Source organism: Pseudomonas sp. (assembly GCF_051660785.1).
Taxonomy (GTDB): Bacteria; Pseudomonadota; Gammaproteobacteria; order Pseudomonadales; family Pseudomonadaceae; genus Aquipseudomonas.
Map to the genome: position 1 here is coordinate 1 of NZ_JBOFQE010000115.1, position 51,174 is coordinate 51,174.

The window sequence follows — 51,174 nt, forward strand, 5'->3', positions numbered from 1 at the left end:
CCTGCTCGCGATGAGGGCTTAACATTCAACGAAGATGTTGAATGTTAGTCAGTCATCGCGAGCAGGCTCGCTCCCACATTTGTTTGGTGGTGATCACAAGAGCTGTGCCACCACCCGGGTTTTGCAGTACTGCTTAAACGAACAACGACAACAGCAGGATAAAGCCCAGCGCAACGATGGAAAGGATGGTTTCCATCGCGGTCCAGGTCTTGAAGGTTTCAGCCACGGTCATGTTGAAGTATTGCTTCACCAGCCAGAAACCCGCGTCGTTGACGTGAGACAGGATCAACGAACCGGCACCGGTGGCCAGCACCAGCAGCTCACGGTTCACACCCGGAATCATCCCCACCACCGGCACCACAATGCCTGCGCCGGTAATGGTCGCCACGGTTGCAGAACCGGTCGCGATACGGATCACCGCCGCTACCAGCCACGCCAGAAGGATCGGCGAGATTTGCGCGGCCACCGCCATGTTGCCGATGACATTACCCACACCGCTGGTCACCAGCATCTGCTTGAAGCCACCACCGGCACCAATGATCAGGATGATCGCGGCAGTCGGCGCGAGGCTCGAATCCAGCCATTTGAGCATCTGGTTGGAGCCGATGCCCTGCTTGTAACCGAAGGTGTACAGCGACAGCAGCAACGCCAGCAGCAGTGCCGAGATCGGGTGACCGATCAAGTCCATGAAGGTGCGGAAGAAGTTGCCGTCCGGCAGCGCCACATCGGCAAAGGTCTTGAGCAGCATCAGGAACACCGGCGACAGCACGGTGATCAAGGTGATGGAGAAACTCGGGAGATCGGCAGATTCGTTGTCACGTGCCAGTTGATCCACCAGTTCCTGATTAGGATGACCGGGAATATATTTGGCAATGAACGTGCCGTAGATCGGGCCGGCAATAATGGCCGTCGGCAACGCAACGATCAGGCCGTAGAGAATGGTTTTACCGATGTCGGCACCGAACACGCCAATGGCCAGCAGCGGACCCGGGTGCGGCGGAACCAGACCGTGTACGGCGGACAGACCGGCCAGCAGCGGGATGCCGATCTTGATGATCGACACACCGGTACGCCGGGCGACGATGAACACCAGCGGGATCAACAGCACGAAGCCGATTTCGAAGAACAGCGGTATGCCGACCAGGAACGCGGCGAACATCATCGCCCACTGCACCTTGTCCTTGCCGAACGCACGAATCAGGGTCTGGGCAATCTGATCCGCCCCGCCCGACTCGGCCATCATTTTGCCGAGCATGGTGCCCAGCGCGAGGATGATCCCGACGAAACCGAGCACGCCACCGAAGCCGTCCTGGAAAGCCTTGATGATGGTGCCGATCGGCATGCCGGAGGTCAGCCCGAGGAAGGCTGCGGCGATGATCAGGGCAATGAAGGGGTGGAACTTGAACTTGGTGATCAGGACGATAAGCCCGATCACCGTGACCACTGCATCGAGCAGCAGGAACGTCTCGTGGGACATGCCAAACATTAGGGGTGTCTCCTGGTTGTTGTTGTTATTAAAGCGGGTAATTCGCAAGCCATAAGGACAGCGCTATCTTTTGCGGCAAAACTCATACGGCCTGTTTCAGGCCATGAGCCTGCCACCAGTCATGAGCTTGCTTCGCCAGTTGCTCGACGCTGTGGTTTGAAGCGTCCAGAGCCAGGGTCAGGGGCTCGCCAACGGGCGATTCAAGGGTGGCGAACTGGCTGTCGATCAGGGTCGACGGCATGAAGTGGCCCGGCCGATGGGAGACACGATCAGCGGCGACTTCAGGGGTCAGTTCCAGGAACACGAAGCCCAGGCCAGGCAAGGCACTGCGCAGGCGTTCGCGGTAAATGTGTTTGAGGGCTGAGCAGGTCAGCACCGGGCGCTGGCCCTGAGCGTCAACGCGGCGCAATTCATCGCACAGGCTGTCGAGCCAGCCGGCACGGTCGTCGTCGTTCAGGGGAATGCCTGCGCTCATCTTTTCGATATTGGCGGCAGGGTGGAAAGTGTCGCCTTCAATGGCGGTCGCGCCGCTGAGTTGGCACAAGGCCTCGCTGACGCAAGTCTTGCCGCAACCGGCAACGCCCATGATGACCAGGGCGGTGATGGGATGATTCATGTAACACCTCAGCGCGCAGACAGCGCTACCTTTGAAAGCTATGACACTCGTTCAAAAGCAGAAGTTGCCGACGCCTTCTTGTCATTTTTGTGGGTTGCAGCGTGTTCGTTCCCAACGCCGAAAAGCGAGGTTCAGGCAAAACTCGCTAACGCATTTGCAGCTGCTTCGGGACAGCGCTACCTTAGTGCCTTGAATTTTGTTTGGCAAGCCGCCCGATGACCTCTCCTAAAAACGATAAAAATACTCGCACTACTGGCCGCCCTACCCTCAATGAAGTGGCCCGACTGGCCGGCGTCAGCCCGATTACCGCCTCCCGCGCCTTGCGGGGCGTCAGCACAGTGGCCACCGAACTGGTGGAAAAAGTCCAAAAAGCAGCCCTTGAACTGAACTATGTGGTCAACCCTGCCGCCCGCGCCTTAGCCTCGGCCCAGAGCCATTCGGTGGTGGTCTTGGTGCCTTCGCTGTCCAACCTGCTGTTCATCGACACGCTGGAAGCCATTCATCAGGTTTTACGTCCCAAGGGCTTCGAAGTGCTCATCGGCAACTTCCATTACTCGCGCGACGAAGAAGAAAACCTGTTGCGCAATTACATGGCCTATCAGCCCCGCGGCTTGCTGCTCACCGGTTTCGACCGCACTGAAAGTTCGCGTCGGATGATCGAGGCGAGCAATATTCCGTGCGTGTACATGATGGAACTGGACAGCGCGGCCGGTCTCAATTGCGTGGGTTTTTCGCAACTCGCCGCGGGTGAAACGGCCGCGGAACATTTGCTGTCCCGTGGCCGTAAACGCCTGGCCTACATCGGCGCGCAACTGGATCAACGCACTTTATTGCGTGGCGAAGGTTTCCGCAAAGCCCTGAATAAGGCCGGTCTGTATGACCCTGACCTGGAAGTGCTGACACCTCGGGCATCGTCCGTCGGTCTCGGCGGCGAGCTGTTTCTGCAATTGATGGCCAGTCATCCTGACGTGGATGCAATCTTCTTCGGCAACGACGACCTGGCCCAGGGCGCACTGCTCGAAGCCATGCGCTGTGGAATAAAAATCCCCGAACGTGTAGCGATCCTCGGCTTCAACGACCTGCCCGCCTCGGCGCACATGGTGCCGCGCCTGAGCAGCATCAACACCCCGCGCGAGGCGATCGGCCGGCGTTCGGCGGAGTTGATGCTCACGCTGCTGGCCGGAAATTCGGTGGCCAAACCGGTGCAGGACATGGGGTTTGAGTTGAAGGTGCGCGAGAGCACATAACCCCTGTGGGTTAGCGCGTACTTGTGCACACGCACACCGTTAACCGGCGCATCGCCCATGCCTCGGGATTTCAACTAACCTTGATAGTGTTTCTCATCCCGTTGATCGACTGCCGGCCTCGGCGCTGCCGGATCCGGTTTGAAAACCGCGCATTCTCTGTCAGATTCCTGAAGCGCCTATCGCTAACGGAGTAGCTCAATGGAACATGCACTGAAGATTCTGGGTAAAGCATCGTCCATCAATGTCAGAAAGGTCTTGTGGACCTGTGAGGAACTGGCTGTTGCCTATGAGCGCGAGGACTGGGGCAGCGGTTATGCGTCCACACACACGCCGGAGTTTCTGCGACTCAATCCCAATGCACAGGTGCCGGTGATCATCGATGACGCGGGCGTGCTGTGGGAGTCCAACACGATCTGCCGCTACCTGGCCGGCAAGCACCACAACACCGAGCTGTTACCGCACGATCCGGCGGCACGCGCTCGGGTCGAGCAGTGGATGGATTGGCAAGCCACCGAGCTCAATACCTCATGGAGCTACGCATTCACGGCCTTGGTCCGCAAGGACCCGGAGTTCCAGGACGCGCATCACATTGCTGCTGGCGTACGTGGCTGGAATCAGAAGATGGGCATCCTTGAGCACCAGCTCGCGGTGACCAAAGCTTATGTCGCCGGGCCACACTTCACCCTGGCCGACATTGTCATCGGGCTGTCCGTCAACCGCTGGCTGATGACCCCGATGGAGCGGCCCGACTATCCAGCCATCGACGAGTATTTCCAACGACTGGCACAACGTTCGGGCTTCCTCAAACACGGCTGCAACGGTTTGCCTTGATGACATGCCTTGCTTGCCGCCAGGCGGCAAAGGTTAACCGCAAAACCTGCTTTTCCCGCTCGGCAAAAACTCAACAACCTACTGATATATAAAGTATTTATTATATAGGCATACTATTTGCTGAAAGCACTGCACCACAAACACCTACAAGGTCTACTCATCATGTTGGTCAGTGCAAAACAACACATGCAAAACCTTCCCTTGCCCAAGCAGTGGGGCAAGGATCCGCTCGCCGAAGCCGCGGCCGGCAGCGACCTGCAGGGCTCGATGATGCAAGCTCTGCAAACCAATGTGCAGGCGCAGATCCAGACATCTGCGACCCAGCAGGCTACCCAACAAGTCAGTGAGGCGAGCAAAATCAGCGACAACGTTGATGAAGCCTTCGCGAAAACCCGCGTGGCGTTGCAAACTGCCGAGTCATCCAGACCGCCCGTCGATGGCCAATTCAGGTCCAGTGACAGCCCGGCCTCGGACGCCTTCAAGCAATACATGAGCAAAACGCCGGAAGAGCGCATCCAGGATTCCATTCTGGAAGAGATGGGTTTGACGAAAGAAGAAGTCGAGCAAATGCCGCCGGAAAAACAACAGACGATCGCTAAAGAGATCGCTGAGCGCATGGAAGACAAGATCAAACTGGCGCAGGCCGAGAAAGAAAACGGCAGCAGCGAGAAAGGCAGCAGCCAGATCGTCGACAAGTTCCTCGCTTCGCTTTAAACCATCGCACATTCAGAAAAGGACCCGCCTGGGTCCTTTTTTTTCTTTGCGAAGATGCCAGCGCAGGCATGTCTGTTATCCATTTTTATCCCGTACCGCTCATCCAATACTTTCTTGACCTGTCAGATATGACAGTAGCCACCTCTATGTTTGGCTTGTTTACTGAGCGCAGTGTACCAATCGATGGTCACTATCTTTTTATCAATCCGAACAGGAGTTCTGCATGGACATCACAGCAATTGAAGGAAACATCAACGTAAAATTTTTATATAAGGGTCTACCGGATAGAGAGGATTTCAATTCAACAAACATCAAGATGACACTGGGTTATTTCGACGGTCATGCAGAGACAGGCCAGCCCTTCATGCTGTTTTCTGTCAATTATGGCGTACCTCTCGAAGTCGGGGAGCATACCTTGGAGGTGGGTAGTTCGCCCGACGTCGCCGTCAGAGTGAGCGCAGGCGACGGCGACGTTGGAAAAAACACCGCAGGGACCATCAAAGTGACGATCAGCGAAAACCAGACCAAACAAGTCGGATCGTTTGATGTGATGTACGTTGACCATTTTGGACGTGACCTCCAACTGATAGGCAACTACGAAGGCAAATTCTCCTGGAAGTAATATCCGTTCCGCGTTTACAGAAAAAGGGTCGATGGTCGACCCTTTTTATATTTCAATTAAGTTGCAACGTCTCGCTGAACTGACTGATCGCATCCACCACATGCCGCGATCCTTGCTGAATTTCCAGAATCACCTCCCCCGCTTCATTCGCCAGCTCCACCCCGAGTCCGGTTCTACTCAAACTCGACTGCATGCTCGACACCGCGCTCAACGACAGATCGTGGTTCTTGCGCACCACGTCGACGATCTCCAGCGTCGCCTGGCTGGTGCGTGCCGCGAGGCTGCGCACTTCATCGGCCACGACGGCAAACCCTCGCCCATGCTCCCCCGCTCGTGCGGCCTCGATGGCGGCATTGAGCGCCAGCAAGTTGGTCTGGTCGGCAATGCCGCGGATGGTCTGGACGATGGTGCCGATGATGTCGGACTGTTTGCTCACCGCATCGATACTGAGCGCTGCTTCGTTCAAGTCCCGGGAAATGTCCTGAATGATCTGCACCGTTTGCTGCACCACCTGAGAACCTTTCTGCGCGCAGGCATCGTTTTGCACTGAAGTGCTGTGCGCCGACTCTGCAGCGGTCTGCAAAGTGGTCACTTGCTGGGTGATGTCGCTGGCAAACTTCACCACTTTGTACAGCCGGCCCTTGGCGTCGAACAACGGGTTGTAGGAGGCTTCGAGAAATACGGTATGGCCGTGTTTGTCTTTGCGTTCAAAACGATGCGAGTGATATTCGCCGCGATTGAGTGAGGCCCAGAACGCTTTGTAAGCCTGCGACTCGGCTTCGGCGCGATGGCAAAACAAGCTGTGGTGCTGACCCACCACTTCGTTGAGCGAGTAATGCAGGGTCTTCAGGAAGTTTTCGTTGGCGGTGATGACTTTGCCATCGGGGGTGAATTCGATCACCGCCATGGAACGGCCAATTGCCGCGAGCATGCTTTCCTCCTCGCGCTCCTTGTAAACCCTGTCGGAGATGTCAGTGGCAACTTTGATCACACTTTTAACCTGACGATCGGGACCGAACACCGGCATGTAACTGGCTTCGAGCCAGATCTCTCTGCCTCTCTTGTTCAGCCGTAAAAAAGTGCCGCTGACGGGTTCACCGCGAGCCAGGTCTCGCCACAACTTCGCGTACTCCTCACTGCGGGAGAACGCTTCTTCGCAAAAAATCCGGTGGTGCTTGCCGCGCACTTCGTCGGCGCTGTAACCCATGGCACTGCAAAAGTTGTCGTTGGCATCGAGCACGATGCCTTCCGGGGTGAACTCGATCATCGCCATCGAACGACTGACCGCCGCCAACTTGGCATTGGCCTCGGTCAGCGCGCAGCTGAATCGTTGGATTTCCAGCAGGTCAGCCTTGTGGTGTAGGTTAAACATGGTCGTATCACCTTCAGCGCGTTCTTTGATTGATGAAAGTTCTTGGGTCTTTCAACGGATCCAGCACGTCGTTCCATGGAACAGGCACACGCGTTCCTCCACAGGAGGAAATTGTCAGGTGATCAATGATGTTCAATCGGAGAGTCCATGCAGCAACACTCTTATCAAGACATCCTTCTCTTGATAGCCCGGGACCGGGCCAGCCCTAACGCTTGTCATAAGTAACTCCCTTTATCGGCCAGCTCCTTTGTAGCTCCGTGTCGGTGCCTTGGGTTGGGCACTCTTGCGCTGCAATGTTCATATTGCGAGCGACATGGTTAGCTACACGTCAGCGTAGACAGCCACTTCAGGGACGCAAGGCCACTAGTCGGCCAGTATTGAGGACAAAATCGGTTCAGCGGGGATGTTTGGCGTTGGTTGTTGAATCGGTGCAGGTCTCAAGGCCATCGCGAGCAGGCTCACTCCTACAGGGGGATCTTCAGTGGACACAGTATTTGTGCACCTGAGATCCCCTGTAGGAGTGACGGTGCGACGATTCGACCTGCTCGCGATGGCGGTAGCTCATGCACCGCAAGAACTTCAGAAAAAATTACAGACTCGCACTCACCCTGGAGGCCACCTCTCCCGGCACCCAGGCTTTCCAGATCTGCGGCTGATCACGCAAAAACGCCTCGGCCACTTGACGCGGTTGCTGGCGCTTTTCGCTCATCTGCCCCAGCGTCCGGTTCAGCAGATCGATCGGAAAATCGACCTTTTCAAAGAACGCCACCAGGTCCGGGTACTGCGCCTTGAACGGTGCGGACACGCCAATCGCCAGACTTGCCGGCATCGAGCGCGTACCTTTGGGGTTCGGGTTATTGGCATCGGCCAGGGTCTTCCAGGCTTCGGCATCGAACGGCGGCTCGTCGAGTTTCACCAGTTTGAATCGGCCCAGCAGCGGCGTAGGCGACCAGTAGTAAAACAGCACCGGCTTGCCGCGGCGGATCGATGATGCGACCTCGGCATCCAGCGCCGCGCCGGAGCCGGTGCGGAAGTTGACGTAGCTGGCGGTCAAGTCATAAGCCTTGAGTTTCTGGCTGTTGACGATCTCCGAGGTCCAGCCGGTCGGGCTGTTGAGGAAACGCCCGCGGGTCGGGTCTTCCGGATCACGGAACACGTCCTTGTAACGGGCCAGGTCGGCAACGGACTTCAGCTCCGGAGCCAACGGCTTGATGCCGCGTTCCGGGTCGCCCTTGATCACGTACTCGGGCACCCACCAACCTTCGGTGGCGCCTTTGACCGTGTCGCCCAAACCAAACACCTTGCCCTCGGCGGATGCCTTGACCCACGCCGGACTGCGCCCGGCCCATTCTTCGCCGATCACCTGAATATCGTTTTTGGCCAACGCCGCTTCGAGGCTGACGGTGCTGCCCGGCAAGGTGTCGGTCGGGTAGCCGTAACCCTTCTCGACGATCAGCCGCAGGATTTCGGTGATCAGGCTCCCGCTCTCCCATGTGATGTCACCGAAGTGAATCGGCGCGGTTTTTTCGGCTGCCGGAACCTGGGAAGCCACAAGGCTCAGGGCCAGCAGCGAACTGCCAAGCAGGGTTTTGATCGATCTCATGCGAACCTCTGGGTCAAGGGTTGGTTGGCACTGTGCTTGGCGCACAACGCGTGGGTGCGGGTCATGTAAACGCTGACCGAGCGCTGGGAAATGCCCAGCTCGGCGGCGATTTGCGGGTACGTCAGGCCGTCGATACGCGACATCAGAAAGGTCGCCCGGACCTTGACCGGCAAGCGCCCAAGGGTTTGGTCGAGGCCCTGCAATGCCTGGTTCAGTTGCACCAGTTCCTCAGGCGATTTCACGGTCTGCGAATCGATGTGTTGCAGCTGGTCGAGGTGTCGGTGCTCAAGATCCCTGCGGCGCCAGAGCTGATAAATCAACCGTTGGGCGATAGTGGTGAGCAAGGCGCGAGGCTCGCGGATCGGCGTCAGGCCCGGGGATTCGAGCAATTGCACGAAGGTTTCGGCGGCGATGTCTTCGACGCTGAAACCGCCCCCCGAATGTCGGCGCAAACGTGCGCATAGCCAGGGGTAATGGGCGCGGAACATTCCGCCCACGTTGTTGTGATGGGAGACGTCGGTGCCGGACATAGAGGCTCCAAGGTTAGGGGTCGCTGAATGTCCGGTGATCCGGTGGCGCGATCCTAGCAAGGAGCCTTATTCTTTAAAAACACTTAAAAAGTATTTTTATATTCCATAAAGAAATTTATATGGGTGGCGTCTGATCAATCGCCATCGCGGGCAAGCCACGCTCCCACAGGTCCACCTAAATCCTGTGGGAGCGTGGCTTGCCCGTGAAAAATCAATCAGTCAACGCAACCGCCCATACCCCAGTGCTTCGGCCTCCTGCTGATAATCGAGAATGATTTGATAGTCGCTTTCGCTGGCCGGCAGCACTTCGTGCAGGCCGAGGATTTCGGCGACATCGGGCAACTCATGCAATGTAGTGTTCATTGCCTGCCGAAGCGTTGCGACCTCCTCATCGGTCAGTGACGCGGCCGTGATGAACGGCAAGGTCGGGCTGAACGCACTGCGGGCTACGACGCGCAGACCTTCGACTTCTTTTTCGGCATGCCGCGCCAGATACGCGAAGGTCACGCTGTCGATGGCCGCCAGGTCTGCACGCTCTTCACGCAGCCAGCGCAGGCTCTCGCGGTGGCTGCCGCTGATGGCGACACTGGAAAAAAACTGCCCGTCGCGATGCAGCGGCGCCAGGCGGTGCCGCAACAGACTCATGCCGCTGTTGGAGTCTTCGCCGTTGATCACCCCGCGACTGTCACGAAAGGCTGCCAAGGGCCGCCGTGGATCATCGGCGCGGCAAACCACCAAACTGCAATGGTTGCCGCCGCTGCTGTCGGGCAGTTCATAGCGAGGCCGGCCGACGACCCGGACTTTGCCGCGTAATGCGGTCATCAGTGGGTAGCCGCAGGTTTGGGTCAGCAGCAGATCCGGCGAGAGCCAGAGTTCGGGCAAAGAAAGGCCTTCAGCACTCAAACGGGCATGGCCCAAGTGTTCGAGGATGTGCGAAAGCCAGCGCTCGTTCGCCGCGAGGATCGGCTCGGGGGCGACGTACATCAAGAGTTCGGCGATGTGTTCAGTCATCAAAAATCTCCCCGACAACAAGTTACCCTGTGGGAGCGGGCTTGCCCTCGATAGCGTCGGATCAGTCACCAGATGTGTTGAATGTTAAATAGTAATCGCGGGCAAGCCCGCGCCCACAAGGTTCAGTGGTGTTCATGGATCAGTGAAACGGATGCCGCGGGCTATCGATGGCTTTCACCCCATTCTCCCGCCACAACTGCCCATAACCCTGTACCAGAAACCCGCCACTGCGCGCCAGCCATTGCTCGCGGCGTGCGTGGTAGGCGCGTGGCAAGTCGTACCAGGGCAAGCCCGGCAAGTCGTGATGCACCAGGTGAAAATTGAGATTCAGGAACAGCCAGCGCCATGGCCAGGCCGCTTCGTTGAGCACGGTGCGTTGTTCGGGTCTGGCGTGCGGGCGGTGTTCATAGTAGGAGCGAATCATCGCAATCGACAGCGCCGGCACGCTGATCAGCAACAGATAATGCCAGACCGGCAGCACGCTGTAGCGCGCGATGAACATCAGCATCAGCAGGGTCGACGCACCGTGGGTCAGCCACATCAACCACGCCTGCCGCTCACCGTTGATCAGCCTCTGCAGTTCTTCCTTTGCCAGTGCCAGCAGCGCCAGCGGCGCGCCGAGAACGAATCGCCCCAGCACGGTTTTGTTCAGCCAGTGCAGGTCTTGTTCGAAGAGCGAACTGCCCTGCCACCGCTCGGCCGTCAGGTAACGGCTTTCCGGATCGATTCCGGGGAGGGTCAGGTCTTCGTCGCGGTGATGCAGCAAATGGCTGTCGCGATACAGGGTGTAGGGATACCAGACGGCGAAAGGTGCGTAACCGAGGATTTTGTTCAGCGATGGCCAACGGGTCGGATGCCCGTGAAGCAATTCGTGCTGCACCGATAACCAGAGCACCACCAGCGGAATCAGCAATACCGTGCTCCACCAGAGCCCCAGCCGATCACTCGCCAGCACAATACTGAACCAGCCGACGTACACGCCGATCAGCAACAGCCAGGTCGGCCACTCGGTGCGAGCGGTCAGCCGTTGACGCAGGGTTTCGATTTCTTTTCGGTGGGCAGCATCGAAGTAATGGGGCATGGCGTTGCTCAGATCGGGGACCAGTCCCCTTCTGTGCAATGGCGCAGGGAAATCTTGCAGATTATTTGGTTACTTCTTCTAAACGCGTGTGGCGAGGGAGCTTGCTCCCGCTGGACTGCGCAGCAGTCCCTTTTTGAGGGGCCGCTTCGCGCCCCAACGGGAGCAAGCTCCCTCGCCACAGGTTCACTGTCAGGCTCGATTGCTGCGGGGATCAATGACCGAACACATCAACCTTCTTGGCCTTCTTGTCTGCACGTTTTTCATCGGCGGTTTTCGCCGGTTTCTTCTTTGCCGCTTTTTTTGAATCCATGCCTTTGGCCATGATACTTACTCCACTCATACGGGATGTGAGATCAGGTATACACCTATCCCCGGCGGCGCGTTCTTTTATAATCACCGGCTTTGCGCATCCACAGACCCGACCCATGCCCGACACCCAGTACACCCTGCTCGCCGAGCCATTATGGCCGTTAATGAACAAGTTTTATCGCGCCCACCAATCGTCGATGAAAGCGGTCCGTGACGCTCAGCTGTGGGTCGCAAGGCGCGAAGATATCATTGGCGCGCTGTGTTTGCGGCCGGTCTCGGGTGGGCATTGGTTGACGGGTTTGTTCGTCGATCCGGCGTGTCGGAAACAAGGGATCGCGGCGGCGTTGATCGCTGAAGCGGTGAAGGGGCTGGAGTACCCGGTCTGGCTGTTTTGCCATCCCGACTTGCGTGGCTTTTATGAACGCCAAGGGTTTTCCTTCGACCCTCCAATGCCCTACGCCATGACCGAGCGCTTGAGCCGATACGCGCGAAGCAAACCGATGATCGCCATGGGTCTGGCCGATCGACACACTTCAAACTGAAGTAAATCCCCTGTGGGAGCGAGCCTGCTCGCGATAGCGGAGTATCAGGCAACATCACTGTTGCTTGACACACCGCTTTCGCGAGCAGGCTCACTCCTACATTGAGTTTGCGGTGTCTTCCGATCAATCGTCGGCGTTCGGGTCGAGATCCGGAAACATCACTTCGGTAAACCCGAATTTGCTGAAGTCGGTAATCCGCGACGGGTACAACCGGCCGATCAGGTGATCGCATTCATGCTGCACCACTCGCGCATGGAATCCCTCGGCAATCCGCACGATCGGCTGGCCCTTGGGATCAAACCCTTCGTAGCGAATCTGCTGATAACGATCCACCGCGCCACGCAGGCCTGGCACCGACAGGCAACCTTCAAACCCCTCCTCCATCACCGGGCTCAACGGCGTGATCAGCGGATTGATCAGGATCGTCTGCGGCACCGCTTCAGCGTCCGGGTAGCGTTCGCTGTGCTCGAAACCGAAGATCACCAGTTGCAGGTCGACACCGATCTGCGGTGCGGCCAGGCCGACACCGCCGACGCTTTCCATGGTCTGGAACATGTCGTCGATCAGTTGCCACAGCTCAGGGCTGTCGAACATGTTGGCCGGGACCGGCGGGGCGATGCGCAGAAGGCGTTCGTCGCCCATTTTCAGAATTTCACGGATCATTTAATGACTTCGTCAGTGGTCGGCTTGATCGAGTGGTCCCGACCGAGTCCGGAAACATGGTGTTTGTGCGTGTGGTCGTTCTCGCCCGGGACTTTTTCGCCAGGGTCCTTGCCTTCATTCGACATGTGCTCGATCACCGCATTCATTTCTGCGCCCAGCAACAGCACCGCCGCGGAAATATAGAAGTAGAGCAGCAGCACGATGATCGCGCCGATACTCCCATACATGGCGTTGTAGTTGGCGAACTCCTTGACGTACAGACCAAAGCCCACGGAGGCGAGGATCCACACCACCACCGCCAGCACCGAACCTGGGGTGATAAAACGAAACTCCTGTTTGACGTCGGGCATCACGTAATAAATCAGCGCCACGGCCACCATCAGCAGAATAACGACCACCGGCCAGCGCACGATGGTCCACAGGGTCACGATGAAATCTTCGAGGCCAACCTGCGAGGCAATCCAGCCCATCAACTGTGGCCCGAGCACCATCAGCGCGGCGGCGATCAGCAGCATGCCGGCGATGCCGACGGTGTAGATAATCGACAGCGGAAACCGCTTCCACGCGGGCCGGCCTTCAACCACGTCGTAGGCGGCATTCATCGCGCTCATCATCAGTCGCACACCGGCGGACGCGGTCCACAGGGCAATCACGATACCGATCGACAGCAAGCCACCCTTGGACTGCTGGAGTTGGTCGATCACCGGATTCACCTGCTCCAGTGCCTGGGGCGGCAGGACCAGTTCCGATTGCAGTCGCAGCCAGGAGAAGAAGTCCGGCAGGTGCAGGAAACCGATCAAGGCGATCAGGAACAGGATGAAAGGAAACAGCGAGAACAACATCTGATAGGCCAGCGCCGAGGCATAGGTCGACATTTCGTCGTCGACGAACTCGGTGACTGTGCGCACCATCACGCGATGGATGGGCAGACCTTTCATGTCCGGGAAAATCATTAGCGTCTCCTTTCGCCGCAAAATGGGTAGAAGTCGAGGCGACTCAGGGGCCGTTTGCTACATCAAAGTAGCCTACTTGGCGACTTTGAAACAATTTCTATGTGCAAGTTCAGGCTGACACAAAAACGGCCATCCATGGATGGCCGTTCCTGTTGTTCATCAAAGGCCGAATCAGGCCTTGTCGACGCCTTTCTTGATGGCGTCCTTGGCTTTGCCGACCGCTTGTTGGGCCTCGCCTTTCTTTTCCTGCACTTTGCCTTCGGCTTGCAGCTTGCTGTTGTCAGTCGCCTTGCCGACGCCTTGCTTGACGTTGCCAGCGGCTTCGTTGGCCATGCCTTTTACTTTATCGCCAGTGCTGCTCATGGTGTTTCTCCTGAGAACAATTAAACGGAAAAAGTCGTTACACAAGGATTGACCGAGAGCGTTTGTACGGAGTTTCATTTATTTTCAGCCTCGCATTTCATCGTTCAGTGCAGATCAGGCTTTATGTTTGCCGACCAACCCCCGAGAATGCGCAACGTATTCAGGCCATGGCGCTGAAGATCCAATCCCGTAGGAATGTTATGAAACTCGATAAAAAGCAGGCCATTGCCCGCAGAAACCAGGAACTTGGCGGTGCTGTGCTTGGCGTCAACAACTGCCATTTCACCGAACTGAACCGCAACCGCAACATCTGGTGGTTCGATATCCCGGTGGCGCGCCTTGCCATTGGTCAGTACGAGTGGGTTCACCTGCTGATGCACACGCCGGATACCGACGAGCTGCTGCATCTGAAAGTGCCAACGGTGTTCCTGCGCGAGAAGCTCGAAGGCCTGGTGGTGCGCAACGAAGGCAAGCGCAAAGCCGCGTTGAGCCTGGAACTGAGCGCGGACAAGGATTCGTACCTGCAAGACATGCGACCGGCGGGTACCAACGTCAATTTCGCGCCGTTCCGCCTGTAACACGCCCTCAAGCCAAATAGAGAACCCTGTGGCGAGGGGATTTATCCCCGTTGGGTCGCGCAGCGGCCCCAAAAACCTGCAACCGCAATTCATCAGGTACACCGCATTCGCCGGGTTTACGACTGCTGCGCAGCCGAACGGGGATAAATCCCCTCGCCACAGATAAATCCCCGAACACATAAAGCACTTCTGACATGGCCATAAACAAAAAGCCCCGCATCTGCGGAGCTTTTTTTTGTGGGTTACGCGCCAACTTTCCTGGCGTTGAGCTTCTTCAACTCTTCGTCGCGCAGTTCACGACGCAGGATCTTGCCCACGTTGGTGGTCGGCAGCGCATCGCGGAACTCCACGGAGCGCGGGACCTTGTAGCCGGTGACGTTGGCGCGCATGTGCTCCATCACCTGTTCCTTGGTCAGCGTCACGCCCGGTTTGGCCACGATGAAGATCTTGATCGCCTCGCCCGACTTCTCGTCCGGCACGCCGATGGCCGCGCATTGCAGCACACCCGGCAGGGTCGCCAGCACGTCTTCCAGTTCGTTCGGGTAAACGTTGAAACCGGAGACCAGGATCATGTCTTTCTTGCGATCGACAATGCGCATGTAGCCGTCAGGCTGGATGACCGCGATGTCACCGGTCTTCAGCCAGCCTTCGCTGTCGAGCATTTCATCGGTGGCGTCCTGGCGCTGCCAGTAGCCCTTCATCACTTGCGGACCTTTCACACACAGTTCGCCGATTTCGCCCAACGGCTGCTCAACACCGGCATCGTCGATGACTTTGCACACGGTGGACGGCACCGGAATACCGATGGTGCCGATCTGGATGTGCTGAATCGGGTTCACCGTGGCCACCGGGCTGGTTTCGGTCATGCCGTAACCTTCGCAGATGGCGCAACCGGTGACCGCTTTCCAGCGCTCGGCCGCGGCCAGTTGCAGGGCCATACCGCCGGACAGGGTGACTTTCAGTGCAGAGAAGTCCAGCTTGCGGAAGCCCTCGTTGTTGCACAGCGCCACGAACAAGGTGTTGAGGCCGACAAAGCCGCTGAACTTCCACTTCGACAGTTCCTTGACCATCGCCGGCAAATCACGCGGGTTGCTGATCAGGATGTTGTGGTTGCCGATCAGCATCATCGCCATGCAATGAAAGGTGAAGGCGTAGATGTGGTACAGCGGCAGCGGTGTGATCAGGATCTCGCAGCCTTCGTTGAGGTTGGAGCCCATCAGCGCCTTGCACTGCAGCATGTTCGCGACGAGGTTGCGATGGGTCAGCATCGCACCCTTGGCCACGCCGGTGGTGCCGCCGGTGTATTGCAGCACGGCAACGTCGCTGCTCGCCGGATTGGCTTCAGCCACTGGCTGGCCGTGGCCCTTGCTCAGCACGTCGTTGAACTTGATGGCCTTGGGCAGGTGATACGCCGGGACCATCTTCTTCACGTACTTGATGACGCTGTTGACCAGCAGGCGCTTGAGCGGTGGCAGCAGGTCGGCCACTTCGGTGACGATCACGTGCTTGACGCCGGTCTTCGGCACGACCGCCTCGGCCAGGTGTGCCATGTTGGCCAGGCAGACCAACGCTTTGGCACCGGAGTCGTTGAATTGGTGTTCCATTTCCCGCGCGGTGTATAGCGGGTTGGTATTGACCACGATCAGCCCGGCGCGGATGGCACCGAACACGGCGACGGGGTACTGCAATACGTTAGGCAATTGCACGGCGATTCGATCGCCCGGCTGCAAGTCGGTATGCTGTTGCAGGTAAGCGGCAAAGGCACCGGACAGTTCGTACAGTTCACCGTAAGTGATGGTCTTGCCCAGGTTGCTGAATGCCGGTTTGTCGGCGAAGCGCTGGCAGGAACGTTTCAACACTGCCTGAATATTCGGAAACTCGTCTGGATTGATCTCGGCAGCAATCCCGGCAGGGTACTTATCCTTCCAAAAGTCTTCGTTCATGGAAGCCCACTCCTCAGCAACGCGAATTCAGCACCGCATTTGATGCGATTATTATTGGTGTGTGTTTGTCGGTGAATCTAGCGCTTTTATAAGCCCGAGAAGTCACAAAGCGCGCCGAGAGTAGCAGCTTTGCCAAGGGTCGACTAGAGCCAAAAGCGGCCTCTATGGTCACAATTGTGACTCAAGAATTGCTAGCGGTCATTTTAGAGCAAAAATTCTATAGACCCCCTGAAAGCCTGTGAAACCGGGGACTTGATCAAAAAAAATCGCTAGCAGGCTCGCTCCCACAGGATCACCGAAATCCTTGTGGGAGCGAGCCTGCTCGCGATTGCGCGAAGCGCAGCTTTTAAAGGTCAGGCGATATCCCGCAACTCCCGTCGCAGAATTTTGCCCACCGGCGTCATCGGCAACGACTCACGCAACACAATATGCTTGGGCACTTTGTACGCCGTGAAGTTTTCCTTACAGTACGCCTTCAGCTCTTCAAGGCTGACACCCGACTCTCGGGCCACCACAAACAACTTCACCGCCTCCCCCGAACGCTCGTCCGGTACGCCGATCACCGCGCAGTTGGCGACTTTCGGATGAGCCATCACGATGTCTTCGATCTCGTTCGGGTACACGTTGAAACCCGAGACGATGATCATGTCCTTCTTGCGATCGACGATGCGTACAAAACCGTCCGGGTCGATCACCGCGATATCGCCGGACTTGAACCAGCCCTCGGCATCCAGCACTTCGGCAGTGGCTTCCGGTTTCTGCCAGTAGCCCTTCATGATCTGCGGGCCCTTGATGCACAGTTCGCCGCGCTCGCCCAAGGGCTGCTCGACGCCTTCATCGTTGATCACTTTCAACGTGGTGCCCGGCACTGGCAGGCCGACCGTGCCGATCCGCGACTTGTCGCCGTACGGGTTGGTGCAGGCCACCGGAGAAGTTTCCGTCAGGCCGTAACCTTCGGTGATGCGGCAACCGGTGAGCTGCTCCCAACGCTCGGCGGTGGCCTTGACCAGCGCGGTGCCACCGGAGTTGGTGAGTTTGAGGCTGGAGAAATCCAGGGTCTTGAAGTCCGGATGATCCATCAGCGCGACGAACAGCGTGTTCAGCCCCAGCAGCGCCGAGAACCGCCAGTTCTTCAGCTCCTTGATGAAGCCGCCGATGTCCCGAGGATTGGTGATCAGTACGTTGTGGTTGCCGGTCACCATCATGCACATGCAGTTCGCCGTGAATGCATAGATGTGGTACAGCGGCAGCGGCGCAATCATCACTTCCTGGCCTTCGCGCAGCAGTGGCTGACCGTCGCTGCCAAATTGCCCGAGGCACGCACGCGCCTGTTGCATGTTCGCCACTAGGTTGCCGTGCGTCAGCATCGCCCCTTTGGCCAGGCCGGTGGTGCCGCCGGTGTATTGCAACACCGCGATGTCGTCGAGGCCGACTTTCAGCGGCTTGATGCCCAGGCCCCGGCCCAGACGCAGTGCGCTCTTGAAGGAAATCGCCTGCGGCAAGGAATACGCCGGGACCATCTTCTTGACCTTGCTGACCATGGTATTGACCAGCCAGCCTTTGGCGGTCGGCATCAGATCGCCCATCTTCGCTTCGATCAGGTACTGGATGTCGGTGTCGGGCAGCACTTCCTGGACCTTCTGCCCGAACACGTTCAGGTACACCAACGCCCGGGCGCCAGAGTCCTTGAACTGATGCCGCATCTCCCGCGCGGTGTACAGCGGGTTGGTGTTGACCACGATAAGCCCGGCGCGCAAGGCACCGAACACGGCAATCGGGTAATGCAAAACATTAGGCATCTGCACCGCAATACGATCCCCCGGCACCAGGTCGGTGTGGGCTTGCAGGTAACCGGCGAACGCCAGGCTGTAGCGTTCCAGTTCGGCGTAGGTCAGGGTCACGCCCATGTTGCTGAACGCGGGACGATCAGCGAATTTCTTGCAGGAACGCTCGAACACCTCAAGCACCGACTTATAGGCCCCAAGGTCAATATCCAGGGGCACGCCGGCCGGGCGTTTGTCATTCCAGAAATCAGGTTGCATTGTTCTTGTCCTCTTTACCTGAGCCTATCCGGGCCGCTTTCTGTCCGTCTTCAAAACAAGGAGCGAAAAAGCGGGGCTCCACGGACACTAGCAGCTATGGCGAATCAGGCAAATATGCCAACGGGCGTCATTGACCGTGTGAATCTTGCTGCAGCGGCGTGGCCTGATCAGACGGCAAGCGCAGGATGCGCTATAAAATGCATCGAGGCTGTTTTCCACCCGGCAGCCCCATGCAAAGGAATCGCCATGATCCACGACACTTTCTGGCTGACCGCGAGTGACCGCAGCCGCCTCTACGTCAACCAGTGGCTGCCCGCTGCGCCTTTGAAGGCCGTGATCCTGCTGGCCCACGGCATGGCGGAACACAGTGGACGCTATGCCCGCCTGGCGGAAAAACTCTGCGAGCAAGGGTACGGCGTCTACGCACCGGACCTGCGTGGACATGGCAAAACTGCCGAAAACGGGACACTCGGCCATTTCGCCGACGACGATGGCTGGTGCAAAGTGGTCGGCGACCTGGCCAGCCTCAACCAGCACATCGGCCAGCAACATCCCGGCGTGCCGATCGTGCTGCTCGGTCACAGCATGGGCAGTTACGTTGCCCAGGCTTATCTGCTGCATCACAGCGCCAGCCTGCATGGCGCGGTGCTCAGCGGTTCGAACTTCCAGCCGATCGCGCTATATCGCGCAGCACGACAAATTGCCCGGCTCGAACGTATGCGCCAAGGCCCCACAGGTCGAAGTGCGCTGATCGAATGGCTGTCGTTTGGCTCGTTCAACAAGAAATTCAAACCGGTGCGCACGCGGTTCGACTGGCTCAGTCGGGATCCGGTGGAAGTTGATCTGTACGCCAGCGACCCGCTTTGCGGCTTTCGATGCACCAATCAGTTGTGGATCGATTTGCTCGGCGGCTTGCAGCAAATCAGCAAAGCGTCCAATCTCGCTCAGATTGATCCGGGCCTGCCGTTGCTGGTGATTGGCGGTGAATGTGATCCGGTGAGCGAAGGCAAGCGTCTGAAAGATCTGGCCCATGCGCTACGCGCGGCCGGCAGCCAGAACCTGCAACTGACTATTTACCCGCAGGCACGGCATGAACTGTTCAACGAGAGCAACCGCGAGGAAGTGATCAACGACGTGCTGAACTGGATTGCCCAGGCGCTGAGCCACCGCCGGCCACCCAGATCGGAATAGTTTTTTTGTGGATTTTTTATTCGTCACAGGAATTGAAACAGATGACCCAGGTTACCAACACCCCTTACGAAGCCCTCGAAGTCGGCCAGACCGCCAGCTACAGCAAGACGGTCGAAGCGCGCGACATTCAGTTGTTCGCCGCGATGTCCGGTGATCACAACCCGGTGCACCTGGACGCCGAATTTGCCGCTGCCACCATGTTCAAGGAGCGCATCGCCCACGGCATGTTCAGCGGTGCGCTGATCAGCGCGGCCGTGGCTTGCGAGTTGCCTGGGCCGGGCACTATCTATATCGGTCAGCAGATGAGCTTTCAGAAGCCGGTGAAAATCGGCGACACCCTGACCGTGCGTTTGGAGATCCTCGAGAAACTGCCGAAGTTTCGTGTGCGGATTGCCACTCGCGTGTTCAACCAGCGCGATGAATTGGTGGTGGATGGCGAGGCCGAAATTCTCGCGCCGCGCAAGCAGCAGACAGTGACATTGCCGACATTGCCGGCGATCAGCATTGGCTGAACCGGTGAGGGGTGTCAGCTGAATCACCCCTCACCCTAACCCTCTCCCAAGGGGAGAGGGGACCTACCGAGGTGTTCTTTCGGGTTACAGCGACCTGAGAGTTCGAGTCGAACTCAGGCTCTGAAAACAACCGAGATCAGCTCCCTTTCCCCTTTCCCCCGTGGGGAGAGGGAATCTACCGAGTTGTTCTTTCGGGTTACATCGACCTGAGAGTTCGAGTCGAACTCAGGCTCTGAAAACAACCGAGATCAGCTCCCTTTCCCCCTCTCCCCCGTGGGGAGAGGGCTGGGGTGAGGGGTGGCTCTAAAGTCAGATAAAGATCTGAAACTCACCGCTCCCCCTCCCCAACCTGCACACTCGCCGTCATCCCCGAACTCAAATTCATCCCCTCCGGCAACTTATCAATCTTGATCCGCACCGGAATCCGCTGCGCCAGCCTCACCCAGTTAAACGTCGGCTCTACCTCCGCCAGCAGTTGCCCGTCCGGCGTGGTATTGCGGTCGGTAATCCCGCGGCTGATGCTTTCCACATGCCCGTCCAGCGCTTCCCCAGCGCTCATCAACCAGACTTTCACCGGATCGCCCACCCGAATTCGCGGCAACTTGGTTTCCTCAAAATACGCTTGCACGTAAAAGGTCGAATCATCGATCAACGCCATCACCGATTGCCCGGCATTCACGTAGTTGCCTTGGGCCAGACGCAGGTTGGTGATGTGGCCATTTCGCGGCGCATGGACCTGACTGCGTGCAAGATTGAGTTCGGCAACCTTGGCTTCCGCCTGTGCTTCACGCAGTTCGCCACGGGCGATGCCGGCGTTGATTTGTGCATTCTCGCGCAGCTCGGCACTGATCGCTTGCGGCCCGAGGCTGGCGCGGCGACTGGCTTCGCGTTCACGCAGATTGAGTTGTTGCTGGCGGGTCTGCACCACCGCCTGGGCCTTCTCCAGTGCCGCTTCGAAACGGTCACGATCGATGCTCAGCAACAGATCGCCGGCCTTGACCGGCTGGTTATCGAACGCCTTGAGCTCACGCACCCACCCCGAGACATCCGGGGCGATCACCACCACATCGGCGCGGATCCGCGCGTCCCGGGTCCAGGGCGTGAGCATGTAGTATTGCCACAAATGGAAGCCGGCGAAAATCGCCACCGCCACCAGGCACAGGGTTACCGCGACACGTACGGGGGTACGCATTTTCAACTCCTTATAAAGGTCCGAGGACGACGGTGATCAGGGTCAATACACAGACGTACAAGGCGCAATCAAACAATGCTTCGTGCCAGATCCAGCGGCCGACCGGTGTCAGGCGCAACAGCATGCGCAATGCGCCGGTAACGAGCAGGGCCAGCAGCACATAAATCAGAAACGGACTGAGCAACACGCCGCCCACCGACCACTCACGCAAGCCCATGGCTGTGCTCCTGTTGACGGCACCAGGCGCGCCAACTGCTTTGCAATTGCAGTACGGCGCCCTGGGCCAGTTTCACGGCATCACTCGGCGGCAACGCGTACAAGGACTTCAAGAACTCTTCGCTGGGTTGTTCCAGTGCATCGGCGCAGTTGCCTGCGGGACCTTGCTCGAGGATTTTCTCCAACTGTTCGAGATACCGTCGCTGAGGCGCACTGACCGGGGCCTGTGCCACTGCCAGGCTCAGCCGCAGGTGCAGCAATTCATCGCCGATATCGAGGCCGAGCAAGCCGTCATCCCAGCGACTGCGCGCCGGCTCCGGCAACTCGGGATAGTGCCGCGCCAGTTGCAGCAAGCGATCGGCCATGCGCCCGCCAAACCAGCTTTCGGCACCGCGCAGGTTACGTCGGGTCAGCCGCACCAGATCATCGAGCGTTGCCGCCAGCAAGCGGCGACCATGCCACGCCGGGTTACGCAGGATCAGCAAATGAAACGCCAATACCGCTGCGCCGACACCGACGACCATTGCCTGAGCGCTGTTGAAGAACGTGGCGACGTCGAATTTCATCGCGTTCAGCGGCGACACCAGCACGATGAAGTGCAGGCAGAACGAAGTGGCTGTGGCGCCGATCTGCGGCTTGGCCATGCCCAGCGCACCGAAGAACAACGGCACGCCCATGCCCATGCACAGCAAGGCAAAACCGCTCCATTGCGGCAGCAGAATCTGCCCGACGAAAAACGCCGTCGGAATCGCCAGAAAGATCCCGCGCATGAAACTCATGCCGATCTGCGCGCCGTTCTCGCGACTGGCAAACAGGCTGCACACCACGCACGTCAGCACCAGGGCGCCCGATGCGGCGGGCCACGCCGTCGCCAGCCAGAAGCACGACACCACCAGAAACGCCAAGGCACTGCGCGCGCCGAACACCAGCGCCAATGACAGGTCGCGGTGCGGTGTCAGGGTGCGGGGCGGATCAACCGTTTCGCGGCCCTCCTCCACTGCTTTCAGCGCCGCAGTGGCTGCCATCGAGGTATCGAGCAGCAAGGTGAAACGGGCAAGGCAGTAACTCTGCGCGGAGCTGATGTGCGGATCGTGGGACGCATCCAGCAACCGCGGCCGCAACGCCTGCAGGGTCGCGGTATCGGCAACGCTGAGTGCGGCTTGAACCTCGGTCATCCAGGGTTGCAGCTGCTCGGCTTCTTGTGGTTCCAATTGCTTCCACTGACGGCGCACCGAACGGGCGATGCGCAGCAACATCAGGAGTTTCTGGCTCAAACCGCTGATTGCACGTGCGCGTTGCCGACCGAGGCCACCTTCAAACCAGGCATGTTCGCGCTGGGCATCGACGGCGACAATTCGCCCGAGGATTTCCAGCAAACCTTTACGTGCCTGAGCATCGCCGGCCAGGGTTGCACGCGCCGCATTCATCCCGCTGTTCCAGGCAGCTCGCGCCTGATCCGCCAGTTGCCGCTCGACCCGCATCGGCCAGAGCAACGCGCTGGCCGCCGTGGCGCAGAGGATGCCCAGGCAGATTTCCGTGCAACGCGCCACGGCCTGGTCGAACACCGTCAGCGGATGGGTAATGGCCGGCAACGCGATGATCGCCACCGTGTAGCCGGCCAGTACAAATGAATAGGACCAGGCGCTGCGCAGCAACGTCGAACTCGCCGTACACAGCCCGAGCCACAACGCCAATGCCAGCAAAAAAAGCCAGGGCGTCTGGGCGAACATGCTCATGAATACGACCGACATGATCGTTCCGACCAGCGTGCCCAGCAGCCGCGCCAAGCCCTTCTGCACCACCATTCCGGACAGCGGCTGAGCGACGATGAAGGCCGTCATCAGTGCCCAGGCGGGTTGCTCCAGGCCCCAACGCAATGCCAGCCACAGCGCAAGGCCTCCGCCGATCAGCGTCTTGATCGCGAACTGGAGCGCACGGCGGTCAGGCGCAAACAAGGCCTGCAAAGTGATAGGCACGTCGAAGACTCTGGAAAGGACGTTTTTAACGATAGTCGGGATCACTGAAGTCACTTGAAAAACAAATTATTAGCTAGCTATCTATCACCCGTCCAGCGTTAATTCCCAGGCACAAAAAAACGCCAGACTGGCTGGCGTTTTTGACAGGCTACGAGCGCTTAAGAGCGAGCGCGGGCCTGGTTACGCAGGGCTTTTACCTGATCGTGATTGCGTTGCACGCCGTGGTACTGACGTTCAACCAGGTCACGAATGCCCACCAGGTTGTGCTTGTTGATTTTTTCCATGGCTTCTTTGTAAGCCTTCAGTGCATGGTCTTCACCGCGCTCGGCTTCGTTCAGCACGGCCTCTTCATCTTTGCCGGTGAACATCGCCTTCACGTCGACCCAGCGACGGTGCAAGTCACCGCTGACGCTGGTGGAAGTTTCCGGATCGCCGCCCATCGAACGCACGGCGCTCTGGAGTTCGGCCGCTGCGGTGGCGCAGTCGGCGGAGCGTTGCACGAACAGGGTTTTCAGTTCAGGGTGTTTGATGTCTTCAGCGCAAGTCTTGAACCCTTCCTGACCGTCTTTACTGGTTTCAATCAGGTCGTTGAGTACAGAGATCGCTTCTTTATTGATGTCGGTCATTTTTCAATTCCTTGCGGGTTGATGAAAGATGCAATAGTTATTGCACCCTGCATGCCAGCTTCGGAATGATAATTTATATCTTATATTTCAATGACTTAGTTTTAACGGCCAAATCTGTATCCGCTTTTTTTGCATGAACTGTCAATTGGCCTGCATGCAGAATGCCTGTATTTTCCAGCCTGATGAATCAAGACGACCCTCGATGAACCCTGAAAAGCTCGAACTGTTGATTACCCGCGAAATGCCCTTCGGTAAATACAAGGGTCGAATCATTGCCGACCTGCCCGGCCAATACCTGAACTGGTTCGCCCGGGAAGGTTTTCCACACGGGGAACTGGGCGGTTTACTGGCCCTGATGCAGGAGATCGATCACAACGGTCTGTCGGACCTGCTCGAACCGCTGCGCGCCAAACATGGCAAACCTGCCCCACGCCACTGAAATCGCTGTCAAGAACCGAGTAGCTCATGCCCGATAACACCCGTCGCGCCCGTGATGAACACTTCTGGAAAACCTTTGCCGACCGCTACGCTGTCGAGCCCGGGCCCATCAATCTGGAAAACGGTTACTTCGGGCGAATGTCGCGCACCGTGGTCGAGGAGTACCAGCGCAACATCGAGCTGATCAACCGCAGCAACTCGGTGCATGTGCGCCAGCGTTTCGAACAAATCGAAAGCCTCGAAATTCGCGCACGGCTCGCCAGCCTGATCGACGTCCCCGTCGAAAGCGTGGCCCTCACCCGCAACGCCTCCGACGGCCTTCAGTCGCTGATCCGTAACTACAATCGCCTGCAACCGGGCGATCAGGTGCTGATTTGCGATCTGGAGTACGACACGGTCAAAGGCGCAATGCGCTGGCTGGCCCGTCATCGCGGCGTGGAAGTGATCGAAATCGACCATGCGCACCCCGCGAGTTTCGACAGCTTGCTCGCTACTTATCGCGACGCCTTCGTGCGTTATCCAAAGCTCAAACTGATGGCCCTGACCCACGTCACCCATCGCACCGGATTGGTCATGCCGGTTCAGGCCATTGCCGCCGCCGCCAAGGAACACGGCATCGACGTGATCCTCGATGGCGCCCATGCCCTCGGGCAGATCGAGTTCAATCTCGATGAACTGGGCATTTCTTTCGCCGGCTTCAACCTGCACAAGTGGATCGGCGCGCCCCTGACACTGGGCTTCATCTACATTGCCTCTGAGCGCCTGGCCGATATCGACCCGGACATGGGCGAGATGCATTTCCCGGTCACCGATATTCGCGCCCGCACGCCGTACAGCACACCGAATATCCCGGCGCTGCTGACGCTGCCCCTGGTGTTCGAGGAGCATCTCGCCATGGGTGGCGTCGCAGCCAAGAGCACACGGCTCAACTACCTGCGCAACCGGTGGGTCACTGCGGTTCGCGAGTTACCGGGGATCGATGTCATGACACCCGATGACCCGAGACTGTATTGCGGCATTACCTCGATGCGCTTTACCCGGCATGCCGACCAACAGGCGATGGTCGAACGGCTGCTCAGCGACTACAACCTGTTCACCGTGGCCCGTAGTGGCGCGGCGAGTGGACCCTGCATACGCATTACGCCGGGGCTCACGACTACCGCCGCCGACATGGATTTACTGGCCCGGGCGCTGACCGAGCTGCGCTGAGTCATACCGTGTACTTGTCGAAGTCCTCCGGTTTGATTTGAGTCGACGCGGCGAACGTGTCGATGCCGATGGTTGTGTGCCCGAAAAAGCCGTCCTCGTTTGAGTCTCGACCGAGGGTGTGGACCGTTAACGTCGATGCCTCGCCGCCCTGATGCCGGAAATGAAAGTCTTCATTGTTGGTGAGCGCTGAGGCGGATCGGCCGCTGTACTCACGGGCATTGAGCACCGCACGCGAGGCGGGTTCGGGAAAGTAAAGCTGGCCGACCCAGGCGACGTGTCGCTCATCAAGAAAATTGTTGCCTGACGTGATGCGAACGGCGATGTGGATGTGTAACGCACGACCGGCATAGAACCCCGGATAGATGGTGGTAAAGCGCACCACGCCCTTTTTGTCGGTGAATTGCCCGCCACGCAGATAGGTGTCGTCGTCGGTGCGCGGGACCGAGCCGATGTCACCGACATCGACTTCCTTGTCCGGATTGATCTTGCTCCAGCCCGAATACGCACCGCGCGCATTGCAATGCCAGAGGTCGACCAGGGCCCCGGTCACAGGCTCGCCGGTCATGGCATCGACAATCGCCAGTCGCAACACCAGGGGAATGCCCTCGGCGCTTTCGCTGATGTTGCGGCGGATCAGTTTAGGATTGCGGAAATACGGGCCGGCGATTTGCTCGGGAGACAGCAGGTAAACCGGGGGTGTGGGTGCAACGGAGGTGTTGTCGTCCATGACGTACTCTCTTCCATAAGATGAACGCAGGTTAACGCTGGTCGAGCGGCCAGGTGCGGTAACTATGTATCGCCTGATGTCCCCTGTGGGAGCTAGCCTGCTGGCGATAGCGGCATGACAGACACCAAGAAGTGACTGTCAGATCGCTATCGCTAGCAGGCTGGCTCCCACAGTTTTTTTGCGGGCAAAAAAAAACGGTGCACCGACCAAGCGCACCGTAAAGCCGTAGAACACACAACGAAGTGTTGGGTAAAAGCCGATCAGTCCAGCAGCGCCAATGCCTCGGCGGTGCATTCCTGAATGCGGGCCCAGTCGCCGTTCTTGATCCACTCCGGATCAAGCATCCAGCTACCGCCCACGCACATCACGTTTTTCAACGCCATGTAGCTCTTGATGTTGGCCGGGCTGACGCCGCCAGTCGGGCAGAATTTCACTTCACCGAACGGGCCGCCAAGCGCTTTGATCGCCGCAACGCCACCGCTGACTTCCGCCGGGAACAGCTTGAAGCGGCGATAACCCAGGCCATAACCTTCCATGATGCCGGAAGCGTTGCTGATGCCCGGTAACAGCGGGATCGGGCTGTCGACACTGGCTTCGAGCAAGTCACGGGTAATGCCCGGCGTGACGATGAACTGCGAACCAGCCGCTTCAGCAGCGGCAAGCATGTTGCGATCCAGCACCGTACCGGCGCCGGTCACCAGTTCCGGACGCTGCTCACGCAGAACCTGGATCGCCCGGAGACCGAACTGCGAACGCAGCGTCACTTCCAGGGCAGTCAGGCCACCCGCGGCCAGGGCGTCGGCCAGTGGCAGGACATCCTGTTCGCGAGCGATGGTGATCACCGGCAGGATCCGCGCCTTGGCGCAGAGGCTGTCGATCAGGGCAACTTTGTCCGCCATGGAAACGGTCGGGGATGTGTTTTTCATAGCGGCTGATCCTTGGCTCATGGGCACCAGTAAATCTCTAACGTAGGTTGCAGAAACGCGCGAATCGGCATGGCGGCGACATCGTCACCGGCCAATGCGGCACTCAGGGTGGTCAGCTTGGACTGACCGGAAATCGATAGAACGGTGGTCTTGGCCGAAGCCAGCAGCGCGCGACTCATGGTCAGGCGCTGATGCGGCACGGTCGGTGCCAGCATCGGGTAGCAACGACGGATGCCGTCGGCTTTCAAGGCGTCGGCCAGGTTCGGGCTGTTCGGGAACAGCGAAGCGGTGTGACCGTCGTCGCCCATCCCGAGGATCAGCACGTCGATCGGCGGCAACTCGGCGAGCAAACGGTCGGCTTGCTCGGCGGCCAGCTCAAGGTTCGCGGTGGCGCTGTACAGGCTCAGAAACTGAGCCTTGGCCGCCGGGCCTTGCAGCAGGTAACGCTTGAGCAGGCCGGCATTGCTGTCGGCATGCTCGATCGGGACCCAGCGCTCGTCGGCCAGGGTAACGACGACCTTGGACCAGTCCAGTTTCTGTTTGGCCAGGTTCTGGAAAAACGCCACCGGGCTACGTCCACCGGACACCACCAGCGTCGCGCTGCCGCGAGCGTCGATGGCGTCACTCAGTTGCTTGGCCACATTCAGCGCCAAACCGTCGGCCAGCAGCACCGGGCTCTTGAACTCATGGGCGCTGACGCCCTGAGGCAGTTGCAAATTAGATATCGCCATACCACGACCTCCCATCCCGCGTGATCAGAGCAATGGAGCTCATCGGTCCCCAGGACCCGGCCGCGTACGGCTTGGGCGCATCACCGGATTTTTTCCACCCGGCGATCAACTGGTCACACCACTTCCACGCGGCTTCGATTTCATCTTTACGGACAAACAGGTTCTGATTGCCGCGCATCACTTCCAGCAGTAACCGCTCGTAGGCATCGGGAATCCGCGCACTACGCCAGGTGTCGGAAAAATTCAGCTGCAACGGACCGCTGCGCAGCTGCATGCCCTTGTCCAGGCCTTGTTCTTTGGTCATCACGCGCAAGGAAATGCCTTCGTCCGGCTGCAGGCGGATGATCAGCTTGTTGCTGATTTGCAGGCGCTGCTCGGGGGCGAAGATGTAGTGCGACGGTTCCTTGAAGTGGATGACGATCTGCGACAACTTCTGTGGCATGCGCTTGCCGGTGCGCAGGTAAAACGGCACGCCGGCCCAGCGCCAGTTGCGGATGTCGGCACGCAAGGCGACGAAGGTTTCGGTGTCGCTTTGGGTGTTGGAATTGGGCTCTTCCAGATAGCCCGGAACCGGTTTGCCTTCGCTGTAACCGGCGATGTACTGGCCGCGCACCACTTGGGTGGTCAGGCCTTCCGGGCTGATCGGCGCCAGGGCCTTGAGCACTTTGACTTTCTCGTCACGGATACTGTCGGCAGACAGGTCGGCCGGCGGGTCCATGGCGATCAGGCAGAGCAGTTGCAGCAGGTGATTCTGGATCATGTCCCGCAGCTGACCGGCCTTGTCGAAGTAACCCCAACGGCCTTCGATCCCGACTTTCTCGGCCACGGTGATTTCCACGTGGGAGATGTAGTTCTGGTTCCACTGGGTTTCGAACAGGCTGTTGGCGAAACGCAGGGCGATCAGGTTCTGGACGGTCTCTTTGCCCAGGTAATGGTCGATGCGGTAGGTGCGGTTCTCCGGGAAGAACTGCGCCACGGCGTCGTTGACCTTGCGCGAGGATTCCAGGTCCGAACCAATGGGTTTTTCCAGCACCACGCGGGTGTTTTCGGCCAGGCCGACCTTCGACAGGTTTTCGCAGATCGCACCGTAAACGGCGGCCGGTGTGGCGAAGTAGGCAATCACACGCTGGGCGCTGCCAGCCATTTCGGCCAGGGCGACGTAATCGTCAGCCTTGAGGAAGTCGACATGCAGGTAGCTCAAACGGGCCAGGAAGCGTTCGGCCACAGCTTCGTCCAGCTCGGCACCTACGTAACGGCGCAGTTCCGAGGCGATGAACGCCAGGTGTTCCTGCTCGCTGCCAGGCTCACGGGCCAGCGCAATAATGCGCGTATCCTCGTGCAATAGGCCTGCGCCATCGAGTTGATAAAGGGCAGGAAACAGTTTGCGCAAAGCCAGATCGCCGAGGGCGCCGAACAAGGCAAATGTGCACGGTTCAACCGTAATCGAAGGCATGATGTTTGTTCTTTTATCAAGTTAAGCTACAAATACCTTTTTTCAAGGCATCACTCAAGGGAAAATGTAGTAATAACCACAACATTTTCGCAAAATACAGATTCCGAGTGGTGGTCGGTCGGAGCCATCAGTAGGATAGGCCACCGTCAAGGGCCGTATCAAAGGCCCAATTTGCATTAGCCGAACGCTTATTTGCGCTGCTGACCTAAGGAACATGAAATGGACCGCGTGCGAAATCTACTGGAACAGATCCAGAATCGCCTTGAAGACCTGAACAAGGCGGAACGCAAAGTCGCCGAGGTGATCCTGCTCAACCCACAGCAGGCCACCCGGTTCAGCATCGCCGCCCTCGCCCAGGCCTCAAAGGTCAGTGAGCCGACGGTCAACCGTTTCTGCCGCTCGTTCGGCGTCAGCGGCTACCCGGAACTCAAGCTTCAGTTGGCCCAGAGCCTGGCCAGCGGCGCGGCGTATGTCAGCCGAGCGGTCGAGGCCGATGACAATCCCGAGGCGTACACCAAGAAGATTTTCGGCAGTGCCATCGCGTCATTGGACAGTGCCTTGCAGGCGCTGGACCCGAGCCTGATCAGCCGCGCCGTCGACCTGCTGATCCAGGCCCGGCAGATTCACTTCTTCGGCCTCGGCGCCTCGGCACCGGTGGCGCTGGATGCGCAGCACAAGTTCTTCCGCTTCAACCTGGCCGTCACCGCCCATGCCGACGTGCTGATGCAACGGATGATTGCGTCGGTGGCGCATACCGGCGAGTTGTTTGTGATCATTTCCTACACCGGCCGCACCCGCGAACTGGTGGAAGTGGCGCGCATCGCCCGGGAGAATGGCGCTTCGGTGCTCGGCTTGACCGCGGAGAACTCGCCGCTGGCCAAGGCCAGTACCTTGAGCCTGAACATTCCGTTGCCGGAAGACACCGACATCTATATGCCGATGACGTCTCGGATCATCCAACTGACCGTGCTGGATGTACTGGCGACGGGCATGACCTTGCGCCGGGGCGTGGATTTCCAGCCGCATTTGCGCAAGATCAAAGAGAGTTTGAATGCGAGCCGGTATCCGGTTGGGGATGAGTTTAACTAGGCCAACATCTTCATTGCCTGACCCGGCCTCATCGCGAGCAGGCTCGCTCCCACAGTGGACCTGCGCTGAACACAAATACTGTGACCAGTGGAGATCTATTGTGGGAGCGAGACCGGCTTGCCGGCGATGAGGCCAGCAGCAACCCCTCAAGCCTTGGACTAAACCCCAGACCGCGCCTGCAAACTCAAATGCGCCTTCTGCCCCGGCGCCAGGCTCAGGCTATCGGTCCCACCACTCGCAGCCTCGACACACACAAACTCGGAAATCTCGTTCCAGCTCACCCCCAGCAACGGCCGTGAGCCGGGATGCCAGACCACCGTGTCCGCATGGTCACCGGTATCGATACACAATTCGCGCTGCCAGGCGTGGTCCTTGAGCTGTAATTCACCGTCATGCTGGAACACCCGCTGACACCCACCATCAACTCTCAACTCGCCTTCCTGCTGGCAAACCTGACGGTTCAACTGGTCGTAGCCCTGCACGCCATCGAGCCCGGACAGCGCTATCTCACCGACATCGCCAATACGCCAATAGGCATGCAACGCCTGGCTCAATTGGCATGGCAGGCTGTCCTGATGCTCGGTGCTCAAGCGTAGATCCATGCGTTCGCCAAGATGCGCGTGCAGGTCCACTTGCCAGTCGCAAAGCTGAAGTTGCCAATGCAAGCGCACGCCAGCGTCGTCATGGTGGCTGTCGAGCAGCTTCCAGTCGATCAACCGTGCCCAGCCATGGGAAGGCCAGGCGTTTTCGCTGGGATGACGGCCATACCATGGCCAGCACACCGGCACGCCGCCACGAATCGCACCGACTTGCGGCCACTTCGCCGCGCACCAGAGCCAAGGCTTCTGGCCCTTTGGCTGGAAGTGCAGCAACTGCGCGCCCTGGCGACTGAACACCGCCTGACACAACGGATGGTCGATCACCAGCACGTCGCGCTTCTGATAGCGCTCCCACGCAAACACCGGACGTTCGCGCAAGGATTTGAAGAAGCGTTGTAGCGGATGCTCATGCATGTGCCACGGTCCTGAAAATCATGGGTGTACTTATACTTCCAAACAACTTGAATAGCCCTTTTTGTGGCGAGGGAGCTTGCTCCCTCGCCACAGGTCCTCATTGACCCCACACAAAAAAAAGCGGACAGCCAGGGCTGTCCGCAAAAATGCGCACATAGAGAAGAGCTTATCGCAACAGCGTTAGAACACCGACTGAATTTTCAGACCGGCCACCAGCGCGTTGTCGACTTCATCCACACCGCCCGGGTGAGTGATGTATTGCAGATTAGGACGCACGGTCAGCCAGTTGGTGACGTGGAAGCCGTAGTTGATTTCGTAGTTGTACTCGGTGCTTCGCAGTGGCGCGAACAGCGGGTCCTGATAGTCCGTGACATTGTTGGCAGCGTTGACCAGTTCGGAGTTTTTCTTCACGTCATCGTTGACATGGATACGCGCGGCGCCGATCCCGAAGTCATCCTTCGGACGTGCATCGAACGGGCCCTTGTACACCAGCATCAGCGACTGGTAGTTGTCGACGAAGTTGGTGTCCTTGTCGTGGAACGTGGCGTTGGCAGCAATGTTCAGGCCGCGAGATTTGTCACCGTTGTGGCTGGTGAGTTGCTGTTGCGCCACGAACCAGTAACCGTGCTTGCTATCGTGACTGCGATAGGCGTTACCGCTGGTGGCCGCATCATCGCCGTTGGCATCTTCGCGGACGTCATCGGCATTGGCCGTGCTTTTGTAGTAACCGACACGGTATTCGCCCGGCAGGTTGCCAGGGTTAGGCAACCAGACCAGTTCCACCGGCAACACAGTGCCCTTGGTACCACTGCCGCTGAGCTTGAAGCCGTTACCGTGCTCCAGTTGCGACGGGTTCTGGTTGTACGCGCCGATCTGCGCATACCACTCAGGCGAGATGTTGTACTTCACACGGATCGCGGCCTGGCTGATCGGCCAGTTGTACCAGATGTTGGTCGCCCAGTTACCCACCTGGGAACCGCAGAACGCCAGGTTCTGGAACTCGCAAGGGAAGGTGTTGAAGTCTTCACCTTCGCCGAAGTAACCGGCCTTGACGTCCAGCTTGCCGTCGAGGAACTGGTGCTTGATCCACAATTGGGTCAGACGGACCATGTGGCCACGACCGTAGACTTCCTGGGAGGAACTCAAGGTGCCGGCACGCGGGTCGCCGACACGGTCATTGGAAATGTTTTCACCGTTACGGTTGGTGAACTGGACCTTGGCCTGGGTGTTATCCCAGCCCCAGAGTTTTTGCAGGTCCAGCGCCACACCCAGGCCAAACTGGTCGGCGTAACGCGCGGTCTTGTCATCGTTGAAGCCGCCGTGGAGGTTGCCGCCCACTTCACCGACGTAGTCCATCTTGATGTCGATACCTTGCTCGATCAGCTTGGTCCGCTCGCCACCCCAATCGCCGGTCATCCATTCGGAATCGGCGCTGAACGCATCAGCTGCATGCACACTGCCGGCCAGCATCATTGCCGCTACTGCTGACAACTGGCAGATAAGCTGAGCGTTGTTCTTCTTCTTCATCCCTACATCCTCGTTTTATTGTTATTAACTGTTTTTATTTAACGCGGTTACATCAGGTGCGGAGAGCAACAGGCCGCTCACCGCATATCCCCCTGTAGGAGCGGGCTTTTGTGGGAGCTGGCCTGCCGGCGATGCAAACGACTCGGTTCAACGTCGAACCGATTTGATGCTATCGCTGGCAGGCCAGCTCCCACACAACCCCATTCCCACATTGATCTTCAGCGGCCTTTGAACTGGGTAACGTTGGCGCTGTGGCTTTCGGCTTTCGGCAGACCGGCCACCCCCAGGCGCTCCCCGGTCTTGGCATCGAACAACAGCACTTTCGATGGATCGAATTGCAGGGTCAGCGTCTCGCCCACGTTCGGCGCGACGTCCGGCGCCAGGCGGCAGCAGACTTTGGTTTCGTTGAGATTGACGAACACCAGGGTGTCGGGACCGGTCGGTTCGGTGACCTGGACTTCGGCGCGAATGGTCGGCAAACCATTGGGCTCGCCGTTCGCCAGCACGATCTGTTCCGGGCGCAGGCCGAGGATCACTTCACGGTCTTCAAGGCCGGCGTCCTGCATGCCCATTGGCAATTCGCAGCGCGCCTGACCACTGTCGAGCAGTGCCAGCAGACGACCGTCCTTGCGTTGCAAACGCAGGGGGATGAAGTTCATCGGCGGCGAACCGATGAAGCTCGCCACGAACAGGTTGGCCGGGTTGTTGTAGATGTCTTTCGGCGTACCGAACTGCTGAATGATGCCGTCCTTCATCACCGCAACCTTGTCGCCCAGAGTCATCGCTTCGATCTGGTCGTGGGTCACGTAGACCGTGGTGGTTTTCAGGCGCTGGTGCATCAGTTTCATTTCGGTGCGCATCTCGACGCGCAACTTGGCGTCGAGGTTGGACAGCGGTTCGTCGAACAGGTAGATCTTCGGCCGACGCGCCAGGGCGCGGCCCATGGCCACACGCTGTTGCTGACCGCCAGAGAGCTGTCCGGGCTTGCGGTTGAGCAGGTGTTCGATCTGCAGCAGCTTGGCCACCCGCGCCACTTCCGCTTCGATGTCGGCAGCGGGCATTTTGCGGATCTTCAAACCGAAGGCGATGTTCTCGCGCACGCTCATGGTCGGGTACAGCGCGTAGGACTGGAACACCATGGCGATGTCGCGGTCTTTCGGGCTCATGCCGCTGACGTCCTGATCACCGATCATGATCGCGCCGCCGGTGATGGTTTCCAGGCCGGCGATGCAATTCATCAGGGTCGACTTGCCGCAACCCGAAGGTCCGACCAGGATCAGGAACTCACCGTCCTTGATCGACAGTTCGATGTTCTTGAGGGTGTCCGGCAGGCCGGGGCCATAAGTCTTGTTTACATTGCGAAGTTCGAGCGTAGCCATGATTACCCCTTGACTGCGCCGGCCGTCAGCCCGCGCACGAAATACTTGCCTGCGACCACATAGACCAGCAGGGTCGGCAGCCCGGCGATCATCGCCGCCGCCATATCAACGTTGTATTCCTTGGCCCCGGTACTGGTGTTGACCAAGTTGTTCAGCGCCACCGTAATGGGCTGCGAGTCACCGCTGGAGAACACCACGCCGAACAGGAAGTCGTTCCAGATCTGGGTGAACTGCCAGATCAGGCAGACCATGATGATCGGGGTGGACATCGGCAGGATGATCAAGCGGAAGATGGTGAAGAAACCCGCGCCATCGAGCCGCGCTGCCTTCACCAGCGCATCGGGAACGCTGACGTAGTAGTTACGGAAGAACAGCGTGGTGAACGCCAGGCCGTAGACCACATGCACGAACACCAGGCCCGTGGTGGTACTCGCCAGGCCCATCTTGCCGAGGGTGAACGAGGCCGGCAGCAGGACGGTCTGGAACGGCAGGAAGCAACCGAACAGCAGCAGGCCGAAGAACAACTGCGAGCCACGGAAGCGCCACATCGACAACACATAGCCGTTCAGCGCACCGATGGCGGTGGAGATCAGTACCGCCGGGACGGTGATCTTGATCGAGTTCCAGAAGTACCCGTCCACCGTGCCCCAGGCCTTGACCCAGCCGATGCCGCTGACCACGGTTGGCCAGCTCAGCAGGTTGCCGGAGTTGATGTCTTCCGGTGTCTTGAAACTGGTCAACAACATGACCACCAGCGGTATCAGGTAAAGCAATACGGCCAGGATCAGCACACCGTAAATCGCGATGCGACTCAGGCTGATGGAAGGTTTGGCAGAGAAACTAGTCATGGCGCTTGGTCCTCAGCTCGGAGTACAGGTAAGGCACGATGATTGCGAGAATCGCACCGAGCATCAGAATCGCACTGGCCGAGCCCATGCCCATCTGGCCGCGGCTGAAGGTGAAGGAGTACATGAACATCGCAGGCAGGTCGGAGGAGTAACCCGGGCCACCGGCGGTCATTGCCGCCACCAGGTCGAAACTCTTGATCGCGATGTGAGCGAGGATCATCACGGCGCTGAAGAACACCGGGCGCAGGCTCGGCAACACCACTTTCAGGTAGATGCGCGGCATGCTCGCACCATCGATCTGGGCGGCACGGATGATCGATTGATCAACCCCACGCAGACCGGCGAGGAACATCGCCATGATGAAGCCCGAGGCTTGCCATACGGCAGCGATCACCAGGCAATACACCACGCGATCCGGGTCGATCAGCCAGTCCAGGCGAAAGCCTTCCCAGCCCCAGTCCCGCAACAATTTGTCCAGGCCCATGCCCGGGTTGAGCAGCCATTTCCACGCGGTACCGGTGACGATCATCGAGAGCGCCATCGGGTACAGGTAAATGGTGCGAATGAAACCTTCGCGACGAATGCGCTGATCAAGAAACACTGCCAGCAGCACACCGATCACCAGGGTGATGCCGATGAACATGCCGCCGAACACGGCCAGGTTCTTGCTCGCTACCCACCAACGGTCGTTGTCGAACAGCCGCTGATACTGCGCCAGGCCTGCCCATTTGTAAGTCGGCAGGAAAGTCGAGGTGGTGAACGACAGGATGAACGTCCACAGGATATAGCCATAGAAGCCCACCAGAACGATGAACATGCTCGGCGCCAGCACCAGTTTTGGGAGCCAGCGTTGCAGTGCATCGAACGGCGAGGCCTTGCTGAACACAGCAACAGAACTCATGGGAAAATCCAGTACGAGAAAGAGAGAATTCAGCAGGTCGCCTGTAGGAACCGGCTTGCTGCGGGCGGCGTTCCGACGAAGGCGGTGTGTCAGTCGACATCTGCGTTGAATGACACATCGCTATCGCCAGCAAGCCGGCTCCTACAGGCCAAGCATTACTTGGCCGCTTTGACGGCGGTACCGAGTTGCTTGGCGGCAGTCGCCGGATCGGCTTTCGGGTCGTTGATGAAGTTGGTCACCACATCAAAGAACGCGCCCTGTACTGCCAGCGTGGTCGCCATGTTGTGCGCCATGCTCGGCTGCAGTCCGCCGGACTTGGCGTCCGCCAGGAAGTCCTTGGCGGCGGTCTGGGCGCAGGAGTCGAAACCGTACTTGCCCATGTCGGCGAGCATGTCGTTACGCACAGGGATCGAGCCCTTGTTGATGCTGAAGACTTTCTGGAAGTTCTCACCCAGCACGACCTTGGCGATGTCCTGCTGCGCGGCAGCAGTGCCCTTGTCTTTCTGCTTGAACACGGCCAGGGAGTCGATGTTGTAGGTGAAGGCCTTGTCGGTGCCCGGGAACGCTACACACTCGTAGTCCTTGCCGGCGACTTTCTTGGCTGCGGTCCATTCGCTCTTGGCCCAGTCACCCATGATCTGCATGCCGGCCTTGCCGTTGATGACCTTGGCCGCTTCCAGGTTCCAGTCCTGGCCTTTGCCGTCGGCGTCCATGTAGGTCGCGACTTTCTTCAGCTCGGTCAGCGCCTTGACCATTTCAGGACCGGTCAGTGCAGCGTTGTCCAGGTCGACCAGGGCTTTCTTGTAGCCGTCGACGCCCATGACCGAAAGGACCACCGCTTCGAACACGGTGCTGTCCTGCCAAGGCTGGCCGCCGTGGGCAAGGGCGATGAAGCCCGCTTTCTTCAGCTTGTCACCGGCTGCGTAGAATTCTTCAAGGGTGGTCGGGGCTTTTTCAATGCCCGCTTTCTTGAAGACTTCCGGGTTGATCCACAGCCAGTTGACGCGGTGAATGTTCACCGGCACAGCCACGTAGTCACCTTCGTACTTCACGGTATCGGAGACTTTCTTGTCGAGCAGGCTGTCCCACTTCTCGGACTTGGCGGCGTCTTTCAGGACGTCGGTGTCGAGCAGACCTGTAGACGCCCATTCCTGGATGTCCGGACCTTTGATCTGCGCTACGCCCGGTGGGTTACCGGCCACGGCGCGGCTCTTGAGTACGGTCATGGCCGTAGCACCGCCACCACCGGCGACTGCACCGTCCTTCCAGGTGAAACCGTCTTTTTCGACTTGGGCCTTGAGCACATCGACGGCCGCTTTTTCGCCACCGGAGGTCCACCAGTGAACGACTTCTACCGAACCTTTGGAATCGGCGGCAAGCGCACTGACAGGGAATGCAGAGATAGGGAGCAATGAGGCAAGAGAAATGACAGTAGCGAGGCGAGAAATCGCATTCATCTAGAATTACCTTTCTTGTTGTTATGCATGCAAGTCTGGTGCTTGCGCTGCATAGGATTTTAAACAGGAGTTATCCCTTCGCAGGTAACGAAGGGACGCGTGAATGTCACCACATGGTTACACAGGAGCGCTCTGGGACAACTGCCCCAAGGCAGTGGCCATGCTCGGCGCCAACGGCAGGCGCGGAATCAGGACGGCTTGCCAGGCGTGATACAGATCGGGTTTTCCGGCCCAGATATCAGCGCTCGGGCGGTTTTGCGGATCCAGTTCATGGTGCCAACTGCCATCGCAGCGGTCGATGAAATGACTGTCACAGAATTCCCAGAACAGCCGGTACCAGGTTTCGTATTGCATATCGCCGGTGCGTTTGAGCAGCGCGCTGGCGGCGGCGCTGGCTTCGCAATGGGTCCAGTGCAGGCGGTGACGAACCACCGCGCGATTGTCCCAATCCAGCGTGTAAACAATCCCCGGCGCACCGTCGATTTCCCAGCCATGACGGCAATTGTGGTCGAAGAGTTTTTGCGCGTCGGTGGCCAGCCAGCCCGGTGTGAGCATCCCGGCCTGGACTCGCGCGGCTTCGAGGTGCAGCAACAGCCGCGCCCATTCGAAACCGTGGCCCGGCGTGGTGCCGTAGGGGCGGAAACCATCGGCCGGGTTGTCGTGGTTGTACTCGCGCAGCGGCTGCCAGTCGCGATCGAAATGCTCGACCACCAGATAGTCGTTGGCCGCGGCGTGGACATGGATCACTCTTTCAACAATGCGTTGAGCGCGGCATAACCAGCGGTTGTCTTCGGTGACATCCGCCAACGCAAGGAAGGCTTCGGTGGCGTGCATGTTGCTGTTGGCGCCGCGGTAGGCTTCTTCAGCGCTCCAGTCGCGTTCAAAGGATTCGCGCATCGCGCCCTCCTCCTCGCTCCAGAAATGCGTGTCGATGATGTTGATCGCATCATCGAGTAACGCTTGGGCGCCGGGGCGTTGGGCGACCACTGCGGAGCTGGCGGCCAGCGCAACGAAAGCATGCAGATACGCAGCCTTGCCGGTGTTGCCGTCGAGATGATGCGCTACGGCAAACCAGCCACCGTGTTCGGCATCGCGCAACGGACCGCTGAGTGACTGGATACCGTGATCGACCAGTTCGGCAAAACCCGGCAAACCCTGGATGTGCGCCATGGCGAAGCTGTGGGTCATGCGTGCGGTGTTCATGGTTTCAGCTTGGGCGTTGACCGGGAGTCGGCCCTTTTCATCGAGGTTGCCGAAGCCTTCGGCAAGCTTGGAAGCCTTGGCAAATGCCAGCAGGCGCAGGCCTTCGGCGGCGAGCCATTGCTGGTGGGCAGGTGCGTTGAGCCAACTGCTGAACGCAGGTTGGAAGGTGTCCATGGGGTGCCTTTTTTGTTGTTTTGACTGGGGGCAGTCTAAACAACGGGCGGGGGTGGGCTTGTAACGAAGGGGGCGAGCTATGTCACCGAGCTGTGACATTCACTCAGATTCTGTGGCGGGTGATGACCTGTGGTGAGGGGATTTATCCCCGTTCGGCTGCGTAGCAGTCGTGAAACCATTGCACTCGGCATACCTGATACATCGCAATTGCAATTTTTGGGGCGGCTACGCCACCCAACGGGGATAAATCCCCTCGCCACAGGGGTCTGCGTCAATCGATCGAACGAGGTAAATGCAACGTCACCCGCAAGCCGCCTTCACGCAGGTTTTGCAGGCTGACCTCCCCCCCATGGCTATGCGCAATATTTCGCGCAATCCCCAACCCCAACCCATAACCCTGCTGCTGCCCGGCCAACCGGAAGTGCGGTTCGAACACCTGCTCCATCCGCTGCTCCGGCACGCCCGGGCCTTCGTCATCGACATGCAGGATGAAGGCGCTCTCGTCGTCATCGATATGCAAATGCGCGTTCTGCCCATACTTCAACGCGTTGTCGATCAGGTTGCCGATGCAGCGCTTGAGCGCCAGCGGTTTCCCCGGATAAGCCGCCAGCGCCCGGCCTTGCTGAGTCACGCGTCCATTGCCGTTGGGCGCCAGATACGGTTCCACCAGACAATCGAGCACATGGTTAAGATCCACCGGCTCGATATTTTCGTGGATGTCAGTGTCTTTCACGCATTGCAGTGCGCCCTTGACCAGCAGCTCCAGCTCATCCAGATCCCGGCCAAACTTGGCTTGCAGCTTTTCGTCCTCGAGCAATTCGACCCGCAACCGCAAGCGCGTGATCGGTGTGCGCAAGTCGTGGGAGATGGCGCTGAACAACTGGCTGCGCTCGGTCAGGTAGCGGCTGATGCGCTCGCGCATGGCATTGAAGGCGCGTCCAACTTCGACCACTTCACTGCCGCCGCCCTCGGCCACCGGCTCGACGTCAGCACCGAGGGACATGTCCCGCGCCGCCCGCGCCAGGCGCTTGAGCGGACGACTTTGCCAGTGCACCAGCAGGCCGATGAACAACAGCAAGAAGCCGCTGGTAAGCACGATGAACCAGACCTGCTGCGCCGGCAGGCCCTGCTCTTCAAGACTGGTGTAGGGCTCGGGCAACAGGGAGGCGATGTACAGCCACTCGCCCGGCGCCATCTGGATTTGGGTGACCAGCACGGGTGGGTTGACCGGCTCCAGCGTGAGCGCGTAATGCGCCCAGGAGCGGGGTAATTCATCAAGTTTCAGCCCGCTGTTGAAGATCCGCAGGTCTTCGGGGCTGACAAAGGTCACCGAGATGTCCGTGTCTTGCCCCAGAGATTCGCGCAACACCTGATCCACCGCCTTGAGCACGGCTTCCTTGCGCGGGGTGATTGGCAGCACTTCCATGCCCAGTGGCTTGTCGTTGAGGGTCACCACGAAACGGGTGCCGCCCATGCTGCGCAACTGGTCGAGTACCAAGGGACGAAACGCGACAGGAAGCGAGCGAAAGTAACTGACGCTGGCCGTCATCGAATGGGCGAGGCTGCGGGCGCTGGTCACCAGCCCTTCCAGCTGAGTTGCGCGCAATTGCGAGACCCAGATCACACTCGACAACGTCTGCGCGAACAGCACCGCCAACAGGGTCAGCAGCAACATGCGCCCGAGCAGCGAACGCGGTACCGGCACGCGGGCGGCGAGCTGGCGGAAAAACTCAGTGACCATTGCTGGCAACCACATGGGCTGCCAATTGGTAGCCGCTGCCGCGCACGGTGCGGATCAGGCGCGGCGGCTTTTCGGTATCGCGCAGACGCTGGCGCAGACGGCTGACCGCCATGTCGACGATGCGATCCAGCGGCATCAGGTCGCGGCCACGGGTGGCGTTGCCGATGGTGTCACGATCCAGGATCTCCTGAGGGTGATCGAGGAACAGTTTCAACAGCGCAAAATCAGCGCCGGAGAGAATCACTTCTTCGCCGTCAATGTGGAATAACCGGTGACTGACCATGTCCAGCCGCCAGTCATCGAACGCCAGCACTTCACCGCCGGAACGTTCCTGACCGAACTGCGCGCGGCGCAACAAGGCCTTGATGCGTGCCTGCAATTCACGGGGGCTGAAGGGTTTGCCGAGATAGTCGTCGGCGCCCAGTTCCAGGCCGATGACGCGGTCGGCCTCATCGGAGCTGGCGGTGAGCATGATGATCGGCACCTGCGCCTGACGCGGGTGCTGGCGGATCCAGCGGCAGAGGCTGAAACCGTCTTCGTCCGGCAGCATCACGTCGAGGATCACCAGATCGCTCGGCGCTTCGTTCATTGCCTGGCGAAAGCCTGCACCATCGGGCGTGGTACGGACCTGGAAACCGGCGCGGGTCAGGTAGGTGTCCAGCAACTCGCGTATCTCTTGATCGTCATCGACCAACAAAATCGACCTGACTGAGCTCACGGGGCGGCGTCCTTGTTGTTTGAATTGGGCGGATTATGCCTGAACCACAGAACCTACAAACACCACAGAAACAACTGTGGAAAACCACTGTGGGAGCCGGCTCGCTCCCACATTGATCGCATTTCAGGTCTGATCGAGCGCTACCCCTGCACCCATCAAACCGGAATACGGCGCCGTCACCAGCCACACCGGGATGCCTTTGAAGTAATCGCTCATGCAGCCCTTGTCAGCGAAGCATCGGGCAAAGCCGCTTTCAACGAAGAAATCGGCAAACCGTGGAATCACCCCGCCGACGATGAACACGCCACCGCGTCCACCCGTGGTCAGCACGTTGTTGCCAGCGACACGGCCGAGCCAGCAGCAGAACTGCTCCAGCACTTCCAGCGCAATCGGATCGCCGGCCAGACCGGCAGCGGTAATCGACTCCGGGGTATCGAGCACCGGCTCATGACCGTCCACCGCACAAATCGCTCGGTAAACCCGCGGCAAACCACTGCCGCTCAACGCGGTTTCAGCGCTGACATGCCCGATCTCGTTGAAGATGTGTTGCCACAGTTGCGTTTCACGCGGGCTGCTCAGGGGCAAATCGACGTGACCGCCCTCCCCCGGCAACGCGGCGAAACGGCCTTCGCCCAGGTCCAGCAAGGTGCCAACACCCAAGCCCGTGCCCGGACCAATCACCACGGCCGGTCGCAACGGTTCCGGCGTGCCTTCGCAGACCACCCGAAACTCGTCTGGCTGCAAACGGGTCATGCCCAGCGCCATCGCCGAAAAATCATTGACCAGCAACAATTGATCGACCTGCAAAGTCTTGCAAAACCCTTTGCGACTGAGCCGCCAGTGATTGTTGGTGAACTTGAATTCGTCACCACTCACCGGGCCGGCCACCGACAGGCACACCGAGCCGATCGAGCCCAACGCCAGACCCAGCCCGCTCAGGTAGAGGGCAATTGCCTCTTCCGGGCTGGCGTGGTCGGCCGTCGCCAGCACCTGGATCGCTTCCAGCTGCTGGTTTTTCCACAACGCGAAACGTGCGTTGGTCCCACCGATGTCACCGACCAAAGCCAGTTTCAATTAAGCGTCTCCAGGGCAGAAGTAAAGGCGCTGGCGCCCTGCTCTGCGGAGCTGAAGGCCATGCGCATGAAACCAAACAGCTCGCGACCGGTACCAATGTTATTGCCCAACAGGCCCTTGGCCGGCGTGCGCGCTGCGAATTCTTCGGCGTCCACCTTAAGCTCCAGGGTGCCTTTGACGCCATCGACGCGGATGATATCGCCCTCTTGCACACGCGCAAGAGCACCACCGACATAAGCTTCGGGACTGACATGAATCGCCGCCGGGATTTTCCCCGACGCACCAGACATGCGCCCGTCAGTTACCAGCGCCACTTTGAAGCCGCGATCCTGCAGCACGCCGAGGAACGGCGTCATCTTGTGCAGTTCCGGCATGCCATTGGAGCGCGGGCCCTGGAAGCGCATCACCGCGACAAAATCCTTCTCCAGCAAACCGGCCTTGAACGCATCGGCCAAATCCTGCTGATCCTGGAACACCATTGCCGGTGCTTCGACGATCTGGTTTTCCAATGCGACGGCGGAAACCTTCATCACGCCGCGACCGAGGTTGCCTTCCATCACGCGCAGTCCGCCTTCTGGCGAGAACGCACGCGAAACCGGGCGCAGGATGGTTTCGTCGAGGCTGTCGGTCACGCCTTCGCGCCAGACCAGTTCGCCGTTATCGAGGAACGGTTCCTGGGTGTAGCGGCTCAGGCCATGGCCGAGCACGGTGTTGACGTTTTCGTGCAGCAAGCCGGCTTCCAACAGTTCGCGGATCAGGAACGACATGCCGCCCGCCGCCTGGAAGTGGTTGATGTCGGCCTTGCCGTTCGGGTAGACGTGGCTCAGGGTCGGCACGACTTCAGAGAGGTCGGCCATGTCTTGCCAGGTCAATTGAATACCGGCAGCCATCGCGATGGCCGGCATGTGCAGGGTGTGGTTGGTCGAGCCGCCGGTGGCGTTCAGCGCCACGATGGAGTTGACCAGCGAACGCTCATCGACGATTTCACCGATCGGCATGAAGTTGCCATTTTGTTTGGTCAGGCGCGTGACCTGATGCGCCGCTTCGCGGGTCAGGGCATCGCGCAATGGCGTGTTCGGGTTGACGAAAGAAGAGCCCGGCAAGTGCAGACCCATGACTTCCATCAGCAGCTGGTTGGTGTTGGCGGTGCCGTAAAAAGTACAGGTGCCGGGGCTGTGGTAGGAATTCATTTCCGATTCCAGCAGCTCCTCGCGTGAGGCTTTGCCTTCGGCATAGCGCTGGCGCACATCGGCTTTCTGCTTGTTGGAAATGCCGGAGACCATCGGTCCGCCCGGTACGAAGATCATCGGCAGATGACCGAAACGCAGCGCGCCCATCATCAGGCCCGGCACGATCTTGTCGCAGATGCCGAGCATCAGCGCGCCATCGAACATGTTGTGGGACAGCGCCACGGCGGTGGACAGCGCGATCACTTCGCGGCTTGGCAGGCTCAGTTCCATGCCCGGCTCGCCCTGGGTCACGCCATCGCACATTGCTGGAGTGCCGCCGGCGAACTGGCCGACAGAGCCGATCTCGCGCAGGGCTTTTTTGATCTGTTCGGGAAAGACTTCGTACGGCTGATGCGCCGAGAGCATGTCGTTATATGACGAAACAATCGCAATGTTGGCGGAGTTCATCATCCGCAGACTGTTTTTGTCTTCGGTGCCGCAACCGGCTACGCCGTGGGCGAAGTTGGCGCATTGCAGCTTGCCGCGCATCGGACCGTCGGTGGCCGCACCGCGAATGAGCGCAAGGTAAGCCTCACGGGTTGCACGGCTGCGGGCGATAAGCCGTTCGGTGACCTCAATTACGCGGGGATGCATGTGTAGAACTCCAGGCTAACGGATGTGGCGACCTGATTGTCTATGCTGAGCAAGAGCCGGTGTCGATGGGATGACAGACGGTTTTCTTGATCGGTCGGACCAGTTGATTCAGGTCACTCGTTGTAGATTGAACAAAATATTGCCATTAAAAAGGCTTGTTTTCTATTTTTATGCGAATAATCTTGTAATTCCAACAACAAAACGACGGCGGCCCTGTTAAATGACTCTTCGAATCGCAATCAATGGTTTTGGCCGAATTGGCCGCAACGTCCTCCGCGCACTGTATACCCAAGGCTACCGCCAAGACCTGCAGATCGTTGCCATCAATGACCTGGGCGACAGCGCGATGAACGCTCATCTGCTCAAGTACGACACTGTTCACGGCACGTTCGACGCCGATGTCCAGCACGATCAGGAAAGCCTGACCGTCAATGGCGACCGTATTGCGGTCAGTGCCATTCGCAACCCGGCCGAGCTGCCCTGGGCCGCAGAAAAGATTGATGTCGTGTTCGAATGCACCGGTCTGTTCACCGACCGTGCCAAAGCCGCCGCGCATATTACGGCCGGCGCGCGCAAAGTGATCATCTCGGCACCGGCAAAAGGCGCCGACGCCACCGTGGTTTATGGGGTTAACCACGACATTCTGCGCCAATCGCACCAGATCATTTCCAACGCCTCATGCACCACCAACTGCCTGGCCCCGGTGGCCCAGGTGCTGCACCGCGAACTCGGTATCGAAAGCGGTCTGATGACCACGATCCACGCCTACACCAACGACCAGAACCTGACCGACGTCTACCACACCGACCCGTACCGCGCCCGTTCGGCCACCCAGAACATGATCCCGAGCAAGACCGGCGCCGCTGAAGCGGTCGGCCTGGTGCTGCCGGAACTGGCGGGCAAACTGACCGGCATGGCGGTACGTGTTCCAGTGATCAACGTATCGCTGGTGGACCTGACCGTGCAGCTCAAGCGCGAAGCATCGGCCGATGAAGTGAATGCGCTGCTCAAAGAAGCCAGCCAGCACTCGAAGATTCTCGGCTACAACACCCTGCCGCTGGTTTCCAGCGACTTCAACCACAACCCGCTGTCGTCGATCTTCGATGCCAACCACACCAAGTCCAGCGGCAAACTGCTCAAGGTACTGGCCTGGTACGACAACGAGTGGGGTTTCTCCAACCGCATGCTCGATAACTGCCTGGCGCTGTGCAACGCTGAATAACCGGACATCCCTGTGGGGATCCTCTGTGTAGGAGTGAGCCTGCTCGCGATGAGGGCGTGTCAGCCGACTTTGATGTTTGCTGATACACCGCGATCGCGAGCAACGTTTGGTGTGCATTACAGGTAACTCACAAATCAATACTTGACCACTCGAGCGGATGATAAGCATTATCATTCGTTCGAAATGGATCAGGTCCTCCCGTGAGTCAATCGCGCTTCAATCACGTCTTCATCGCCCAGCGAGTCTCCCTGCTGCGCACGCTGGAGCGGATGGTCAACAATCACAGCACCGCCGAAGACCTCTTGCAGGAGACCTACCTGCGAGTAACCCGTGCGCTCAGTGAACGGGCCATCGATCACCTTGAACCCTTCGTTTTCCAGACCGCCCGCAACCTGGCGCTGGACCATTTGCGTGCGCGGCGCATTCAGTCGCGCACGATGCTCGACGACGTGCCGCTGGACGTGGTGGAAAGCGTCGCCGCTCCCGCCAGCAGCGCCGAGGATGCTGCCCATGCCGAACAATTGCTGGAGCGTTTGAACGTGAGCCTCAGTGAACTCAGCCATCGGCAGCAGCAGATTTTCATCCTCAGCCGGTTGCACGGGCACAGTTACCTGGAGATCGCCGAAAAGCTCAACGTCTCTTTGAGCACCGTGCAGAAAGAACTGAAGCTGATCATGGCGATCTGCATCGGTGTCGCTGAACGGTTAAACGGGGACTGAGTCTGCAGGTTTATTCTCTACTGCCGGGATCGCCTGCGCTGACCTTCGGGCTTTGCTACCCTTGCGCACTTTCAAGCTTCACTCATAAAACAGCCGTGCAAAGACACTGCCGAGGAAACACCGTGACGGACACCCACCGCTCCCCTCCGCCCTCCCCGGCGCGGGATGCCGCAAGCGCGATGGACCAGGCTCTGGACTGGCTGATCGTGCTGGGCAGTCCGAGCGAGGAACAGACCCGACAGTTTCATGCCTGGCTGGCCGCCGATCCGTTGCATGCCGAAGCGTTCGCCAAGGCCCAGGCGATCTGGGAAGGCCCGCACGTGGTGCAATGCGCACAAAGCCTGGCCGCCCGGCCGCCGAAAGTGACGGTGCTGTCACGGCTGCGTCCGCACTGGAAACCGCTGGCAACAGCTGCGGTGCTGATCCTCGGTTTGTTCAGTTTCAGCAACCTGCCGATGCGCCTCCAGGCCGATCACTTGACCGTGGTCGGTGAGCGCCAGCGCCTGCAACTGGAGGACGGCTCGAAAGTGCTGCTCAATACCAACTCGGCGTTCTCCAGCACCATCAACGATCAGCAGCGCGTGGCCCGGCTGTATCAGGGCGAGGCGTTTTTCGAGGTCCCGGCCCATCGCGGCCAGCCACTGGAAATCGATGCCGGACCGGTCAAGGCCAGCGTGCGCGATACCGCGTTTGCCGTGCGCTATCTGGACGGCGTGGCACAGGTTCGGGTGCAGCGTGGGGACGTCGACTTGCGAGCGACCCGCGACGACGCGCGAATTCGCTTGTCCGCCGGAGAAAGCATCCGCATCGGCCCCAACGGTTTTGATCGCCCGGCCAAGCTCGATGCCGCCACAGACCTGGCCTGGGTCCAGGGTCGTCTGGTGTTTGAAAACTGCCCGCTGAGCCAGGTGCTGGCGGAATTGCGTCGCTATTATCCGGGCTGGATCATCAACAACAACGAGCAGTTGGCCGACGTCGCCGTGACCGGCAACTACCGTCTCGACCAGCCGCTGGACGTGGTCCGCTCCCTCGCTCACATCACCTCGGCACGCCTGAAGGAATTTCCGGCGTTGGTGATCCTGAACTAAATGAGAATTATTTTTACTCGATAGCCGAAGCTCGTTCGTCTCGTTATAGCCAATGCAATTGATTCGCATCTAGATATGCCAATCAGCACCTATAAAGATTCGTGCGACACGGAGCGCTATCGATGTCCTCTCGCCATACCTGCCAGTCCTCTTCACCTTCCCGCGTGCTGTCGTTGCTGACGGCCGCCATTCTGATGGCCGGCAGCGCGCCGCTGATGGCCGCCACTGCCGCCGGGCAGCCGACCCGCAACATGGGCGATTACGCGTTTGCGATCCCGCAGCAGTCGCTGGTCTCGGCACTGAATGCCTTTACCACGGTGACAGGCTGGCAAGTCGGCTTGCCAGCCGAACTGGCGGACGGCGTGGCCTCGCCGGGTGTGCGTGGTTCGTTGCCGCCGGAAAAAGCCCTCGATCGCCTGTTGGTGGGGACCAACCTGAGCTATCGCAAACTGGGCAGTAACAACATCGTGCTGGAGAAGCGCAGCAACAGCGGCGCGCTCAACCTGGATCAGGTCACCATCAGCGCCACCCGGAACGAACAGGACGTGAGCAGCGTGCCGAGCACGGTGACGGTCCAGACCCGCGAAGACCTGGACCGCAACAACGTCAATAACATCAAGGATCTGGTGCGCTACGAACCGGGAGTCTCGGTCGGCGGTGCTGGCCAGCGCGCCGGGCTCACCGGCTACAACATCCGCGGTATCGACGGTGACCGCGTCCTGACCCAAGTCGACGGCGTACAAGTGCCCGACAGCTTCTTCAACGGCCCTTACGCCCAGACCAACCGCAATTACGTCGACCCAGAGATCGTCAAACGCGTGGAAATCCTGCGCGGCCCGGCGTCGGTGCTGTACGGCAGCAACGCTATCGGCGGCGCGGTCAGCTACTACACGCTGGACCCGGACGACATCATCAAACCGGGCAAGGACGTCGGCGCACGTCTGAAAACCGGTTACAGCTCGGCGGATGACAGCTGGCTGACCTCCGGCACGGTCGCCGGTCGCACCGGTGACTTCGACGGCTTACTGCACCTGAGCCAACGCAACGGCCATGAAACCGAATCCTACGGCGAAACCGGCGGCATCGGCCTGAACCGCACCGAAGCCAACCCCGAAGACGTGCGCACCACCAACGTACTGGCCAAACTGGGCTGGAATTATGCCGACGACGCGCGCTTCGGCCTGACCTACGAGCACTACAAGGACGATCGTGACACCAATCAGTTGAGCGCCGTCGGCGGCCCGTTCAACGCGGGACGCGGTTTCGGCTTCTATAAATCGCGCACCGGCAACGACACGGTTACCCGCGAACGTTTCGGCCTGGAGCACAGCTTTGGCCTGGACAGTCTGCTGGCCGACAACATCAAGTGGTCGCTGAACTACCAGATCGCCAAGACCGACCAGAGCACCGAAGAAATCTACGCGCCATCGCGGACCGTGCTGCGTAACCGCGATACCAATTACAAGGATCGCCAATGGGTGTTCGATGCCCAGGCTGACAAGGCGTTTGCCATCGCCGACACCGATCACCTGGTCACCTATGGCACCACCATCAAGCAGGACAAAGTCACCGGCCTGCGTACCGGCAGCGGCACGTGCCTGACCGTGGCCGGTGCTTGCCGGGTCATCGGTGCGCCGAGTGCCGCCGACACCCTGCAACCGGCCAGCGACTTCCCGGACCCGACCATCAACAGCTACAGCCTGTTCGCCCAGGATCAGATCAGCTGGGGCAACTGGACCTTCCTGCCTGGCGCACGCTACGACTACACCGAACTCAAGCCGCACATCACCGACGAGTTCCTGGCCACCGCCGACCAGAGCGGCAACGGCCTGGTGAGCGACAGCACCAAGACCTGGCATCGTCTGTCGCCGAAATTCGGCACCACCTACAGCTTCAACGATAACTACACCTGGTACGGCCAATACGCCGAAGGCTTCCGCACACCGACTGCCAAGGCTTTGTATGGTCGTTTCGAAAACCTTGCCGGCGGCTATCAGGTCGCGCCCAATCCGGACCTGGAACCGGAAAAGAGCAAGAGCTATGAAACCGGACTGCGCGGCCAGTTCGACGCCGGCACGTTCGATGTGGCGGTGTTCTACAACAAATACCGCGACTTCATCGATGAAAACGCCATCACCCCCGGCTACACCGAGACCACGTTCCAGAGCAATAATATTGCCCACGCCACCATCAAGGGCATGGAGCTCAAGGGTCGCTTGAACCTTGACAGCTTCGGCGCACCGACCGGCCTCTACACCCAAGGCTCGGTGGCTTACCTCTACGGTCGTAACGATGACAACGGTCAGCCGCTGAACAGCATCAACCCGCTGACCGGCGTGTTCGGCCTCGGCTACGACCAGGACAACTACGGCGCCCTGTTGAGCTGGACCCTGGTCAAACGCAAGACCCGAGTCGACAGCACCAGTTTCAAAACCCCGGACGGCACCAGCACACAGTTCAAGACCCCGGGTTATGGCGTGCTCGACCTGGCGGGCTTCTACAAGGTGACCGACGACGTGACCGTCAACGCCGGCCTGTACAACCTGACCGACAAGAAATACTGGCAGTGGGACGACGTGCGCGGCTACGACAGCGTCGGCGAAGCCTCGGTGACGCAACCGGCCAACCTCGATCGCCTGACCCAACCGGGCCGCAACTTCGCGATCAATCTGGTCTGGGATATCTGACGCTGACCCCCTCACTGCGCTGTTTTATAGATACGGTGCAGTGAGGATTTTTTACTGTCCGGCGCCTTCCCATTCGTCTCGTTACCAGGCACCTCTTTTTCTCAAGGATTTCTCATGACCTCTCAGGACACTGCTCAACGCCCTGCTCTGCGTTCGCAACGCTTGAACCAGATAACCAACGAGCCTCACACCAAACTCGATGCCTTGGTCAAAGCCCACGCACCGTTTGAAACCCAGGCCAACTTCGCCCGTTTCGTGGTGGCGCAGTATCTGTTCCAGTCGGAACTGGTGTCGCTGTACAACGATGCCGAGCTGACGGCCATCGTCCCCGACCTGCCGGCGCGTTGCCGGGCTGAAGCGGCCAAGGCTGACCTCGCAGATCTGGAAACCGAAGTACCGGCACCGGTTGCCGGTGCGGTGAAGAACCCGACCAAAGCCGAAGCGCTGGGTTGGCTGTTCGTTTCCGAAGGCTCGAAGCTAGGCGCAGCGTTCCTGATCAAGCGTGCGGTCGGTCTGGGCCTGAGCGAAACGTTCGGCGCGCGCCATCTCGGCGAACCGGCTGGCGGTCGCGCTGAAGGCTGGAAAAGCTTCGTCAAAACCCTCGACTCATTGGCGTTCAGCGCTCAGGAAGAAGCTGAAATCGAGCAAGCCGCTATTGCTGCATTCAACCGCTTCACCGTGCTGCTGGAACAGGCCTACACCCCGGAACCCGCCTGACACACCACAATCCCCTGTGGGAGCGAGCCTGCTCGCGATAGCGGTGTATCAGTCGATAAAAATGTTGTCTGGGATACCGCTATCGCGAGCA

At 59.2% G+C, this 51,174-nt stretch carries 47 protein-coding genes and 2 pseudogenes; 17 read left to right on the forward strand and 32 right to left on the reverse strand.

Features of this window, described 5'->3' with window-relative positions; translation table 11 throughout:
* Nucleotides 1-133 precede the first annotated feature (133 nt).
* Together ACRC4F_RS30760 and ACRC4F_RS30765 are read right to left on the reverse strand one after the other, a co-directional pair.
* The gene (locus ACRC4F_RS30760; protein WP_438662682.1) at nt 134-1,486 is read right to left on the reverse strand and encodes a GntP family permease; all 1,353 of its coding nucleotides are present in this window, start codon (nt 1,484-1,486) and stop codon (nt 134-136) included.
* 82 nt (nt 1,487-1,568) lie between these two features.
* Nucleotides 1,569-2,102, reverse strand: coding sequence for a gluconokinase (locus ACRC4F_RS30765; RefSeq protein ID WP_109634183.1), 534 nt, complete (start codon nt 2,100-2,102; stop codon nt 1,569-1,571).
* A 215-nt stretch (nt 2,103-2,317) separates the two neighbouring features.
* Here ACRC4F_RS30765 and ACRC4F_RS30770 point away from each other — a divergent pair, with 215 nt between their 5' ends.
* The 5 genes and pseudogenes from ACRC4F_RS30770 (at nt 2,318) to ACRC4F_RS30790 (ending at nt 5,516) form a co-directional block, all read left to right on the forward strand.
* Entirely contained in the window at nt 2,318-3,349 is a 1,032-nt protein-coding gene (locus ACRC4F_RS30770; protein ID WP_438662683.1) for a LacI family DNA-binding transcriptional regulator, read from the forward strand.
* A gap of 29 nt (nt 3,350-3,378) precedes the next feature.
* Nucleotides 3,379-3,456, forward strand: a pseudogene (locus ACRC4F_RS30775) (PACE efflux transporter); the annotation flags it as partial.
* A 91-nt stretch (nt 3,457-3,547) separates the two neighbouring features.
* A complete protein-coding gene (locus ACRC4F_RS30780) occupies nt 3,548-4,180 on the forward strand; it encodes a glutathione S-transferase family protein (RefSeq protein WP_438662684.1) in 633 nt (210 codons plus the stop codon).
* A 162-nt stretch (nt 4,181-4,342) separates the two neighbouring features.
* Nucleotides 4,343-4,894, forward strand: a complete 552-nt coding sequence (locus ACRC4F_RS30785) for a hypothetical protein (protein WP_438662685.1) — start codon at nt 4,343-4,345, stop codon at nt 4,892-4,894.
* 223 nt (nt 4,895-5,117) lie between these two features.
* On the forward strand, nt 5,118-5,516 hold the full coding sequence (locus tag ACRC4F_RS30790; RefSeq protein ID WP_438662686.1) for a hypothetical protein: 399 nt from the start codon (nt 5,118-5,120) through the stop codon (nt 5,514-5,516).
* Between the two features lie 52 nt (nt 5,517-5,568).
* On the opposite strand, the gene ACRC4F_RS30795 is transcribed toward ACRC4F_RS30790, so the two are convergent.
* The 6 genes and pseudogenes from ACRC4F_RS30795 to ACRC4F_RS30820 all read right to left on the reverse strand — a co-directional run bounded on the left by ACRC4F_RS30795 (nt 5,569) and on the right by ACRC4F_RS30820 (nt 11,113).
* Nucleotides 5,569-6,138 (reverse strand): methyl-accepting chemotaxis protein, encoded by a 570-nt coding sequence (locus ACRC4F_RS30795; RefSeq protein ID WP_257605256.1) that lies wholly within the window; start codon nt 6,136-6,138, stop codon nt 5,569-5,571.
* A pseudogene (locus tag ACRC4F_RS30800) lies at nt 6,112-6,888 on the reverse strand (PAS domain-containing protein); the annotation flags it as partial. The gene ACRC4F_RS30795 and the pseudogene ACRC4F_RS30800, both read right to left, overlap by 27 nt.
* Nucleotides 6,889-7,477: 589 nt before the next feature.
* Nucleotides 7,478-8,491, reverse strand: a complete 1,014-nt coding sequence (locus ACRC4F_RS30805; protein WP_438662687.1) for an ABC transporter substrate-binding protein — start codon at nt 8,489-8,491, stop codon at nt 7,478-7,480.
* Nucleotides 8,488-9,021, reverse strand: a complete 534-nt coding sequence (locus tag ACRC4F_RS30810) for a sigma-70 family RNA polymerase sigma factor (protein ID WP_438662688.1) — start codon at nt 9,019-9,021, stop codon at nt 8,488-8,490. The genes ACRC4F_RS30805 and ACRC4F_RS30810 overlap by 4 nt, the downstream gene beginning before the upstream one ends.
* Before the next feature lie 219 nt (nt 9,022-9,240).
* Nucleotides 9,241-10,032 carry a phosphate/phosphite/phosphonate ABC transporter substrate-binding protein gene (locus ACRC4F_RS30815; protein ID WP_438662689.1) on the reverse strand — a complete coding sequence of 264 codons (792 nt, stop codon included), beginning with the start codon at nt 10,030-10,032 and terminating at the stop codon, nt 9,241-9,243.
* A 139-nt stretch (nt 10,033-10,171) separates the two neighbouring features.
* Nucleotides 10,172-11,113 carry a fatty acid desaturase gene (locus ACRC4F_RS30820; RefSeq protein WP_438662690.1) on the reverse strand — a complete coding sequence of 314 codons (942 nt, stop codon included), beginning with the start codon at nt 11,111-11,113 and terminating at the stop codon, nt 10,172-10,174.
* A 425-nt stretch (nt 11,114-11,538) separates the two neighbouring features.
* On the opposite strand from ACRC4F_RS30820, the gene ACRC4F_RS30825 reads away from it, so the two are divergent.
* Entirely contained in the window at nt 11,539-11,964 is a 426-nt protein-coding gene (locus ACRC4F_RS30825; RefSeq protein WP_438662691.1) for a GNAT family N-acetyltransferase, read from the forward strand.
* A gap of 123 nt (nt 11,965-12,087) precedes the next feature.
* Here ACRC4F_RS30825 and def read toward each other — a convergent pair whose 3' ends face one another.
* From def to ACRC4F_RS30840, 3 genes are all read right to left on the reverse strand, one after another.
* Nucleotides 12,088-12,627 carry a peptide deformylase gene (gene def, locus ACRC4F_RS30830; RefSeq protein ID WP_438662692.1) on the reverse strand — a complete coding sequence of 180 codons (540 nt, stop codon included), beginning with the start codon at nt 12,625-12,627 and terminating at the stop codon, nt 12,088-12,090.
* Nucleotides 12,624-13,580 carry a YihY/virulence factor BrkB family protein gene (locus ACRC4F_RS30835; RefSeq protein WP_438662693.1) on the reverse strand — a complete coding sequence of 319 codons (957 nt, stop codon included), beginning with the start codon at nt 13,578-13,580 and terminating at the stop codon, nt 12,624-12,626. Before ACRC4F_RS30835 ends, def begins: the two co-directional genes overlap by 4 nt.
* A 171-nt stretch (nt 13,581-13,751) precedes the next feature.
* Nucleotides 13,752-13,943 carry a CsbD family protein gene (locus ACRC4F_RS30840; RefSeq protein WP_438662694.1) on the reverse strand — a complete coding sequence of 64 codons (192 nt, stop codon included), beginning with the start codon at nt 13,941-13,943 and terminating at the stop codon, nt 13,752-13,754.
* A gap of 200 nt (nt 13,944-14,143) precedes the next feature.
* On the opposite strand from ACRC4F_RS30840, the gene ACRC4F_RS30845 reads away from it, so the two are divergent.
* Nucleotides 14,144-14,521 carry a hypothetical protein gene (locus ACRC4F_RS30845; protein ID WP_109634211.1) on the forward strand — a complete coding sequence of 126 codons (378 nt, stop codon included), beginning with the start codon at nt 14,144-14,146 and terminating at the stop codon, nt 14,519-14,521.
* A gap of 242 nt (nt 14,522-14,763) precedes the next feature.
* Here ACRC4F_RS30845 and fadD1 read toward each other — a convergent pair whose 3' ends face one another.
* On the reverse strand, nt 14,764-16,464 hold the full coding sequence (fadD1, locus tag ACRC4F_RS30850) for a long-chain-fatty-acid--CoA ligase FadD1 (protein ID WP_438662695.1): 1,701 nt from the start codon (nt 16,462-16,464) through the stop codon (nt 14,764-14,766).
* 353 nt (nt 16,465-16,817) lie between these two features.
* Nucleotides 16,818-18,506 (reverse strand): long-chain-fatty-acid--CoA ligase FadD2, encoded by a 1,689-nt coding sequence (gene fadD2, locus ACRC4F_RS30855; protein ID WP_438662696.1) that lies wholly within the window; start codon nt 18,504-18,506, stop codon nt 16,818-16,820.
* A gap of 246 nt (nt 18,507-18,752) precedes the next feature.
* Here fadD2 and ACRC4F_RS30860 point away from each other — a divergent pair, with 246 nt between their 5' ends.
* Together ACRC4F_RS30860 and ACRC4F_RS30865 are read left to right on the forward strand one after the other, a co-directional pair.
* A complete protein-coding gene (locus tag ACRC4F_RS30860) occupies nt 18,753-19,697 on the forward strand; it encodes an alpha/beta hydrolase (protein ID WP_438662697.1) in 945 nt (314 codons plus the stop codon).
* Between the two features lie 41 nt (nt 19,698-19,738).
* Nucleotides 19,739-20,209 (forward strand): MaoC family dehydratase, encoded by a 471-nt coding sequence (locus tag ACRC4F_RS30865; RefSeq protein ID WP_438662698.1) that lies wholly within the window; start codon nt 19,739-19,741, stop codon nt 20,207-20,209.
* A gap of 328 nt (nt 20,210-20,537) precedes the next feature.
* Here the strand turns inward: ACRC4F_RS30865 and ACRC4F_RS30870 are convergent, their stop codons facing one another.
* The 4 genes from ACRC4F_RS30870 to ACRC4F_RS30885 all read right to left on the reverse strand — a co-directional run bounded on the left by ACRC4F_RS30870 (nt 20,538) and on the right by ACRC4F_RS30885 (nt 24,219).
* The gene (locus tag ACRC4F_RS30870; RefSeq protein ID WP_438662699.1) at nt 20,538-21,401 is read right to left on the reverse strand and encodes an efflux RND transporter periplasmic adaptor subunit; all 864 of its coding nucleotides are present in this window, start codon (nt 21,399-21,401) and stop codon (nt 20,538-20,540) included.
* 10 nt (nt 21,402-21,411) lie between these two features.
* A complete protein-coding gene (locus ACRC4F_RS30875; protein WP_008151119.1) occupies nt 21,412-21,618 on the reverse strand; it encodes a DUF1656 domain-containing protein in 207 nt (68 codons plus the stop codon).
* Nucleotides 21,605-23,593, reverse strand: coding sequence for an FUSC family protein (locus tag ACRC4F_RS30880; protein ID WP_438662700.1), 1,989 nt, complete (start codon nt 23,591-23,593; stop codon nt 21,605-21,607). The genes ACRC4F_RS30875 and ACRC4F_RS30880 overlap by 14 nt, the downstream gene beginning before the upstream one ends.
* Nucleotides 23,594-23,751: 158 nt before the next feature.
* Complete coding sequence (locus ACRC4F_RS30885) at nt 23,752-24,219, reverse strand: ferritin-like domain-containing protein (protein ID WP_208669568.1); 468 nt, start codon at nt 24,217-24,219, stop codon at nt 23,752-23,754.
* A gap of 202 nt (nt 24,220-24,421) precedes the next feature.
* On the opposite strand from ACRC4F_RS30885, the gene ACRC4F_RS30890 reads away from it, so the two are divergent.
* Together ACRC4F_RS30890 and ACRC4F_RS30895 are read left to right on the forward strand one after the other, a co-directional pair.
* A complete protein-coding gene (locus ACRC4F_RS30890) occupies nt 24,422-24,658 on the forward strand; it encodes a DUF3820 family protein (RefSeq protein ID WP_010457368.1) in 237 nt (78 codons plus the stop codon).
* 26 nt (nt 24,659-24,684) lie between these two features.
* Nucleotides 24,685-25,866, forward strand: coding sequence for an aminotransferase class V-fold PLP-dependent enzyme (locus ACRC4F_RS30895; RefSeq protein WP_438662701.1), 1,182 nt, complete (start codon nt 24,685-24,687; stop codon nt 25,864-25,866).
* A 1-nt stretch (nt 25,867) separates the two neighbouring features.
* Here ACRC4F_RS30895 and ACRC4F_RS30900 read toward each other — a convergent pair whose 3' ends face one another.
* From ACRC4F_RS30900 to zwf, 4 genes are all read right to left on the reverse strand, one after another.
* Nucleotides 25,868-26,593 (reverse strand): intradiol ring-cleavage dioxygenase, encoded by a 726-nt coding sequence (locus tag ACRC4F_RS30900; protein WP_438662702.1) that lies wholly within the window; start codon nt 26,591-26,593, stop codon nt 25,868-25,870.
* 260 nt (nt 26,594-26,853) lie between these two features.
* The gene (locus ACRC4F_RS30905) at nt 26,854-27,519 is read right to left on the reverse strand and encodes a bifunctional 4-hydroxy-2-oxoglutarate aldolase/2-dehydro-3-deoxy-phosphogluconate aldolase (RefSeq protein WP_438662703.1); all 666 of its coding nucleotides are present in this window, start codon (nt 27,517-27,519) and stop codon (nt 26,854-26,856) included.
* Between the two features lie 17 nt (nt 27,520-27,536).
* Nucleotides 27,537-28,250, reverse strand: a complete 714-nt coding sequence (pgl, locus tag ACRC4F_RS30910; RefSeq protein ID WP_438662704.1) for a 6-phosphogluconolactonase — start codon at nt 28,248-28,250, stop codon at nt 27,537-27,539.
* On the reverse strand, nt 28,237-29,703 hold the full coding sequence (zwf, locus tag ACRC4F_RS30915; RefSeq protein WP_438662705.1) for a glucose-6-phosphate dehydrogenase: 1,467 nt from the start codon (nt 29,701-29,703) through the stop codon (nt 28,237-28,239). The genes pgl and zwf overlap by 14 nt, the downstream gene beginning before the upstream one ends.
* A 228-nt stretch (nt 29,704-29,931) precedes the next feature.
* Here zwf and ACRC4F_RS30920 point away from each other — a divergent pair, with 228 nt between their 5' ends.
* The gene (locus ACRC4F_RS30920) at nt 29,932-30,792 is read left to right on the forward strand and encodes a MurR/RpiR family transcriptional regulator (protein WP_392893714.1); all 861 of its coding nucleotides are present in this window, start codon (nt 29,932-29,934) and stop codon (nt 30,790-30,792) included.
* A 158-nt stretch (nt 30,793-30,950) separates the two neighbouring features.
* Here the strand turns inward: ACRC4F_RS30920 and ACRC4F_RS30925 are convergent, their stop codons facing one another.
* The 11 genes from ACRC4F_RS30925 to edd all read right to left on the reverse strand — a co-directional run bounded on the left by ACRC4F_RS30925 (nt 30,951) and on the right by edd (nt 44,650).
* Complete coding sequence (locus tag ACRC4F_RS30925) at nt 30,951-31,805, reverse strand: D-hexose-6-phosphate mutarotase (RefSeq protein ID WP_438662706.1); 855 nt, start codon at nt 31,803-31,805, stop codon at nt 30,951-30,953.
* A gap of 180 nt (nt 31,806-31,985) precedes the next feature.
* Nucleotides 31,986-33,332, reverse strand: a complete 1,347-nt coding sequence (locus ACRC4F_RS30930) for a carbohydrate porin (protein ID WP_438662707.1) — start codon at nt 33,330-33,332, stop codon at nt 31,986-31,988.
* 218 nt (nt 33,333-33,550) lie between these two features.
* Nucleotides 33,551-34,711 (reverse strand): ABC transporter ATP-binding protein, encoded by a 1,161-nt coding sequence (locus ACRC4F_RS30935; RefSeq protein WP_438662708.1) that lies wholly within the window; start codon nt 34,709-34,711, stop codon nt 33,551-33,553.
* Between the two features lie 2 nt (nt 34,712-34,713).
* Nucleotides 34,714-35,559 (reverse strand): carbohydrate ABC transporter permease, encoded by an 846-nt coding sequence (locus ACRC4F_RS30940; RefSeq protein WP_403107319.1) that lies wholly within the window; start codon nt 35,557-35,559, stop codon nt 34,714-34,716.
* On the reverse strand, nt 35,552-36,460 hold the full coding sequence (locus ACRC4F_RS30945) for a carbohydrate ABC transporter permease (RefSeq protein WP_010457390.1): 909 nt from the start codon (nt 36,458-36,460) through the stop codon (nt 35,552-35,554). The genes ACRC4F_RS30940 and ACRC4F_RS30945 overlap by 8 nt, the downstream gene beginning before the upstream one ends.
* A gap of 155 nt (nt 36,461-36,615) precedes the next feature.
* Nucleotides 36,616-37,917, reverse strand: coding sequence for an ABC transporter substrate-binding protein (locus tag ACRC4F_RS30950; protein WP_438662709.1), 1,302 nt, complete (start codon nt 37,915-37,917; stop codon nt 36,616-36,618).
* A gap of 117 nt (nt 37,918-38,034) precedes the next feature.
* Nucleotides 38,035-39,294 (reverse strand): D-mannose isomerase, encoded by a 1,260-nt coding sequence (locus ACRC4F_RS30955; RefSeq protein ID WP_438662710.1) that lies wholly within the window; start codon nt 39,292-39,294, stop codon nt 38,035-38,037.
* A gap of 271 nt (nt 39,295-39,565) precedes the next feature.
* Complete coding sequence (locus tag ACRC4F_RS30960) at nt 39,566-41,035, reverse strand: ATP-binding protein (RefSeq protein ID WP_438662711.1); 1,470 nt, start codon at nt 41,033-41,035, stop codon at nt 39,566-39,568.
* Nucleotides 41,025-41,753 (reverse strand): response regulator, encoded by a 729-nt coding sequence (locus ACRC4F_RS30965; protein ID WP_438662712.1) that lies wholly within the window; start codon nt 41,751-41,753, stop codon nt 41,025-41,027. Before ACRC4F_RS30965 ends, ACRC4F_RS30960 begins: the two co-directional genes overlap by 11 nt.
* Before the next feature lie 123 nt (nt 41,754-41,876).
* Nucleotides 41,877-42,827 carry a glucokinase gene (locus tag ACRC4F_RS30970; protein WP_438662713.1) on the reverse strand — a complete coding sequence of 317 codons (951 nt, stop codon included), beginning with the start codon at nt 42,825-42,827 and terminating at the stop codon, nt 41,877-41,879.
* Entirely contained in the window at nt 42,824-44,650 is a 1,827-nt protein-coding gene (gene edd / locus ACRC4F_RS30975; RefSeq protein ID WP_438662714.1) for a phosphogluconate dehydratase, read from the reverse strand. Before edd ends, ACRC4F_RS30970 begins: the two co-directional genes overlap by 4 nt.
* A gap of 220 nt (nt 44,651-44,870) precedes the next feature.
* Between edd and gap the strand changes: the two genes are divergently transcribed.
* The 5 genes from gap to ACRC4F_RS31000 all read left to right on the forward strand — a co-directional run bounded on the left by gap (nt 44,871) and on the right by ACRC4F_RS31000 (nt 51,083).
* Entirely contained in the window at nt 44,871-45,872 is a 1,002-nt protein-coding gene (gene gap, locus ACRC4F_RS30980) for a type I glyceraldehyde-3-phosphate dehydrogenase (RefSeq protein ID WP_010457403.1), read from the forward strand.
* 200 nt (nt 45,873-46,072) lie between these two features.
* On the forward strand, nt 46,073-46,591 hold the full coding sequence (locus ACRC4F_RS30985; protein ID WP_109634254.1) for an RNA polymerase sigma factor: 519 nt from the start codon (nt 46,073-46,075) through the stop codon (nt 46,589-46,591).
* A 122-nt stretch (nt 46,592-46,713) separates the two neighbouring features.
* Complete coding sequence (locus tag ACRC4F_RS30990; RefSeq protein WP_438662715.1) at nt 46,714-47,679, forward strand: FecR family protein; 966 nt, start codon at nt 46,714-46,716, stop codon at nt 47,677-47,679.
* A 122-nt stretch (nt 47,680-47,801) separates the two neighbouring features.
* Nucleotides 47,802-50,366 carry a TonB-dependent receptor gene (locus ACRC4F_RS30995; protein ID WP_438662716.1) on the forward strand — a complete coding sequence of 855 codons (2,565 nt, stop codon included), beginning with the start codon at nt 47,802-47,804 and terminating at the stop codon, nt 50,364-50,366.
* 114 nt (nt 50,367-50,480) lie between these two features.
* Nucleotides 50,481-51,083, forward strand: a complete 603-nt coding sequence (locus tag ACRC4F_RS31000) for a biliverdin-producing heme oxygenase (protein ID WP_438662717.1) — start codon at nt 50,481-50,483, stop codon at nt 51,081-51,083.
* The last annotated feature ends 91 nt before the right edge of the window (nt 51,084-51,174 follow it).

What these genes read in the sequence shown, in the direction of transcription:
- ACRC4F_RS30835 (WP_438662693.1), bottom strand. Translation starts at nt 13,580, where the DNA reads ATGATTTTCCCGGACATGAAAGGTCTGCCCATCCATCGCGTGATGGTG.
- ACRC4F_RS30945 (WP_010457390.1), bottom strand. Translation starts at nt 36,460, where the DNA reads ATGAGTTCTGTTGCTGTGTTCAGCAAGGCCTCGCCGTTCGATGCACTG.
- ACRC4F_RS30905 (WP_438662703.1), bottom strand. Translation starts at nt 27,519, where the DNA reads ATGAAAAACACATCCCCGACCGTTTCCATGGCGGACAAAGTTGCCCTG.
- ACRC4F_RS30840 (WP_438662694.1), bottom strand. Translation starts at nt 13,943, where the DNA reads ATGAGCAGCACTGGCGATAAAGTAAAAGGCATGGCCAACGAAGCCGCT.
- ACRC4F_RS30860 (WP_438662697.1), top strand. Translation starts at nt 18,753, where the DNA reads ATGATCCACGACACTTTCTGGCTGACCGCGAGTGACCGCAGCCGCCTC.
- ACRC4F_RS30765 (WP_109634183.1), bottom strand. Translation starts at nt 2,102, where the DNA reads ATGAATCATCCCATCACCGCCCTGGTCATCATGGGCGTTGCCGGTTGC.
- ACRC4F_RS30810 (WP_438662688.1), bottom strand. Translation starts at nt 9,021, where the DNA reads ATGTCCGGCACCGACGTCTCCCATCACAACAACGTGGGCGGAATGTTC.
- edd (WP_438662714.1), bottom strand. Translation starts at nt 44,650, where the DNA reads ATGCATCCCCGCGTAATTGAGGTCACCGAACGGCTTATCGCCCGCAGC.
- ACRC4F_RS30950 (WP_438662709.1), bottom strand. Translation starts at nt 37,917, where the DNA reads ATGAATGCGATTTCTCGCCTCGCTACTGTCATTTCTCTTGCCTCATTG.
- zwf (WP_438662705.1), bottom strand. Translation starts at nt 29,703, where the DNA reads ATGCCTTCGATTACGGTTGAACCGTGCACATTTGCCTTGTTCGGCGCC.
- ACRC4F_RS30940 (WP_403107319.1), bottom strand. Translation starts at nt 35,559, where the DNA reads ATGACTAGTTTCTCTGCCAAACCTTCCATCAGCCTGAGTCGCATCGCG.
- ACRC4F_RS30790 (WP_438662686.1), top strand. Translation starts at nt 5,118, where the DNA reads ATGGACATCACAGCAATTGAAGGAAACATCAACGTAAAATTTTTATAT.
- def (WP_438662692.1), bottom strand. Translation starts at nt 12,627, where the DNA reads ATGATCCGTGAAATTCTGAAAATGGGCGACGAACGCCTTCTGCGCATC.
- fadD1 (WP_438662695.1), bottom strand. Translation starts at nt 16,464, where the DNA reads ATGAACGAAGACTTTTGGAAGGATAAGTACCCTGCCGGGATTGCTGCC.
- ACRC4F_RS30820 (WP_438662690.1), bottom strand. Translation starts at nt 11,113, where the DNA reads ATGCCCCATTACTTCGATGCTGCCCACCGAAAAGAAATCGAAACCCTG.
- ACRC4F_RS30845 (WP_109634211.1), top strand. Translation starts at nt 14,144, where the DNA reads ATGAAACTCGATAAAAAGCAGGCCATTGCCCGCAGAAACCAGGAACTT.
- fadD2 (WP_438662696.1), bottom strand. Translation starts at nt 18,506, where the DNA reads ATGCAACCTGATTTCTGGAATGACAAACGCCCGGCCGGCGTGCCCCTG.
- ACRC4F_RS30805 (WP_438662687.1), bottom strand. Translation starts at nt 8,491, where the DNA reads ATGAGATCGATCAAAACCCTGCTTGGCAGTTCGCTGCTGGCCCTGAGC.
- ACRC4F_RS30955 (WP_438662710.1), bottom strand. Translation starts at nt 39,294, where the DNA reads ATGGACACCTTCCAACCTGCGTTCAGCAGTTGGCTCAACGCACCTGCC.
- ACRC4F_RS30895 (WP_438662701.1), top strand. Translation starts at nt 24,685, where the DNA reads ATGCCCGATAACACCCGTCGCGCCCGTGATGAACACTTCTGGAAAACC.
- ACRC4F_RS30935 (WP_438662708.1), bottom strand. Translation starts at nt 34,711, where the DNA reads ATGGCTACGCTCGAACTTCGCAATGTAAACAAGACTTATGGCCCCGGC.
- ACRC4F_RS30930 (WP_438662707.1), bottom strand. Translation starts at nt 33,332, where the DNA reads ATGAAGAAGAAGAACAACGCTCAGCTTATCTGCCAGTTGTCAGCAGTA.
- ACRC4F_RS30995 (WP_438662716.1), top strand. Translation starts at nt 47,802, where the DNA reads ATGTCCTCTCGCCATACCTGCCAGTCCTCTTCACCTTCCCGCGTGCTG.
- ACRC4F_RS30760 (WP_438662682.1), bottom strand. Translation starts at nt 1,486, where the DNA reads ATGTTTGGCATGTCCCACGAGACGTTCCTGCTGCTCGATGCAGTGGTC.
- ACRC4F_RS30960 (WP_438662711.1), bottom strand. Translation starts at nt 41,035, where the DNA reads ATGGTCACTGAGTTTTTCCGCCAGCTCGCCGCCCGCGTGCCGGTACCG.
- ACRC4F_RS30875 (WP_008151119.1), bottom strand. Translation starts at nt 21,618, where the DNA reads ATGGGCTTGCGTGAGTGGTCGGTGGGCGGCGTGTTGCTCAGTCCGTTT.
- ACRC4F_RS30870 (WP_438662699.1), bottom strand. Translation starts at nt 21,401, where the DNA reads ATGCGTACCCCCGTACGTGTCGCGGTAACCCTGTGCCTGGTGGCGGTG.
- ACRC4F_RS30770 (WP_438662683.1), top strand. Translation starts at nt 2,318, where the DNA reads ATGACCTCTCCTAAAAACGATAAAAATACTCGCACTACTGGCCGCCCT.
- ACRC4F_RS30890 (WP_010457368.1), top strand. Translation starts at nt 24,422, where the DNA reads ATGAACCCTGAAAAGCTCGAACTGTTGATTACCCGCGAAATGCCCTTC.
- ACRC4F_RS30865 (WP_438662698.1), top strand. Translation starts at nt 19,739, where the DNA reads ATGACCCAGGTTACCAACACCCCTTACGAAGCCCTCGAAGTCGGCCAG.
- ACRC4F_RS30825 (WP_438662691.1), top strand. Translation starts at nt 11,539, where the DNA reads ATGCCCGACACCCAGTACACCCTGCTCGCCGAGCCATTATGGCCGTTA.
- ACRC4F_RS30780 (WP_438662684.1), top strand. Translation starts at nt 3,548, where the DNA reads ATGGAACATGCACTGAAGATTCTGGGTAAAGCATCGTCCATCAATGTC.
- ACRC4F_RS30815 (WP_438662689.1), bottom strand. Translation starts at nt 10,032, where the DNA reads ATGACTGAACACATCGCCGAACTCTTGATGTACGTCGCCCCCGAGCCG.
- ACRC4F_RS30785 (WP_438662685.1), top strand. Translation starts at nt 4,343, where the DNA reads ATGTTGGTCAGTGCAAAACAACACATGCAAAACCTTCCCTTGCCCAAG.
- ACRC4F_RS30900 (WP_438662702.1), bottom strand. Translation starts at nt 26,593, where the DNA reads ATGGACGACAACACCTCCGTTGCACCCACACCCCCGGTTTACCTGCTG.
- ACRC4F_RS31000 (WP_438662717.1), top strand. Translation starts at nt 50,481, where the DNA reads ATGACCTCTCAGGACACTGCTCAACGCCCTGCTCTGCGTTCGCAACGC.
- ACRC4F_RS30885 (WP_208669568.1), bottom strand. Translation starts at nt 24,219, where the DNA reads ATGACCGACATCAATAAAGAAGCGATCTCTGTACTCAACGACCTGATT.
- pgl (WP_438662704.1), bottom strand. Translation starts at nt 28,250, where the DNA reads ATGGCGATATCTAATTTGCAACTGCCTCAGGGCGTCAGCGCCCATGAG.
- gap (WP_010457403.1), top strand. Translation starts at nt 44,871, where the DNA reads ATGACTCTTCGAATCGCAATCAATGGTTTTGGCCGAATTGGCCGCAAC.
- ACRC4F_RS30925 (WP_438662706.1), bottom strand. Translation starts at nt 31,805, where the DNA reads ATGCATGAGCATCCGCTACAACGCTTCTTCAAATCCTTGCGCGAACGT.